This is a genomic window from Paracoccus sediminis, from assembly GCF_900188295.1.
Taxonomy (GTDB): domain Bacteria; phylum Pseudomonadota; class Alphaproteobacteria; order Rhodobacterales; family Rhodobacteraceae; genus Paracoccus; species Paracoccus sediminis.
In genome coordinates, this window is sequence record NZ_FZNM01000019.1 from 1 (window position 1) to 54,780 (window position 54,780).

At 61.9% G+C, this 54,780-nt stretch carries 51 protein-coding genes; 24 read left to right on the top strand and 27 right to left on the bottom strand.

Annotated elements, in window-relative coordinates:
- Positions 1 to 449 precede the first annotated feature (449 nt).
- Positions 450 to 1,031, top strand: coding sequence for a recombinase family protein (locus CHB77_RS16705; RefSeq protein ID WP_089389321.1), 582 nt, complete (start codon positions 450 to 452; stop codon positions 1,029 to 1,031).
- Between the two features lie 237 nt (positions 1,032 to 1,268).
- Here the strand turns inward: CHB77_RS16705 and CHB77_RS18170 are convergent, their stop codons facing one another.
- A complete protein-coding gene (locus CHB77_RS18170; protein ID WP_176430365.1) occupies positions 1,269 to 1,640 on the bottom strand; it encodes an FUSC family protein in 372 nt (123 codons plus the stop codon).
- 153 nt (positions 1,641 to 1,793) lie between these two features.
- Here CHB77_RS18170 and CHB77_RS18425 point away from each other — a divergent pair, with 153 nt between their 5' ends.
- The gene (locus CHB77_RS18425; protein WP_089389322.1) at positions 1,794 to 2,138 is read left to right on the top strand and encodes an MliC family protein; all 345 of its coding nucleotides are present in this window, start codon (positions 1,794 to 1,796) and stop codon (positions 2,136 to 2,138) included.
- A gap of 298 nt (positions 2,139 to 2,436) precedes the next feature.
- On the opposite strand, the gene CHB77_RS16725 is transcribed toward CHB77_RS18425, so the two are convergent.
- Positions 2,437 to 3,009, bottom strand: a complete 573-nt coding sequence (locus CHB77_RS16725; protein ID WP_089389324.1) for a recombinase family protein — start codon at positions 3,007 to 3,009, stop codon at positions 2,437 to 2,439.
- A gap of 254 nt (positions 3,010 to 3,263) precedes the next feature.
- Here CHB77_RS16725 and CHB77_RS16730 point away from each other — a divergent pair, with 254 nt between their 5' ends.
- The gene (locus CHB77_RS16730) at positions 3,264 to 3,512 is read left to right on the top strand and encodes an AbrB/MazE/SpoVT family DNA-binding domain-containing protein (RefSeq protein ID WP_089389325.1); all 249 of its coding nucleotides are present in this window, start codon (positions 3,264 to 3,266) and stop codon (positions 3,510 to 3,512) included.
- Positions 3,505 to 3,894, top strand: coding sequence for a type II toxin-antitoxin system VapC family toxin (locus CHB77_RS16735; protein ID WP_089389326.1), 390 nt, complete (start codon positions 3,505 to 3,507; stop codon positions 3,892 to 3,894). Before CHB77_RS16730 ends, CHB77_RS16735 begins: the two co-directional genes overlap by 8 nt.
- Positions 3,895 to 4,656: 762 nt before the next feature.
- Here CHB77_RS16735 and CHB77_RS18180 read toward each other — a convergent pair.
- Both CHB77_RS18180 and CHB77_RS16740 read right to left on the bottom strand, forming a co-directional pair.
- Positions 4,657 to 5,730, bottom strand: coding sequence for a hypothetical protein (locus tag CHB77_RS18180; RefSeq protein ID WP_141133742.1), 1,074 nt, complete (start codon positions 5,728 to 5,730; stop codon positions 4,657 to 4,659).
- Positions 5,731 to 6,398: 668 nt separating this feature from the next.
- A complete protein-coding gene (locus CHB77_RS16740; protein WP_244898844.1) occupies positions 6,399 to 9,044 on the bottom strand; it encodes a TrlF family AAA-like ATPase in 2,646 nt (881 codons plus the stop codon).
- 748 nt (positions 9,045 to 9,792) lie between these two features.
- On the opposite strand from CHB77_RS16740, the gene CHB77_RS16745 reads away from it, so the two are divergent.
- A complete protein-coding gene (locus CHB77_RS16745) occupies positions 9,793 to 10,317 on the top strand; it encodes a thermonuclease family protein (RefSeq protein ID WP_089389327.1) in 525 nt (174 codons plus the stop codon).
- 85 nt (positions 10,318 to 10,402) lie between these two features.
- Here the strand turns inward: CHB77_RS16745 and CHB77_RS16750 are convergent, their stop codons facing one another.
- Together CHB77_RS16750 and CHB77_RS16755 are read right to left on the bottom strand one after the other, a co-directional pair.
- Complete coding sequence (locus tag CHB77_RS16750) at positions 10,403 to 11,098, bottom strand: SOS response-associated peptidase (RefSeq protein WP_342351779.1); 696 nt, start codon at positions 11,096 to 11,098, stop codon at positions 10,403 to 10,405.
- 217 nt (positions 11,099 to 11,315) lie between these two features.
- Positions 11,316 to 12,347, bottom strand: a complete 1,032-nt coding sequence (locus CHB77_RS16755) for an IS110 family RNA-guided transposase (RefSeq protein WP_089389329.1) — start codon at positions 12,345 to 12,347, stop codon at positions 11,316 to 11,318.
- 230 nt (positions 12,348 to 12,577) lie between these two features.
- Here CHB77_RS16755 and CHB77_RS16760 point away from each other — a divergent pair, with 230 nt between their 5' ends.
- From CHB77_RS16760 to CHB77_RS16775, 4 genes are all read left to right on the top strand, one after another.
- The gene (locus tag CHB77_RS16760; protein WP_089389330.1) at positions 12,578 to 13,339 is read left to right on the top strand and encodes an ImuA family protein; all 762 of its coding nucleotides are present in this window, start codon (positions 12,578 to 12,580) and stop codon (positions 13,337 to 13,339) included.
- The gene (locus tag CHB77_RS16765) at positions 13,254 to 14,777 is read left to right on the top strand and encodes a Y-family DNA polymerase (RefSeq protein WP_089389331.1); all 1,524 of its coding nucleotides are present in this window, start codon (positions 13,254 to 13,256) and stop codon (positions 14,775 to 14,777) included. Before CHB77_RS16760 ends, CHB77_RS16765 begins: the two co-directional genes overlap by 86 nt.
- The gene (locus CHB77_RS16770) at positions 14,774 to 18,070 is read left to right on the top strand and encodes an error-prone DNA polymerase (RefSeq protein WP_089389332.1); all 3,297 of its coding nucleotides are present in this window, start codon (positions 14,774 to 14,776) and stop codon (positions 18,068 to 18,070) included. The genes CHB77_RS16765 and CHB77_RS16770 overlap by 4 nt, the downstream gene beginning before the upstream one ends.
- 235 nt (positions 18,071 to 18,305) lie before the next feature.
- The gene (locus CHB77_RS16775; RefSeq protein WP_217896911.1) at positions 18,306 to 21,647 is read left to right on the top strand and encodes a type ISP restriction/modification enzyme; all 3,342 of its coding nucleotides are present in this window, start codon (positions 18,306 to 18,308) and stop codon (positions 21,645 to 21,647) included.
- Positions 21,648 to 21,826: 179 nt separating this feature from the next.
- On the opposite strand, the gene CHB77_RS18185 is transcribed toward CHB77_RS16775, so the two are convergent.
- Entirely contained in the window at positions 21,827 to 22,333 is a 507-nt protein-coding gene (locus CHB77_RS18185; protein WP_141133743.1) for a hypothetical protein, read from the bottom strand.
- 216 nt (positions 22,334 to 22,549) lie between these two features.
- Between CHB77_RS18185 and CHB77_RS16780 the strand changes: the two genes are divergently transcribed.
- On the top strand, positions 22,550 to 23,677 hold the full coding sequence (locus tag CHB77_RS16780) for a response regulator transcription factor (protein ID WP_089389333.1): 1,128 nt from the start codon (positions 22,550 to 22,552) through the stop codon (positions 23,675 to 23,677).
- A gap of 37 nt (positions 23,678 to 23,714) precedes the next feature.
- Here CHB77_RS16780 and CHB77_RS16785 read toward each other — a convergent pair whose 3' ends face one another.
- Complete coding sequence (locus CHB77_RS16785; RefSeq protein ID WP_089389334.1) at positions 23,715 to 24,647, bottom strand: IS110 family RNA-guided transposase; 933 nt, start codon at positions 24,645 to 24,647, stop codon at positions 23,715 to 23,717.
- 1,127 nt (positions 24,648 to 25,774) lie between these two features.
- On the opposite strand from CHB77_RS16785, the gene CHB77_RS16790 reads away from it, so the two are divergent.
- The 8 genes from CHB77_RS16790 (at position 25,775) to CHB77_RS18435 (ending at position 32,672) form a co-directional block, all read left to right on the top strand.
- Entirely contained in the window at positions 25,775 to 26,320 is a 546-nt protein-coding gene (locus tag CHB77_RS16790) for a DUF3768 domain-containing protein (RefSeq protein ID WP_089389335.1), read from the top strand.
- 262 nt (positions 26,321 to 26,582) lie between these two features.
- Positions 26,583 to 28,403 carry a ParB/RepB/Spo0J family partition protein gene (locus tag CHB77_RS16795; protein ID WP_089389336.1) on the top strand — a complete coding sequence of 607 codons (1,821 nt, stop codon included), beginning with the start codon at positions 26,583 to 26,585 and terminating at the stop codon, positions 28,401 to 28,403.
- Between the two features lie 61 nt (positions 28,404 to 28,464).
- Positions 28,465 to 28,812 (top strand): hypothetical protein, encoded by a 348-nt coding sequence (locus CHB77_RS16800; RefSeq protein WP_141133744.1) that lies wholly within the window; start codon positions 28,465 to 28,467, stop codon positions 28,810 to 28,812.
- A 75-nt stretch (positions 28,813 to 28,887) separates the two neighbouring features.
- A complete protein-coding gene (locus CHB77_RS16805) occupies positions 28,888 to 29,340 on the top strand; it encodes a hypothetical protein (RefSeq protein ID WP_089389361.1) in 453 nt (150 codons plus the stop codon).
- The gene (locus CHB77_RS16810) at positions 29,333 to 29,596 is read left to right on the top strand and encodes a zinc finger domain-containing protein (RefSeq protein ID WP_089389362.1); all 264 of its coding nucleotides are present in this window, start codon (positions 29,333 to 29,335) and stop codon (positions 29,594 to 29,596) included. Before CHB77_RS16805 ends, CHB77_RS16810 begins: the two co-directional genes overlap by 8 nt.
- Before the next feature lie 567 nt (positions 29,597 to 30,163).
- Entirely contained in the window at positions 30,164 to 30,598 is a 435-nt protein-coding gene (locus CHB77_RS16815; RefSeq protein ID WP_089389338.1) for a hypothetical protein, read from the top strand.
- Positions 30,599 to 31,442: 844 nt separating this feature from the next.
- Positions 31,443 to 32,333, top strand: a complete 891-nt coding sequence (locus CHB77_RS16820) for an ArdC family protein (protein ID WP_089389339.1) — start codon at positions 31,443 to 31,445, stop codon at positions 32,331 to 32,333.
- 183 nt (positions 32,334 to 32,516) lie between these two features.
- Positions 32,517 to 32,672, top strand: a complete 156-nt coding sequence (locus tag CHB77_RS18435; protein WP_176430366.1) for a hypothetical protein — start codon at positions 32,517 to 32,519, stop codon at positions 32,670 to 32,672.
- 149 nt (positions 32,673 to 32,821) lie between these two features.
- On the opposite strand, the gene CHB77_RS18440 is transcribed toward CHB77_RS18435, so the two are convergent.
- Both CHB77_RS18440 and CHB77_RS16825 read right to left on the bottom strand, forming a co-directional pair.
- Positions 32,822 to 32,971 (bottom strand): hypothetical protein, encoded by a 150-nt coding sequence (locus CHB77_RS18440; RefSeq protein ID WP_176430367.1) that lies wholly within the window; start codon positions 32,969 to 32,971, stop codon positions 32,822 to 32,824.
- The gene (locus CHB77_RS16825) at positions 32,971 to 33,231 is read right to left on the bottom strand and encodes a helix-turn-helix domain-containing protein (RefSeq protein ID WP_089389340.1); all 261 of its coding nucleotides are present in this window, start codon (positions 33,229 to 33,231) and stop codon (positions 32,971 to 32,973) included. The genes CHB77_RS18440 and CHB77_RS16825 overlap by 1 nt, the downstream gene beginning before the upstream one ends.
- Before the next feature lie 60 nt (positions 33,232 to 33,291).
- Between CHB77_RS16825 and CHB77_RS16830 the strand changes: the two genes are divergently transcribed.
- On the top strand, positions 33,292 to 33,492 hold the full coding sequence (locus CHB77_RS16830) for a hypothetical protein (RefSeq protein ID WP_089389341.1): 201 nt from the start codon (positions 33,292 to 33,294) through the stop codon (positions 33,490 to 33,492).
- On the opposite strand, the gene CHB77_RS16835 is transcribed toward CHB77_RS16830, so the two are convergent.
- The 3 genes from CHB77_RS16835 to CHB77_RS16845 all read right to left on the bottom strand — a co-directional run bounded on the left by CHB77_RS16835 (position 33,479) and on the right by CHB77_RS16845 (position 35,568).
- Positions 33,479 to 33,691: a hypothetical protein gene (locus CHB77_RS16835; RefSeq protein ID WP_089389342.1), complete on the bottom strand. Its 213-nt coding sequence runs from the start codon at positions 33,689 to 33,691 to the stop codon at positions 33,479 to 33,481. The genes CHB77_RS16830 and CHB77_RS16835 overlap by 14 nt on opposite strands.
- A gap of 354 nt (positions 33,692 to 34,045) precedes the next feature.
- On the bottom strand, positions 34,046 to 34,843 hold the full coding sequence (locus CHB77_RS16840; protein ID WP_141133745.1) for a hypothetical protein: 798 nt from the start codon (positions 34,841 to 34,843) through the stop codon (positions 34,046 to 34,048).
- Positions 34,843 to 35,568, bottom strand: a complete 726-nt coding sequence (locus CHB77_RS16845; RefSeq protein WP_089389344.1) for a nucleotide-binding protein — start codon at positions 35,566 to 35,568, stop codon at positions 34,843 to 34,845. The genes CHB77_RS16840 and CHB77_RS16845 overlap by 1 nt, the downstream gene beginning before the upstream one ends.
- Positions 35,569 to 36,303: 735 nt before the next feature.
- Here CHB77_RS16845 and CHB77_RS16850 point away from each other — a divergent pair.
- The 3 genes from CHB77_RS16850 to CHB77_RS16860 are packed head-to-tail and all read left to right on the top strand — an operon-like array spanning position 36,304 to position 40,818.
- On the top strand, positions 36,304 to 36,852 hold the full coding sequence (locus CHB77_RS16850) for a DNA mobilization endonuclease VirD1/MobC family subunit (protein WP_176430368.1): 549 nt from the start codon (positions 36,304 to 36,306) through the stop codon (positions 36,850 to 36,852).
- Complete coding sequence (locus tag CHB77_RS16855) at positions 36,845 to 38,695, top strand: relaxase/mobilization nuclease domain-containing protein (protein ID WP_089389346.1); 1,851 nt, start codon at positions 36,845 to 36,847, stop codon at positions 38,693 to 38,695. Before CHB77_RS16850 ends, CHB77_RS16855 begins: the two co-directional genes overlap by 8 nt.
- An 11-nt stretch (positions 38,696 to 38,706) precedes the next feature.
- A complete protein-coding gene (locus tag CHB77_RS16860) occupies positions 38,707 to 40,818 on the top strand; it encodes a type IV secretory system conjugative DNA transfer family protein (protein WP_089389347.1) in 2,112 nt (703 codons plus the stop codon).
- Here the strand turns inward: CHB77_RS16860 and CHB77_RS16865 are convergent.
- Genes CHB77_RS16865 through CHB77_RS18445 form a run of 14 tightly spaced genes read right to left on the bottom strand, consistent with a single transcriptional unit; the run spans position 40,815 to position 52,247 of the window.
- The gene (locus CHB77_RS16865) at positions 40,815 to 41,813 is read right to left on the bottom strand and encodes an ATPase, T2SS/T4P/T4SS family (protein WP_089389348.1); all 999 of its coding nucleotides are present in this window, start codon (positions 41,811 to 41,813) and stop codon (positions 40,815 to 40,817) included. The two genes, CHB77_RS16860 and CHB77_RS16865, sit on opposite strands and share 4 nt — an antisense overlap.
- Positions 41,813 to 43,186 (bottom strand): TraB/TrbI/VirB10 family type IV secretion system protein, encoded by a 1,374-nt coding sequence (locus tag CHB77_RS16870; protein ID WP_089389349.1) that lies wholly within the window; start codon positions 43,184 to 43,186, stop codon positions 41,813 to 41,815. Before CHB77_RS16870 ends, CHB77_RS16865 begins: the two co-directional genes overlap by 1 nt.
- Positions 43,186 to 43,911 carry a TrbG/VirB9 family P-type conjugative transfer protein gene (locus tag CHB77_RS16875; protein ID WP_089389350.1) on the bottom strand — a complete coding sequence of 242 codons (726 nt, stop codon included), beginning with the start codon at positions 43,909 to 43,911 and terminating at the stop codon, positions 43,186 to 43,188. The genes CHB77_RS16870 and CHB77_RS16875 overlap by 1 nt, the downstream gene beginning before the upstream one ends.
- Positions 43,908 to 44,594, bottom strand: coding sequence for a VirB8 family type IV secretion system protein (locus CHB77_RS16880; RefSeq protein WP_089389351.1), 687 nt, complete (start codon positions 44,592 to 44,594; stop codon positions 43,908 to 43,910). The genes CHB77_RS16875 and CHB77_RS16880 overlap by 4 nt, the downstream gene beginning before the upstream one ends.
- A gap of 33 nt (positions 44,595 to 44,627) precedes the next feature.
- On the bottom strand, positions 44,628 to 45,626 hold the full coding sequence (locus tag CHB77_RS16885) for a TrbL/VirB6 family protein (protein WP_089389352.1): 999 nt from the start codon (positions 45,624 to 45,626) through the stop codon (positions 44,628 to 44,630).
- Complete coding sequence (locus CHB77_RS16890; protein WP_089389353.1) at positions 45,626 to 46,207, bottom strand: hypothetical protein; 582 nt, start codon at positions 46,205 to 46,207, stop codon at positions 45,626 to 45,628. The genes CHB77_RS16885 and CHB77_RS16890 overlap by 1 nt, the downstream gene beginning before the upstream one ends.
- A 2-nt stretch (positions 46,208 to 46,209) precedes the next feature.
- Positions 46,210 to 47,001 carry a type IV secretion system protein gene (locus CHB77_RS16895; RefSeq protein ID WP_089389354.1) on the bottom strand — a complete coding sequence of 264 codons (792 nt, stop codon included), beginning with the start codon at positions 46,999 to 47,001 and terminating at the stop codon, positions 46,210 to 46,212.
- Entirely contained in the window at positions 46,998 to 48,155 is a 1,158-nt protein-coding gene (locus CHB77_RS16900) for a lytic transglycosylase domain-containing protein (RefSeq protein WP_089389355.1), read from the bottom strand. Before CHB77_RS16900 ends, CHB77_RS16895 begins: the two co-directional genes overlap by 4 nt.
- 7 nt (positions 48,156 to 48,162) lie before the next feature.
- On the bottom strand, positions 48,163 to 48,288 hold the full coding sequence (locus CHB77_RS18810; RefSeq protein WP_280522758.1) for a hypothetical protein: 126 nt from the start codon (positions 48,286 to 48,288) through the stop codon (positions 48,163 to 48,165).
- Entirely contained in the window at positions 48,278 to 50,629 is a 2,352-nt protein-coding gene (locus CHB77_RS16905; RefSeq protein WP_089389356.1) for a VirB4 family type IV secretion/conjugal transfer ATPase, read from the bottom strand. Before CHB77_RS16905 ends, CHB77_RS18810 begins: the two co-directional genes overlap by 11 nt.
- Positions 50,622 to 50,897 carry a VirB3 family type IV secretion system protein gene (locus CHB77_RS16910; RefSeq protein WP_089389357.1) on the bottom strand — a complete coding sequence of 92 codons (276 nt, stop codon included), beginning with the start codon at positions 50,895 to 50,897 and terminating at the stop codon, positions 50,622 to 50,624. Before CHB77_RS16910 ends, CHB77_RS16905 begins: the two co-directional genes overlap by 8 nt.
- On the bottom strand, positions 50,897 to 51,202 hold the full coding sequence (locus CHB77_RS16915; RefSeq protein WP_141133747.1) for a TrbC/VirB2 family protein: 306 nt from the start codon (positions 51,200 to 51,202) through the stop codon (positions 50,897 to 50,899). Before CHB77_RS16915 ends, CHB77_RS16910 begins: the two co-directional genes overlap by 1 nt.
- Positions 51,203 to 51,217: 15 nt before the next feature.
- A complete protein-coding gene (locus CHB77_RS16920; RefSeq protein ID WP_244898846.1) occupies positions 51,218 to 51,850 on the bottom strand; it encodes a lytic transglycosylase domain-containing protein in 633 nt (210 codons plus the stop codon).
- A 58-nt stretch (positions 51,851 to 51,908) separates the two neighbouring features.
- On the bottom strand, positions 51,909 to 52,247 hold the full coding sequence (locus tag CHB77_RS18445; RefSeq protein WP_176430369.1) for a hypothetical protein: 339 nt from the start codon (positions 52,245 to 52,247) through the stop codon (positions 51,909 to 51,911).
- A gap of 586 nt (positions 52,248 to 52,833) precedes the next feature.
- On the opposite strand from CHB77_RS18445, the gene CHB77_RS16925 reads away from it, so the two are divergent.
- Positions 52,834 to 53,403 (top strand): hypothetical protein, encoded by a 570-nt coding sequence (locus CHB77_RS16925; RefSeq protein ID WP_089389359.1) that lies wholly within the window; start codon positions 52,834 to 52,836, stop codon positions 53,401 to 53,403.
- Positions 53,404 to 53,717: 314 nt separating this feature from the next.
- On the top strand, positions 53,718 to 54,467 hold the full coding sequence (locus tag CHB77_RS16930; protein WP_217896912.1) for a helix-turn-helix domain-containing protein: 750 nt from the start codon (positions 53,718 to 53,720) through the stop codon (positions 54,465 to 54,467).
- Positions 54,468 to 54,780 lie beyond the last annotated feature (313 nt).

Genomic DNA, 54,780 nt, shown 5'->3' on the forward strand with positions numbered 1-54,780 from the left:
CGGCGGTGACCGCCAGCGTAACCCACGGCCGCGCGGCTTGCGCTACGCCGAAGGCTCCGCGCGCGGCCTCCTACACCACGTGCTGGGACACTATCTGTTCTGTGGTCCTGTCAATGGCAAACGTCGGCTCTCCATCTTCGATCCCGATCAATATGCCGCATTGGCGTAGGGACATTCTGCTTGGCGCGTTGATAGTAGTTTAGGACATGGTGAGAATTCTGCAGCAAACTGAATGTCGGCTACGTCCCATAGCGGCATGCAGCGTCAGTGTGGAGAATCGACGCTCCGAACCTTCCGTGGAAGCGTCCGCAAGGGGATCGTTGAGAGAACAGCCAGCTTGCCGCTGAACAGGCCGGTTGAAGACCAGCATTTGCTGGCAGCGCGAAATCTCAGATGAATGGTCCGATATTTTTTGCAATGAAGGGACGGCTACTGTTACAGATTAGGGCATGACACAGATTTTGATCGGCTACGCCCGCTGCTCCACCGACAAACAAGATCTTGCTGCGCAGAAGGGCAGCCTTGTCAGCTTCGGAGTTGCATCCGATCGCATCTACACCGACCACGGCTTTACCGGCACGAACCGCGCCCGTCCTGGTCTCGATCAAGCGCTTGCAGCCTTGCGGGAGGGTGACACACTGGTCGTCCCGAAACTGGACCGCCTGGCGCGTTCCGTTCCCGACGCCCGCGACATAGCCGATAACCTGGCCGCGCGCGGTATTAAGCTTCAGCTTGGCAGCGCCATCCATGATCCGACAGACCCGATGGGCAAGCTGTTTTTCAACATCCTTGCGACCTTTGCCGAGTTCGAGGCTGACTTGATCCGAATGCGGACCCGCGAGGGCATGGCCGTGGCCCGCGCCAAGGGCAAGCTGCGCGGCAAGAAGCCGAAGCTGTCGGATCGCCAGCAGCAGGAGCTGCGGCGCATGTATGACACCGGGGAGTATTCCATCAGTGATCTGGCTGAGGTGTTTTCGATCTCGCGGCCGACTGTGTATCGCACCTTGGGCCGGCAGGCGGCGGCAGCGTGATGGCGGATGATCCAAAGCCCCCGCGCCCACCGTCGCTCAAAAGCGAGACCCGCCAGACGAACTGGCGCCGCACCAACCTGCCGAAGTACCAGGCCCACCTTGCCGTTCAGCGGGCGCTCATGTCTGGCGCTTTGGAAAAGCAGGGCTGCGAGGTCTGCGGCGCGGCCAAGGTCGATGCCCATCACGACCGATACGATGAGCCGTTAAACGTGCGGTGGCTCTGCCGCAGCCACCACGTCAAGCTGCACCATTACGGTGAGGATATGTTTCCTGTCGGTCGCCTCGGAGACGGCCGATCACGAATCCCACGGAAAAAGCCGCCAGCACAGACAAAGGCGCGAAAGCAATCGAGGCTGGATCGTCCGGCCGCAGAATAAGGGCCACGACGACACCGACGGCAGCGCCGAAGAACGATCCCGCGCCCTGCTCGAATGCCTTGCCCAATGTGCCGCCGATATTGCTCTGCGTCACGGCGATGGCGCTGATGACCGCCGAAAGCTCCACCGTCAGCCCTAATGCGTAAACCACCGAGAGCGTGGCGACGCCCGCGACAGTCATGCGAAGGGCATGGATCGCCCACCAGCCGTGACGCTTGAACAGATGCTTCATCCTTGGTGCCATTCTCTCCGATATCCCGCAACCGGCAGGATGTCACGGCTATGGGAGGAAGGGGCTTGGTCTCGCTTCAGTAGATGGATAGTAACTAGATCCGGCTGTTATAAGTTCGGGAAGAAGCGTCATTCTCTATGGAAAGGCATCCCCATGCCACGGCCCACTCTGTTCGCCACCCTCTTTGCATTTATGCCCGCCATCGCCTTTGCAAATGCGTCCCTCACCATCGCCTTCGACATGGATGACGTGATCACGGCCCGCTATGATTGCGGCGGAAACATGCCGCTGGCGGTGGTCTACGTTGCCTCCGACACCGATGCCTTGGCGTTGGTCCCTGTTGACGGAGGTCCCCGGGTTTTTGCGCAGGTAGTAAGTGGATCGGGTGCCCGCTATGTCTCGGGTCCGTACGAATGGATCATCAAGGGGGAGGCCGGTCAGCTGATCGACACGCTGGAGGACAGGACCGTCTTCGACTGCGGACCTGCCGAACAGTAGGCGCAGAACCCGGCAGCGGGCGGATATGCATCGCTCTTTTAGACCTGCTGTCAGCTGAGGGCGAGGGCAATACCTGCAAGGGAAACGCCCGCCCCGAGGCTGCGCGTTGCAAGATGGCTGACCGCGCCGACGCGACCAGCAATCCCGCCCGCGACCAATCCGACGATCATACCAACGCGATGCAAGAAGAGGAGCAAGGCCGTCACCCGCTCAGCGAAGAAGCTCCGCCAGCACGGCCTTGTCGCAAGAACGCTGACCGTGTTTTCCCACACCAACTCTCGCATCGCTGCCATTGGCTTCACCTAAATTTGGTATTTCCTTTGGTGCCTCCGGCGTCGATCGCCCGATACACCGTCATCCGGGATACGCCGAGCTCGCGGGCGATCTGGGCCTTAGACATGCCGTCTAATGCGAGGTTACGGATTTTCGCATCGTCCACCCGCTTCTCTCGCCCCTTGTAGACGCCCTTGCCCTTCGCGGCGTCGATACCGGCACGCTGACGATCACGAATGAACTTCAACTCCATATCGGCCACCATGCCGAGAACGGTGATGACCATCCGCCCCATATCGCCGGCCGTGGTGACTTCGGGTTCGAGGATGCGGAGCGACGCTCCCTTGGCATCCAGTTCATGTACGAGGTTCAGAACGTCGCGTGTTGACCGGCCAAGACGGTCGAGACGATGCACGACCAGCTCGTCGCCTGCACGCAGGAACTCTAGAACCGTGGCCAGTTCGCTGCGGCCGTCGCGCGTCGCCCCCGATCCGGTTTCGGCACGGACGATTTCGCAGCCCGCCGCCTTCAGCTTGGCTTTCTGAATGTCGAGATCCTGACTGGACGTACTGACGCGGGCGTATCCGATCCGAGGCATGGGCAAACTGTCACGTTAGGGTGGTTGAGGTCCTGATACTGTCACAAGCGCTATTATGCCACTCATTTGTGACATCCTGAGCTGTCACTTCCAGCTGTCACCTGAAGGTGTGCCCAAACGTGACACAGCACAGTGACATGGTCGCCCAACTACTGCCTGCCGATCAGAAACCTTCTGACTTTTCTGCTTCGGCAATACTATATACACTGGAAGGTATCAGACAAAGCAAGATGACCCAAAAAGGGGTATAAGCCATGACAGCGCAGCGGGTCCGGATCATCGAAGGTGGCAAGTTGGTCATCCCCGCGCTCATGCGGCGTGAACTGGGGATTGCAACAGGCGACACCGTTCTTGTCGAGGTCGAGGGTGGCGAGTTGCGTGTCCGCTCGCTTCCGCAGGCCGTTGCCAGGGCTCAAGCCATATTGCGGCGCCATGTGCCCGAGGGGGTGTCACTGGCAGACGAATTGATCGTCGACCGTCGGCGCCAGGCAGAGCGTGAGTAAGGCCGCAGTCCTGGACGCCTCGGCCCTGCTCTGCCTCCTGAATGGGGAGCCGGGCAGCGAGCGTGTTGTGCAGGCCCTGCCTTCCGCAGTAATCGGCGCCGCCAATCTTGCCGAGGTCGTGTCCAAGCTGCGTGAGCGTGGCCTGAGCGTCGAAGAGGTGGAGGACGTGCTTGGAGGCCTCCCTCTCGATGTCCGGCCTCTCACCGCTGCCCAGGCGTATGCCATTGGCCATCTTCGCCCGGCAACCCGGACCCTTGGACTGTCTCTTGGAGATCGGGCCTGTCTTGCCCTGGCGGCCGAGCTCGGCATGCCCGCCCTGACCGCGGACCAGGCTTGGGGCGGTCTGGATATCGGTGTAGCCGTCGAGGTGATCCGAGGCTGACAGGCGGTGGAATGGGACCATCGTCCTGCACCCTGCCCTTCTCGGGCCGACAGGCAGATGGAACTTCCAGATCGGGACCAAAAAAAAGGGTTTCCTGGACGACTGATTTCCAGACACGGTTTCCAGACAGGAAAGAAAGCCATGGCGAGGCTCAGGCGCCCGCCGGCAGCCAAGTCCGGCAGAGGAACGTTTAGTAGACATCGTGTGCGCGAAGCCTACATGGCGGGAACGAGATTTCGGCCCATTGCGGCCAGACAGCCCTGGTCTGACGCCGCCTTGCAGGATCCCCAAACCGGACGTTCGCCCTTGCCGCAGCGCAAGAGACCGCGCACTGTCTGCTATGCGGAACCTCCCGGTCGTTGGCTGCATCTGCAGCTCTTTCGATCGTCTTAACGCAAAGACGAACCTGAGGGCGAAAAGCTGGCATTTGCGGCAATGTTCACGACCTGCGGCTATAGCGCAGGCCAGCACGCGGACATTGCTTGTGGGTCACCCAACTATGCATTGCCCAAGCCTACCGACCACCTCTCCCATTCGGTCATTGCAAATGCTCTGGGTAGCCTATTAAAAGTAGCCATCTAGCGAGTAGCGCAAGCGCTATAGGAGCTAATCGACCGACTTGGAGCCGGAACGGACAGAAACCGATAAGCCGTCACAGAAGACCACAGTGATGCTATAATTCTTAGTGAACCTGCTCTAACCTTAGCAAGAAGCATAATTTGTCGACACGTCGGTCGGGACATGTCGCCTTAATGTTAAGATTTAATCTGCGGGTTCAAGGCGTCTAGAATCACGCAATGCTTGCACCGCATCATCTTTTGATCGCTTTGCTAATTCAAGTATAACATTAGACGATAGGCTGTTTATCATTTGATTAGGGTCACGTTCACCAAGTAACGTCATCCCATAAGGCTCGAGTATGGACGAAAGTTTTCGATAACGTCGATCACAGTCCTTCCCCCAAAGGTCCTTCACTTCCCTCTCGATACCGCCTCTTAAGTGGAGACTGTGCGCAATCGCTGATAACGCAAATTTAGAAATCTCGCACTTCTTGATCACTCCCACATCTATCGACGCGACTGACCGATGTGTAATGGATATTAGTGATGACATTTCTTTGAGGCTAGGCGACTGTCTAGACTCATAAGCAGACAGTGCGCGTTCTATATCTAAATGAGAGTGGCTATCGTAAAAGAACTTTGCATCCCGTTTGAGGATTTTTTTGGTTTCAGCGGAAATCTCTTCTGTGGCGTCACCGTGGATGTGCCTATTCCGCCACGAAATCAATAGTTCAACAGCAGAAACATAACTTTCGCGAACCGTTGCAGCATGATTGGCAACGCTCACGAACCTTTTTCTGAGTGACGGACGTTTTCGCTGTCCAAAATGAGCGCGCTGAAAATTACGAATACATTCCTCCAGTTCAGCAGGTGACTGGCGGACGCTTTCTATTCTTGAAATTAAATCTTGGATATCCTTTGAGGCGGCTGGCCTAGAACCTTTTTTGTCGATTTCGAATTTTCCAACGAGCAAGCTCTCCACTTTGTTGTTCTGCACTAGGGAGGGATACGCAGCAAGATTTCGTAGATACGTATCCAGAGCATCAACAAGAAACGCTAATGAGGCGTCCATAGCAAAGCCTTTCGCAGACTTCGCAGCAAAATCCAAATTTTTTGGACCCCAAGAGACTGCCAGCTCCTCAGGTTTGTTAATATGGCCAGATCTGACCCCCTCCAATCCAACCATAATCGTGTTTAACCGGAAATTCGCATGGCCTGCCCGGTCTTTAAAAATTTTGGCAGCCCGCGAGCGAGCGATATAAAGATTCTGATCCATTTTTTGCCTGGTTGCGCGGACTGGAGTCGAGCCAGCTTCCCTGCTAATCACGAATGGCAAGCAAAATTTGGCTTGCGATAAAGAGCAGGTGCCCACCCTTGGACCACCGCGCCAAAGCTAAATAGCGCAAACCACCCTACCTGACAATAGAATATTGGTGCCTCGGACGTCTCGAGTCTTATATGGAACCTCAGCTGAAGCTTTTGGATGCAGAGGGAAGCTCTCGTCCCGCTGTGTCCTCGTCATACGGAGTAATTCGCCGGGAGTAACTGGCAGCAATGGTTGCAGATCGGTCATTTGCTGCCCCTTGGAACGAACGGCCGCAAGAGCCGGACTCTCACGCTGCGACTGCATTCGCGCGGCTGGCATGAGTGTCGGCGACGGGGTATTCTTGTCGATCTGCCGGCCCTGGTGGCGGGGAGTGTGCGGGGCAGCTCCTGACCCGCACACTCGGCCCAGTCCGGCCGTTCGTTGGATTCGCTTTCGCTGCGCTACGGCTTCCCCGGACCGGACACCTATGACGGCATGCAGCATGGTTGGGAAAGCTGAGTGTGCCAGCGCTGCATACGGGCCTACGAAGTGACCCCCCACAGCTGCGTGCAGTAAAAGCCGAGGCGAATATAGCCTAGGGTAGAGTGGTGGAGCGTTTCGTGCTCTTTTACAGATGGTCAGACGGCACGGGCTTTCCAGATTTGATAGATCGTCTTGCGGCGTTCAAATGCCTCCGGACCGCCCTCCATAATGGAAATGACGTTGGACTGACAGGACTTATCGTCGATATTGCCAACCGATATGCTGATTTCATCATCGCTGGCGCTGCATGTGGTGATGGTCTCGGCATCGCCGAGAACCGGAAAATTCGCGTTATGTGTCGCGAAGATGAATTGCTGGTCTGGCTTGATCCGCCGAAGCAGCTTGACCACCTCCTCGTAGACGGTTTGGCTATCAAGATCATCTTCCGGCTGATCGATGAGCAGAAGATCATTCCCCTTCTGGCTAAGCAGGAAGAGCATCATCGCAGAGGCGCGCTGACCAAGGGAATGCGACAGAAGTGCTTTGCCATGATACGTCACAGCATAGCTGTTGGGCACCTGATAGGAGATGAGTGAGTAGAGGTTTGCTATGAAGAGCTTTTTAAATTCCTCTCTTTTCCCCTTGGCGTGAGCACAAGCCTTTTCGAGGTCTTTAAAAACCTCGCCAAAATCGAAGTAAGCCTCGGCAAGTGCATTATAGTATTCCCTGCGAAGATTATTGCCTCTAAGCAACCCATCGATATGGGTCGTGAAGGCGTTGCGGTCTCCCTTGAACTCGGCATCTACTCTCAGTGATCCCTGCGAATCATTAATGATTTTCAGCGCCGCCGCGATTAGCGTGAATTCATCGTGCCAGGCATCATTCAGCGATGTCATGGCGATCAAGACGGCGTCGAGCCTTGTTTTTTCCTTTCCCGTCCGTTTGGCAAGTTCGGCGATTTCAGCTTCAAGCTCCTGCTTGCGCTGCGTAAGCTTGATATAGGCATCCGGCTGGATCGAGGTAACGCCCTTTTCGTCCAGCGCTTTGACCAGTTCCCGCTCGGTCTCGGCAAATTCTTCCTTTAGACTGTCGCGCACGCGTTCAAGCTCCTGGCGCAATTCATTTAGGTCGCTTGACTTGGTCTCGATGGTGGCAGCAAGAGCCTTGGCTGTTGCAACCGTGCCTATCAGTTCTTCCACTTTAGCTGCGTAGCGCTTGAAGAAATCAGCATTTTGATCGGAAGCATGAACTTCTATCAGCTTGAAATCTTCTTCGGCCTGGGTTGCAGCATCATCAATCGTTTTGCGCCAAGCCGCTGCCGTCTCGTCAATACCATGACAGTAGGTCAAGTCCTCGCTATAGGCCAATTGCTTTTCGAGCTTGTCTTTTATGCCATGCTTGTCGAATTGCTCTAGGTTGAATTCAACATCCTTGAGCTCATCTTCCAGCGCTTGCTTGTCCTCCGCATCGCTGCGGACAGAATTGAAATTCTCTATAGCCGTCTTTAGGTCGCTCGCGCATTCCTCAATCTTTTGCCGCACACCTTTCAGGCTATCGCCCATGAGCTTTTCGACAAGATCGTGCCCAAAGCCCTTTCCAGCAGCGGAGAGGTCTTTCTGCCCGAAGTAAAGCGGCTTGGCTATGATCGTCTCCTTAATGGAGACACCGGGGCGCAGCGCACCATCGACATAAACATCCGGCAAATGCCCCCAGATCCGCCTTATCTCAAAGCGGCCGCCATGCCGATCAGTCGCTTCGACAATTATTTTACCGCCGCTTTTAAGGACATGGGGCAGAAGTTTATCCTTATACTCCTTGTCCTGCGCCTTTTCGCCAAATGGGATATCAAGCGCGTAGCGCACGCTTTCCAGGATAGAGGATTTTCCGCTGCCCTGAATTCCGATCAGACAATTCAGATGCGGAGAGAAAGTAACACGCCTACCATCCAGCAACCCGCCTTCAAAACGAATGGCGGTGATGTGGGAATGGCCTATGGACGGTATATCCGGCGCAACGCGGAAAGTATGATCGGTTAGCGCAAACTTTACTGCATCAAAACCAACATCGCCAAGCTTTAGATAAACCTTCTTACCCTTGCCGATTTCGGAAATCTCTTTTGCATCGGAGCCTTCCACTTCGGCTGGATATTGATGGCCCCACCAGCTTTTGACCTTCGTGCGGCATACGCCATCCTGCTTGTCATGGGTGCGGACTTTTTGGAAGCCAAGGACATATTTTCGAATGAGCGGCTCGGCGGCAAGCTCGCCCATTCGCCCACCGCTTAATTCCTTCCACAGGCCACTATTGGCTTCAACGTGCGCAAATATAATGAAGAAGTCGCGGTTGTAGGTTTCCAGTTTTCTGAGTGTCTCGATCAGGTCATCATTGCTACGTCCATTTTCCTGCTCGTATTGCGCGGGAACCTTCCCAGCAAACGCTACGCCAAGAAATTGGTTGATGTAGTCCTGACTATCCGCCAACCAAGCTTCGGAAAATACCACAAGCGTGTGAACGCCGTTTGCGCCGTCCTTAACGGACAGCTCCACGCCCGGGAGCACACCGATACCGGCTTTGCGCGCCTTCCTGCGCAGCGCCTTAAATTCTTCCAGGTCAAATTTGTTGTGGTTGGTGATGACGGCAAGGCTTGTTCCGTTAGCTTCAAGCGCCTCGACATAGCTCGCGACGAAACGGTCGGCATCGCCGTCATAACGAAACTCCTTATCCGCTCGTGTGTGCAGGTGGAAATCTGCCCTCACCCACCTCGCGCCATGTTCAAAGAGTTTCTGAAGTGCCTCACTCATTCGCTACATCCCTGTGATCAATTAGTTTTTGTTTCCCAGAAGACCACGCAATGCGGGTCTGTGTAAAGTCGGGCGATGACTGGCCCGCGGTTGGCCGGAACGACGCGCGGGCGGCGGCAGTGTGACATGCCGTAGGGTGCAAGCGCGACCACGTCCGAGCGGTCGCTGCAATTGCGTTCGAAGCACTTAGTGGCAGTTGACCCTATGTTCGTTAAGTAGTCCCGGATTCAGTGCTAGCGACCATCAATCTGAATGGCTGGTCTCACGCTTTGGCGGCGGCTGCCATGCCGCAATGCCGTCACGCGGCTCTCCGCCCGTCGTGACTAATCTGGCGCTGGACGCGCTGCGACGGCGTCAAACGTCCGCTCCTGCCTCCTGAGAGCCTTAGTATGCTGCACTGCGGTCAGGCGGCTCTCCGCCCTTTCTACCCGTTTCGCTTCACCCGGAAGAAGTTTGCCAAGTCATCCTTGCATGTTCAGGGCGAGTGTCCGGCAAACGGTGGTTCCCTGATCGGCCGGAAGCACGCCGAGCGGAAAACGCGTGCGCCTCTGCGCCCTTAACCCTTCTTTTACCCCCGTCAGGCATCCTTTTGCACGATATGAACCTCCAGGCGCAGCCTGGAGCCGACGACAGGACAGGCGGATGGCACACCAGGGACGCAAGGCGGAAGCAAGGATCCCGACCCTGCTGCACATTTCGCTGGGCCAGCCTTCGCGCCCCGCGAGGTCCTTTCTTCAATGGTGACGACATGATCGGCTTTCTCTTGCGGCTTTTCCGGCCATCCTCACGGCGCCCGCGCCGCCCGTTCCCCGCACCGGCGCTGCCTCGAACCGAACCCGGCAAGCCCCGGCCGGCCGCGCCGCAGCTCCGGGCCGGCCAGGTTCTGGAAGGCCGCTGCCATGTCATCGACGGCGACACGATCGTCATCGCCGGCACTCACATCCGGCTGGCCGGCATCGACGCGCCGGAGCTCGATCAGCCCTATGGCCAGAAGGCGAAGTTCGCGATGATCGCCTTGTGCAAGGGCCAAACCGTCCGGGCGATCCTGACCGAAGGCATGACCTACGAGCGCGTCGTCGCGAAATGTCTTCTGCCGGATGGGACGGACCTGTCGGCCGCCCTGGTCGCGCAGGGACTGGCCCTCGATTGGGCCAGGTTTTCAGGAGGAAGCTATCGGCATCTCGAGCCGGATGGAGTCCGCAAAAAATTGTGGCGCGTCGATGCCAAGCACAAGGGTCGGCTCAAGATGGAGGCGTCCCAAACCCGCGGTTGAAAGCGTTCGACAGCCGCAGGTCCGGCGGGCCGGGGTGTTTCACCCACCGCCATCGCGACGCAAAGACAGTTGGCCTGCAACGGCGCTACGCCACGACCACAAGGTTCTCCTCCGCCAGCGGCCTTTGCAGGACCTGCGCCTTTTCCCAATCCGCCGTCATCCACATCTCGATCTCGTCCTCGGTGGTCAGGATCACTGGCATGGCCTTGGGGTGGATCGGCTTGACCACCGCGTTCGGCTCGCAGGTCAGGAAGGCGAAAAGGTGATGCTCGCCGGGACGCGGCGTCTTCATCGAGCCGCGGACCCCTCGCCACGGCGTCCAGAGGCCCGCGAAAAAGAACAGGGGCCGTGTCTCGTCCAGGGCGAACCAGTGCAGCGGCTTGCGCCTGGTGGCCGGATCGGGCTTTTGGCCATATTCCGAGAAGGCGGTTGCCGGCACCAGGCAGCGGTGTTCCGCGGTCAGCCAGCGGCGCCAATGCGGACTGGCGGTGTTGCGGATGTTGGTGACCCCGGTATCGGGCGCATCTTTCGTCTTCAGGAACTGCGGCGGCGTGGGCATGCCCCAGGTCAGCCGGGCCAGCTCGCGCCCTTGGGCCGTGTTGCGCACCACCGGCGCGGGCCGGTCGGGATAGACGTCGAGGTCCGGCTCCAAGTTGCCCAGGCTGTCCTGCATCACCCGCGCCATATCACGGATCGCCTGCTGGTTGGTGGTCAGGTTGTAGAGATTGCAGATGTGGACGGCCCCTCTCTTGTCAGGATTGCAGCAGACTTCTAACCAAATCGCTTGCTATCAGATGTCCGGCCTGTTTGCGCGAAGAGAGTTCGCTGGCCCAGATGGTGTGCGCTACGCCCGCTCCAAGCACATTGGCGACCTCGCTCGGGCCAGTGTAATCTTCGGAATTACGCGCGTATCGACCGATTGGTTTTTCCATCTCGTGCGTCCTGCAAGACTGGTGAGGCTATCCGGGGACCATCGGTCCTCCGAAGCCTGATTTCTATTATGCTGCCATGCTGTCAGATGGTCGACTGTAAATTCCGCCCGACATCATCAGGCGCCAGGCGATCCGGGCGAACTTGTTGGCCAGTGCCACCGCGACCAACTTCGGGGGCTTGCGCTCAAGCAGTGCCGCTAGCCAGGCTGTCGGCTTGTGTCGACCAGCCCTAATATGCCTGAGCAGCGCCGTGGCTCCCACGACAAGTACAGATCGGAGCGCTGCGTCACCGGCCTTGGTGATGCCGCCGTGTCGCATTCGCCCACCAGTGGAATGATCCCGCGGTGTCAGACCTATCCAGGCGGCAAAATCTCGGCCAGATCGGAAGCTTTCGGCAGGTGGCGCTTTCATGCTAAGCATCGTCGCCCCGATTGGTCCTATCCCGGGAATTGTCGCGATGCGCCGGCTAGCCTCATTCTCGCGATGCCATTTCATGAGCCTGGTTTCGATCTCCTCCAGACGCGCTTCGACCGCCGCGTACTCCTTGGCCTGAAAACGGAAGAGCTCTCGCGCCAACTCGGGCAGCGACTCGTCGTCCAGAACACGCCGGATCAGGGCATGGACGTTCTGCCGACCGGCGGCTCCAACTATGCCAAATTCGGCGGCATAGCTGCGAAACGCGTTCGAAAGCTGCGACTTGACACTGACCAGACGCTCTCGAACGGTCATCAGCATACAGGCTGCCTGTTGCTCCTCGGACTTGATCGGCACGAAACGCATACTCGGCCGGGTGACAGCTTCACAAAGAGCCGCTGCATCGGCGGCATCATTCTTGCCCCGCTTCACATAGGGTTTCACGTATTGGGGCGGTATCAGCTTCACATCATGACCGAGTGAGGTAAGTAACCTCGCCCAGTGATGTGAGCTGCCGCAGGACTCGATGGCGACGAGTGCAGGCGGCAGTTTCTCGAAATAATGGATCATCTCGGATCGCCGAAAGGATCTACGAACAACAACGATTTCGTCAGCGTCAACGCCGTGTAACTGGAAGACGGACTTTGACGTATCCATGCCAATGCGAACTGGTGGGTTCTTCATCGATCTCTCCTCGCTTTTGCGGTTTCGGTCTCACGACCATAGCGCAGGTGGGGCGAGGAGCCGTCCACACCAGCACATCGCGGACTCCGCAGTTTTCAGCAGCATAACGCAGCCCGGCAGATGAGATATCCCCAGTTCAATACCTTGCTGGGATTGACGGCCTCTGCTTCTTTGGAACAAAACAGGAACATACCGGTTCGTTTTCAACCTCGCGGGAGCTCCTTTCTGTCATGTCTGCCCGGACCTCCACTCCTGCCATCGCCGCCCTGCGTCAGCAGATCGCGGCCATGGAAGGTGACGGTGGACGGTCGCGTGGTGCCCTGCCCTTTGGCCTGCCCGATCTGGACCGCCGCCTGCCGGGGGGCGGCTTGGCGCTCGGCTGCCTGCACGAGGTGGCGGGCGGCGGCAATGGCGCGGTGGACGGAGCGGCAGCCTCTTGCTTTGCGGCCGGGATTGCCGCGCGTCTGCCGGGCCAGGTGCTCTGGTGCGTCACGCAGGCGGATCTGTTTGCGCCGGGTCTTGAGCAGGCGGGCCTGGGCCCGGACCGGGTGATCTATGTCGAGGCCGGGGATGATGTGTCGGTGCTGGCCTGCATGGAGGAAGGCCTGCGCCATGGCGGGTTGGGCGCGGTGGTCGCCGATGTGGCGCGGCTGTCGATGACCGCCTCGCGCCGGCTGCATCTCGCGGCCAAGGGGTCCGGCACCACCGGCATTGCCTTGCGCCGCTGGCGCAGGCAGCAGGATGCGTCCGACTTCGGCCAGCCGACTGCGGCCATGACCCGTTGGCGGGTGTCCGTTTTGCCCTCGGCCGCCCTGCCCGTCCCCGGCGTGGGCCGCCCCCGCTGGCTCATCGAGCTGATCCGGGCGCGGGCGGGCGAATCCTTCGATCTGGAACTGGAGGCGTGCGATGGCACGGGTCATCTCGGTCTTCCTGCCGCTGTGGCCGACCGATCGGCTGCGGCGGCAGGCGGACGATACGGCGCCTTCGCCTGACGCGCCACTGATCCTGGCGGGCCGGGTCGGCAGCCGCCGCGTGGTCACCGCCGCCGACAGGATTGCGCAGCAGCAAGGCCTGCACATCGGCATGCCGGTCAGCAAGGCCCAGGCCCTGGTCCCGGGCTTGCAGGTCCTGCCCGCTTCTCCTGACGACGATGCGGCCAGTCTTGAACGGCTGGCACTGTGGGTGCTGCAACGGTTTTCGCCGATTGTTGCCGTCGATCCGCCGGACGGCATCGTCATCGACTCGACCGGCGCCGATCATCTGCATGGCGGCGAGGCAGCCATGCTGGAGGCGCTGATCGGTCGGCTGATGATGTCGGGCGTCACGGCTCGCGCGGCCATCGCCGAGACCTGGGGCGCCGCTCATGCCCTGGCCCGGCATGGGCCTGATCCGCTGCATGTGGCCGAGCCGGGCACGGCCGAGACCTTGCTCGCTCGTCTTCCTCTCGAGGCCCTGCGGCTGCCACTTGCGACGCTGGCCAGCCTGCGCACCCTGGGCTTTGCCTGTATCGCCGATCTGCTCCATCAACCCCGTGCGCCGCTGACCCGGCGGTTCGGCCCGGACCTCTGCCGCAGATTGGATCAGGCGCTTGGCCATGTTGCTGAACCCATCGAGCCGCTGCGCCCGACCGAACTCGTCGAGGTGCGCCGCAGCTTCGCCGAACCGATCGCCGCCGCCGAGACCATTGCCCGGTATATCGGCAAGCTGGTCATCCAGCTCTGCGCAGCGCTCGAAGAGCGCGGCCTCGGGGCACGCCGGCTCGATCTCCTCTGTTGGCGGGTCGATGCCCATGTGCAGACCGTGCGCGTGGGTTTGGCCAAGCCGCAGCGTGACCCGCAACGGCTGACGCGGCTCCTCTGCGAGAAGATCGAGACCATCTCGCCGGGCTTTGGTATCGAGATCCTGTCGCTGACCGCTGTGATGGTGGAGTCGCTGGAGGCCCGGCAAGTGGCTAGCTCGCTTCTGGAAACCACCGCACCTGATCTGTCCGGTCTCGTCGACGTGCTGGCGAACCGCGTGGGCGCACGGGGCGTCTACCGCATGGCCCCTGTTGCCAGCGACGTTCCGGAACGCTCCGTCACCCGCGTCGCGCCCTTGTCCGATCCTGTGGGCGTCGGCTGGCCCGATCACTGGCCGCGGCCCGCGCGCCTGCTGCCCTGGCCCGAGCCGATCGAGACGGTGGCGCTGCTGCCCGATCATCCGCCGGTCTGGATCGCCTGGCGGGGCGTCCGCCGCAAGGTGGCCCGCGCCGATGGGCCCGAGCGGGTCTTCGGCGAATGGTGGAAGCGCGACGCCGAATTGATTGCCGTGCGGGACTACTTCTGCATCGAGGATGAGGCCGGCGAGCGCTACTGGGTGTTCCGGGCCGGCGACGGTGAGAACGCAGGGACCGGCTCGCACCACTGGTTCCTGCACGGGGTGTTCGGATGACCGGACCGCGCTATGCCGAATTGCAGGTGACGTCGCAGTTCAGCTTTCTCAGGGGAGCATCTTCGGCCGAGGAACTGTTCGCCACCGCGGCGGCTCAGGGCTTCGAGGTGCTTGCCATCACCGATCGCAATTCCCTGGCCGGCATCGTCCGCGCCTGGGAGGCGGCAAAGACCACGAATGTCCGGCTGATCGTCGGCTGCCGCCTGGATCTGGCTTGCGGCACGTCGCTGCTGGTTTATCCGACCGACAGGGCCGCTTATGCCCGGCTCTGCCGCTTGCTCACCCTCGGCAAGTCCCGCGCCGGCAAGGGCCGGTGCCATCTCGATTGGGCAGATGTGGTGGAGCATGCCGAAGGGCTGATTGCGGTGCTGGTGCCGGACATGGCGGACGACACCTGCGCGCTCCGCCTGCGCCGGCTGCACGATGTCTTCGGCGACCGCGCCCATCTGGCCTTGACCCTGCGCCGCCGTCCCAATGACCAGCTGCGGCTGCATGAGCTTTCCACCATGGCCGCGCGCCTGCGGGTGCCCACGGTCGTCACCAACGACGTGCTCTATCACGAGCCCGGACGGCGCATCCTGCAGGATGTGGTCACCGCCATCCGCCACAATGTGACTGTCGAAATCCTCGGCTTTCGCCGCGAACGCCATGCCGACCGGTATCTGAAGCCGCCCGCAGAGATGCAGCGGCTCTTCTCGCGCTACCCGGAGGCTCTGGCGCGGACGGCGGAGATCGTGTCCCGCTGCCGCTTCTCGCTCGATGAACTGCGTTACCAGTATCCCGAGGAGCGCGACGATCCCACGCTGACCCCGCAGGAGACCCTGGAGCGGCTGACCTGGGAGGGGGCGGCGGAGCGCTATCCTGAGGGGGTGCCCGACGAAGTAAAGGCGACCCTGGCGCACGAGTTGCGCCTGATCGCCAAGCTGGACTATGCGCCCTACTTCCTCACCGTCCACGCCATCGTCCGATTTGCCCGCTCCCGCGGCATCCTCTGCCAGGGACGCGGCTCGGCCGCGAACTCCGCCGTCTGCTATGTGCTGGGCATCACCGCCATCGACCCCGGCCGCAACGACCTCCTCTTCGAGCGGTTTGTGTCCGAGGAACGCCACGAGCCGCCCGACATCGACGTGGACTTCGAGCACGAGCGCCGCGAGGAGGTGATCCAGTGGGTTTATGAGACCTATGGGCGGGAACGCGCCGCGCTGTGTGCCACGGTGATCCGCTACCGGGCCAAGGGTGCGCTGCGCGATGTCGGCAAGGTCATGGGCCTGCCTGAGGACCTGATCCAGACCCTCTCCGGCCAGATCTGGGCCTGGTCCGAGGAGGGCGTGAGCGACGAACAGATCCGTGAGTTGAACCTGGACCCCACTGACAGGCGTCTGCGGCTGACGCTGGAGCTGGCCCGGCAGCTCATGGGCTTTCCCCGGCATCTTTCGCAGCACCCGGGCGGGTTTGTGCTGACCCAGGATCGTCTGGATGATCTGGTGCCGATCGAGCCTGCCGCCATGGAAGACCGGCAGATCATCGAATGGGACAAGGACGACATCGACGCGCTCCGCTTCATGAAGGTCGATGTGCTGGCGCTCGGCATGCTCACCTGCATGGCCAAGGGCCTGGAGCTGATCGCCGCGCACAAGGGCATCGCCCACGACCTAGCCTCCATCCCGGCCGAGGACCCGCGCACCTATGCGATGATCAGGAAGGCCGATACGCTGGGCACCTTCCAGATCGAGAGCCGGGCGCAGATGGCCATGCTGCCGCGGCTGAAGCCCCGCACCTACTATGACCTCGTGGTGCAGGTGGCCATCGTCCGTCCTGGCCCCATCCAGGGCGACATGGTCCACCCCTACCTGCGCAGGCGCGAGGGCAAGGAGCCGGTCGACTATCCCACCTCTGAGCTGGAAAAGGTTCTGGGCAAGACCCTGGGCGTGCCCCTCTTCCAGGAGCAGGCCATGCGGGTCGCGATCGAATGCGCGGGCTTCACCCCGGGCGAGGCCGACATGCTGCGCAAGTCCATGGCCACCTTCAAGTTCACCGGTGGGGTGTCTGCCTTCAAGGACAAGCTCGTCTCCGGCATGGTGGCCCGCGGCTACGATCCCGACTTCGCCGAGCGCACGTTCCGCCAGCTCGAGGGCTTCGGCTCCTACGGCTTTCCGGAAAGCCATGCCGCCTCCTTCGCGCTCGTGGCCTATGCGTCGGCCTGGCTCAAGTGCTGGCACCCCGATGCCTTCTGCGCGGCGCTGCTGAACTCCCAACCCATGGGCTTTTATGCGCCCGCGCAGATCGTGCGCGATGCCCGAGACCACGGCGTCGAGATCCGGCCGGTCTGCATCAACGCTTCCCGCTGGGACTGCACGCTGGAGCCCACGGGACGGCCAGGCGACGAGGGCAGCCGCTTTGCGGTTCGGCTCGGGCTGCGGATGATCAAGGGGTTGGCGAACAGCCATGCCGCCGCCATCGTGGCGGGGCGGGCCGATCAGCCCTTTGCCTCAGTGGAGGATCTGTGGCGCCGGGTGCGCGTGCCGGTCGCCAGCCTCACCCGCATTGCTGAAGCCGACGGCTTCAGGCCTTCGCTCGGGCTCAGCCGCCGGGAGGCGCTCTGGGCCATCAAGGGGCTCGGACCCGAGGAACTGCCGCTCTTTGCCGCAGCGCGGCAAGCGTCAGAGCGGCAGGCTGATGAAGCCGCACCGGAAGCAGAGGAACCCACTGTCGCGCTCCGTCCGATGACCTTGGGCCGCGAGGTGGCGGAAGACTACGGCCACACCGGTCTCAGCCTGCGCCGGCACCCCGTTTCGTTCCTGCGGGAGACGCTGAAGGAGCGGAAGGTCATCACCTGCGCCGAGGCCATGGCCAGCCGCGACCGCGGCTGGTGTGCCACCGCCGGCCTGGTGCTAGTCCGGCAGCGGCCCGGGTCGGCCAAGGGGGTGATGTTCATCACGCTGGAGGACGAAACCGGCGTCGCCAACCTTGTGGTGTGGGCAAAAGTGTTCGAGGCACACCGACGTATCGTGCTCAGCGCCGGCATGATCGGCGTGCAAGGGCGCATCCAGCGGGAGGGCGAGGTGGTGCATTTCGTGGTCCATCGGATCGAGGATTTGTCGAAGGAGCTTTCGAGTGTCGGAGCACGGGGGACCGTGTTTCCCTTGCCCCATGGCCGGGGCGACGAGTTCCACCGTGGTAGTCCGGCTCCGGATCCGCGCGGTCCGGCACCCGACGGACCCCGGCCGCGCGACATGTTCGTCCGTGACCTGCATCTCGACACGATCCGGGTGAAGGGGCGGGATTTTCGGTAAAGTCTATGGCTGTGCTGTACCCTTAACCTTCTCGGCCGCAAGGGTAACGAGCGATCCTGGATCGTGTGCCCTGACAGGCGATCACCACACAGATCAACGATCTGCCGGTGGCCATTGTATAAAAAGCATATCTGCCTCGCTTGATGGTTTAAGTATTAGAACCTTCATCTTGCTTGATCTTCCGAGTTGAGGTTTGAATTCTTCGAAGCTTATTTTTTGACGCGCCGGAGTTGATTTGCACCACGCCCTTAAGACATTCGAGATTGAAGCACTCAAGAAACTGACCGCTGCTGTTCGTGGCCAGCCTGAGGATGCAATCCGCTCGCCGGCCGAGGCGTTGCTGCGAGATCTCGCCACCACTCTTGGTGCTGGCACAATCACGGTCGTGCCTGAAACGCCCGATCCCAACCTAGCTGTCCGCCCTGACATGGCCATTCTGCGTGGCGCGCTGATTGGGCATGTCGAACTGAAGGCGCCTGGCAAGGGCGCTGACCCCCGCCGGTTTGCCAAGGGGCATGACCGCGACCAGTGGGAAAAGTTGAAAGCTCTGCCAAATCTGATCTACTTCGATGGCGAGGAAATCTCGCTTTGGCGCTCAGGCGAACTGGCGCACGGCATTCTTCGGCTTGGCAGGCTGGACAAGAGCGGCCTAACGGTGCCCCCGGGACTGGATGCACTGCTGACAGATTTTCTGTCCTGGTCCCCGATTACACCGCGGACGGTGGGCGATCTGGCGCAGCAAACCGCACGCCTTTGCCGCCTTTTGCGCGATGAGGCTGCCGAACAGCTCAACGCCGGCAGCAAGCCCATCATCGGTCTGCGCAATGACTGGCGGGCAGCCCTTGCCCCTGGGGCCACGGACGCTGAGTTTGCGGATGGCTATGCCCAAGCCGTCACCTTCGGTCTGTTGATGGCACGGGCACGAGGAATTGCGCTGCACCGGACAGGCGATCTGCGCAAGGATTTCCAGAACGTCGGCCATGACCTGCGCGTCAGCGACACGCTGATCGGCACGGCGCTTGAGTTTCTGGGGGCAGACCCCGCGCCCTTGCGCACCTCGCTTGGCACGTTGGTGCGAGTCCTCGATGCAGTGGACTGGCCTTCGATCTCGAAAGGCGATCCCGAGGCCTGGCTTTATTTTTACGAGCCGTTCCTGAAGGCCTATGACCCTGCGCTGCACAGGCTGACCGGCACCTACTACACGCCCGCCGAAGTCGTCAGCGAGATGGTCCGGCTGGCTGACGACGCCCTGCGAGACCCTGCGCTGTTCGACCTTGTCGGCGGGCTCGCGCACCCGGACGTAACGCTCGCAGATCCCGCAACGGGAACCGGCACCTTCTTGCTGGCAGTGCTACGGCGCATCCGGGACAGCGTGACTGCGGACCAGGGCACGGGAGCGGTGCCAGGGGCGATTCGCGCCGCCGCCGGGCGGTTGATCGGATTCGAGCTTCAGTTCGGCCCCTTCGTCGTGGCCCAGCTTCGCTTGCTGGCAGAATTGCTGGAACTGACCTCGCCCGCTGGCGCCCCGGCTGCCGCGCTGCCTGCACCACGCGTTTATTTGACCGACACGCTGAGCGACCCCGAAGCCGCGCGTACGGCGTTGCCATCGCTGTTCGCGCCGATCACTGACTCCTACGCTGCCGCGAACGCCGTGAAGGCGGCCGAACCGATCACGGTGGTCATCGGCAATCCGCCCTATAAGGAAAAGGCCGAAGGACGCGGCGGCTGGATCGAGCAAGGACGTTACCGCAAAGACATCAACGCGCAGCAGGCCGGGCCGCTGGCCGATTGGGCACCCGCCACTGCTGACAGCGCCCATGCCAAGCACCTCAAGAACCTTTATGTCTATTTCTGGCGATGGGCTGCGTGGAAGGCGTGGGGCGAGGGAGCGGGCCAGGGTTCTAGGCGAGACCGGCGTGGCGTCGTCTGTTTCATCACTGTGGCGGGATTCCTGAACGGACCTGGCTTCAAGCGGATGCGGGCCGAGCTGCGGCGCGAGGCTGATGCGATCTGGATTATCGACTGCACGCCCGAAGGGCACCAGCCACCCGTGTCCAGCCGCATCTTTCAGAGCGTCCAGCAGCCTGTCTGCATCGTCATGGTCGCGCGCAAGGGGCAAGATGCCTCGGGACACGATGCGCGCGTTCTGTTCCGCCGTCTGCCCGAAGGGCCACGCACCGACAAGTTCGCAGCTTTGGCGAAGGTTGAGCTGAGCGATAGCGGTTGGGCCGAGGTCGCGGGCGGCGGGGGCGATCCGTTCCTGCCTGCTGCGCAAGGTGAGTGGGCGGGCTTCGCGCCGCTTGGAGAAATGTTTGGCTGGGACGGGTCCGGCGTCATGCCCGGTCGTACTTGGGTTATCGCTCCCGACCGGCAAAGCCTTGTTGACCGCTGGGACGCGCTGAAGGCGATGACTGATCCTGTGCAGCAGGCAGAAGCATTCTTTCCACATCTGCGGAACGGCAAACCGGGCGACAAGCACATCGACAAGACGGTCAAGAAACCGCTTGCAGGTCAACCATCGCGTCCACAGCCTGTCCGCGTGGATACTGGCGGATCGCCGAAGCCGTTGCGCTATGGAATGCGCAGCTTCGACCGCCAATGGATCCTTCCCGACGCGCGCCTCATCAACCAGCCCAACCCGACGCTATGGGAGTGGCACTCAGATAAGCAGGTATATCTTACGGCGCTCGCGCGCACCTCACCGCGCTCCGGTCCCGCTGTAACCTTCAGCGCGCTTGTCCCTGACCTCGACCACTACAAAGGTTCTTTCGGCGGTCGCGTGTTCCCGCTCTGGTCCGATGCCGCCGCCACGATCCCCAACGCTTTCACGGCCCTGCTCGACCACCTCGCGGCCATCCTCGGCCGACCTGTACCGCCCGAAGATCACTTCGCCTGGATCGCCGGCGTTGCCGCCCATCCCGCCTTCACCGCCCGCTTCGCCGCCGACCTGATCCGCCCTGGCCTGCGCATACCGTTGACCGCAGATCCTGCGCTTTGGGAAGAAGGCGTCCGGCTAGGCCGCCGCGTGGTTTGGCTGCACACCTATGGCGACCGCTTCGCCGACCCCGCCGAGGGCCGCCTCAGGGGAGCGCCCCGCATCCCCGGCGGACCCATCATCCCCGCCACCGGCGCGATTCCCGGCGATCCGGCAGATTTCCCTGACGAGCTGCGCTATGACGTGGTCCAGCAGCGCCTCCATGTCGGCAAGGGCCATGTAGACAACGTGGTGCCCAAGGTGCGCGCCTATGAGGTCTCGGGCAAGAACATCCTGACCCAGTGGTTCAGCTATCGCAAAGCCGATCGCACGCGTCCCCTGATGGGCGACAAGCGCCCGCCTTCGCCGCTCGACCGGATCCGTCCCGATGGATGGCTTGCTGACTACACCAGCGATTTGGTCAACCTCCTTCACGTCCTTACGGGCTTGGTCGATCTGGAACCTGCGCAGGCAGACCTCTTGGACCGGGTGATGGCTAGCCCGCTGATAGAGGTGGAAGATGTGCTGAAGGTGTCACCAAAGGCGGGAAAGTTGAGTCCAGGCAAGGGCGGGGATCAGCGGCAGAAAGAAATGGAAATCTAAGCAGGTTGCTTCGGATCGGTTAAAACGGCAGCCTTGGCCACCCCTCGATGACGCAGCCCGGTTGACCAGCCCGGCGCCGTCGCACCACCAGGCGGGGCAGCGGCGGGCTGGTCAACCGGATGGGGGTCGGCAAAGGCCTGATCCTAGAACCATTCTGCTCTCGTTTCGCAGGTCGCGCCTTAAGGCTTGTAACAAACATTGATTGTTGCTGTGCAGCCTTCACCGTTGCCGCCGGGTCCGCAATAGGCGCCAATCTCAAGGTATTCGCGATCTACTTCGCCCGTTTCCGGATCGACTTCAGCGATAACACGAGGGAAACCACTTTTCCCATTTACGTCAATACCAAGGGCAAAATAGTAGTTGCCAGTGGCTTCGAGCGATATTCCACGAATGTTGTGCTGCCCGTTCCAGGGTGTGGTAGCTTGCTTGTTGCTTGAATCCTTGCCGACAAGCCTCCCTGTAGCATTGCCCTGCATGTAGGATCTGTCCCGCTTATTTGGAATTTCCACACGAACCAGTTCGACTCCGCTACCCTGCCCTGTGTCGCGCTCGACGCTTGCAGAACCAGCGTACGTGAGTCCACTTGGGCAAGAGGCGGCCGCAAGAAGCTCATGTGGTAGAAAGATCGTGCCAAGAGTTATGGCCAACCCTATGGGTGCCGCTTTGCAGAGATCGCCACGCTTCATAATATCCTCCACCCTGTAAACAAAGATGCACGTTTGCTTCGAGCCGCGATGCCTCTCGAACTGGACGGAAGGCAGGTCCGCTATCCTGAACGAAGCCTGATGACTCTGCGGCTGTTCACGAGAAGCGTCATGACGCAGGTGCGCTATAGGCACATATTTATTTGGGCGCCTGACGGTCTCGGCATATCATGATGGCATTCAGCAGTCGGGTTCTCCATGCCCACCTCCCAGCCCTCGGAAGACCAGTTGATCGGTTGTCTGCATCAGGCCGCCCTTGAGCGGGCAGGATGGCAGGCGTTCGTGTCGGCACTGGAGCAGGTGTTCGGGGGGGCCAAAGCCTCAATCCACGGCGCGACAGGACCGAAGAATGCACCATTCCTTTCGGTTTCTGGCAGCTTCGACCCAACGTTTGCACGGTCCTATGTCGCGCATTACCAACGCATCAATCCCTTCATGCCGCTGTCAGCGGCACTTCCGCCGGGGCGGGCCAGGGTGTCGCCCATGGATCTGCCCGACGAGAAACTGCGCCGGACGGAATTCTACAATGACTGGTTGCGTCCCCAAGACGACTTGTCTCTTGCCGTAGCCCTGAAATCGCGTCCCTACCATGACCGGACCGTGGTCCTGTCGCTAAACATCCGGCGGCAGGACGGTGACCAGGTCGCCTTGCGCGCGCAGCAGATGTTGGACCGGCTGGAGCCGCATGTGTCCCACGCATTCCAGGTGGCCGAGATTATCTCGTCGATGTCTGCCCGTCATGGGCAGGCCAAAGGACATCACGGCGAGGCTGGCGGCCTTCTGATGCTGGACAACAGGCTGTCGCTGATCTGGGCGGAGCCTGACGCCATCCTGCAGGATGGTGAAGTTTTCCGACTGAATCCCTTCCACAAGGTGACGTTCCGTGACAGTGCTGTGCAGGAGTGGGCGAAGGCTGTTTGCCAGGCATCCGGCAAGACAGGGCGCCTTTCCTGTGTTGCTCAGACAGCCGATGGTTGGCAGATCAGGTTTGTGTCGGCAGAAGAAAATCCTCGCCTCCCTTCGCCCTTTTTTGGCGGAACTAGCTTTGCCGGACCTCGAAACCTGTTTCTTCTATCCAAACCAAAACAAGCCGCGCCGCCGCAGATGGTGCTGCAGGCACGCTTCGGATTGACGTCGACTGAAGCGGAGATTGCCACAGCGATTGCCAAAGGCAGATCTACCGACGAGATCGCCGCGGAACGGCAGGTCAGCCGCCACACAGTGCGCAATCAAGTGCGCGCGGTGCTGGATAAGATGGATGCGCGCCACCGGATAGACGTGACACGGATGCTGATGCAAATGAACAATTTGTACCAGCAGCTTTGAGGTCACAGCTGCTGGTCATCAGTAGTATCCGTTTTGATCAAGGGGCAATTTCGGCCCATTTCCGGTCGTCCCGGATCAGGGCGTTGGCGAGGACGATGAGCTTGCGCATCACCGCCGTGATGGCGACCTTCCAAGGCTTTCCGCCCTCGTAGAGCGTGAGGTAGATTTTCCGGAGCGGCGCGTTGTATCGGGTCGCGATGACGGCCGGCATGAACAGTAAGGTGCGCAGCCCGCTGCGGCCGCCGAAGATGCGGGCCTTGCCCTTCCAGCTTCCCGACTGCCGGGTGATCGGCGCGAGACCTGCCAGGCTCGCAGCCTCTTTCGGGGTCATCGTGCCGAGCTCGGGCATGTCCACGATCATGGCGGTGGCCGCCACCGGTCCGATGCCGCGGATGGACATCAGGATCTCGTAGCGCCGGGCCAGTTCGGGGTCGGCCTTGATGAGGCGAACCAACTCGGCATCGATCTGGGCAATCTGCCTGTCGATCTGACGTTCCCGTGCCTTGAGCTGGCTGACGACCATCTTGTTACGCGCCGTGTCCAGTCGGTTCCTGCAGGCGGTGCGATCCTTGATCAGAGCCACGCGCGCGACATGCAGCTCCTTGATTTCATGCATGCTCTTGCTGCGGACGGGCGTCGGTTCGAGCGCCAGCGTCGATCCCATACGCGCGAGCATCTTGGCATCGACGCGGTCGGTCTTGGCGATGTTCCCGGTCGCCTGCGCGTAGCGACGCGCGCGCGAGGGATTGACCTTGACCGGCCCGTGTCCCGCCTTCGACAGCGCTGCCTCGAGGTCGCGATGGAACCGTCCCGTCGCCTCGTAGATGACGCGGACCGGATCGGCCCCGAGCCATTTGCAGAGCGCCTTGAGCCCGTCCGTGTCGTTCGAAAACCGCATGTGCCTGCGGTCGGAAAGGCGCCAGACTTCGAGTGTGGCTTTGGAAATGTCCACGCCGATGGTATCGTTCATTGCTTTTCGTCTCCTGGCCTTGTCATGCGGGGCAACGGGCAGACCGTTCCCCAGGTATCCGTTCAGGACATGCGAAAAGCGGGGGGTGACCAAACTACTGACCGGCCCTGATGAGACCACCTCCATAACGGCCCGGCCCCCCGCTGCTTCCCGGCATGTTTGGGGTGCCGGGAAGCAGCTCCCGTATCGCACAGGAACCGGGGTCCGGATTAAGACAAGGTCCATCGGCGGCCATGCGCGCAGCGGCCTCCGGTCCAAGGTGTCTGGCTCATAGCAACACCTGCCGCATCCCGTCCTTTGGCCGGGACCGCGCTCCAGGCTTCGGCCGGCTGCACCGGCCTGCGCCCCGAGCCTAGACCCCTGCCCCTCCTTTGCGGCTTTTCCCGCGCTGTCTGTCTCGTCCCGAGCCAGCCTGCGCGGGGCCGCAATAGTCGGTCCAGCGGTCCAGTCTCGGCCCTGTCGGGTCACGATCGCTTGCGGGGGTAGCCCGGTTGTCCAGCCTCGCACTGGCCCGACCTTGGGAGGGACAGGGGGAGGCCGAAGCAGGCCCGCGCGAGACCCCAGGGATCGAGCAAGGGCCTGTGGTCAACCGGGCGGGCGGCTGCAGGCCACGGACAGACCTTTCCACAAGGCGGCTCGCTTCCCTTCGCTCCCGTGATGGCGCGTCCAGCTCGCCGTCCTGCAAGGCCCGCCGCACGAGAAAGGCGGCAGGCTGGATAGCTCTGGCCGAAGAAGATGCGGAGATCCCCGCGCCCGCGCGGTGATCGGGGGCAAAGGCGCGTGAGCGCGCCTGGCAGGGGGTTTCGGACGAGCCGAACGCCCCTGCCTGTCCCTGGGCCCCGCGCGAAGGGCGCGTGTCCGGTCATGGGAACCGCCGGTTCCCCCGCGCAAGGCCGTCCGCTTCACGGGGCGAAGGGGTTTCCCCAACCACGGTCCCGGCCGGGGCCGGGCTGCGTGGCTGGGTGATCCCCCTCCCCTTCGCCCCTACGGACAACCTTGCCCGGGTCCCCCTCCTGCCCTCGCCGGGAGGCAGGGTTTCAGGAGAGGCGCCGCTTCGCGGTCCTCCCCTGCAACCCCGCCCGATTATCGGCACCAGACCGAACGGGCATCACCACAAGGAAAGAGCCATGAACGGCATGTCCCATTCCACCTATGTCTGCGGCTATTGCGGATCCGAGCAGTCGCGCGAATTTCCCCCATGCACCTGTCCAGATTGCGGCCATTTCGGCCCCGAGCGTGATTTCCCGAGCCGCGAATCCCTGGCCGTCGCGCAGCAAAGCGACCGCCTTCGCGCCGCCCTTGCCCTGATCGCCCCCCGGCTTTGCCAAGAGCGGATCGACCTGGCTCTTGATGAGGGGGCCGATCTAATCCGCGCCGCCACCGTGACCGTCGCACCCGACTTGCGCGGCAGCATCATCCTGACACCCGGCATTGCCGCCGAGGGCATCGCCTTCGTGCAGGAGGCAGTTGTCGCCTGTGCCGTGGATCGCAACTTCACCGAAAGCAACGATCCTTGGGCCGATCATAGCTTCGGCACCCTCGACGTGCAGGGCAAGCGCATCTGGTGGAAAATCGACCTTTATGATGCCGATTGCAGTGGAGGCGCAGAGAACCCCGCCGATCCGGCAGAAACGCATCGCGTCGTGACGATCCTGTTCCCGTCCGAATACTGACGCGCCCGAAATCGGCCCGTTCCGCTCCGTGCGGGCCGATGTTTCCCGAAACCGCAACCCGGAAAGGGGGTGAACTTATGAGCAGTGAAACCTTGCAGCGCCGCCTCGCAGAAGCGTGGGCGCTTGTCAGGAAGGGCGACACCTTTGGCATCGGACGCCGCTTCCTGATCCAGCACGGGGCTATCTGATAGCCCGTCCTGCCCCCGAAAGGGGGCAGGACACCCATAACACAAAATCTCACCACAGAACAAGGATTGACCCCATGAAGCACGAACCCATCATCAGCACGGTTGAGCAGGTGCCCTTTGCTGATCTTTACGTCTCGCCCTTGAACCCGCGCACCGTGTTCAGCCCCGAAGGTATCGAGGCCCTGGCCGAGAACATCCGCCAGCTTGGTCTGATCCAGAACCTTGGCGGCTTGCGCGATGCGGACGGCAGGACCGGCATCGTGTTCGGTGGCCGCAGGTTGCGCGCCCTGGCCTTGCTGCAAGACGATCCGCGCTTTGCCACCGTGCCGGTCAGGATCGCGCCCGATCAGGACACCGCCGAAACCTGGGCTGCCAGCGAAAACCATCAGCGCGAACAGCCCAATGCCGCCGACGAGATCCGCGAATATGGCAAGATGGCCGCGCGAGGCGTGGCGGTCCCGTCCATTGCCGTCGCTTTCGGCGTCACCGAGGCGCATGTTTACCGCCGCTTGAAGCTGGCGTCCCTTCCTGCGCCTGTCCTCGACGCCCTGAAATCCGGGCAGATCACCCTGTCCAACGCCGCTGCCTTCACCATCAGCGAGGACGAGGCCCACAGCCTTGAGGTTCTGGACCGGATCAAGGGCGAAGGCTACAGCGATCACAGCATTAGGCAGATGCTGAAACCGGACGCCGTGCGCCATACCGACCGCCGCGCGGTTTTCGTGGGGCTTGATGCCTACAAGGTCGCTGGCGGGCGCATCACCGCCGACCTGTTCGCGGACCAGTCCTTTGTCGAGGACGTGGCCCTGCTGGACGACCTGTTCGCCGCCAAGCTGGCCGAAGCTGTCGAAGGCTTCACCGCCGAGGGCTGGAAATGGGCCGAGACGATCCCCGGCAGCTACATCGGTTATCACGAAATCGAGGACCGCAAGCTGGATCGCATCTATCCGCAGGAGGGCGCGCTGTCCGAAGAACAGGCCGCGCGTTATGACGAACTGGCCGAACTGTCGGAAGCCGGGGCACTTGACGACGCGGGCGAGGCCGAACTTGCGGCCCTGCAATCGGTTCTGGACGGCGGTTTCAGCGAGGACCAGAAGGCCCTTGCCGGGATCATCGTTTATGTGGACTCGCGTGGCGACCTGAAAACCGCTGACGGTCTGGTGACGCGCGAGGACCGCGCCGCTGCCATCGAAGCCGGTTTCCTGCGCGCGTCCGCCCATCTGGCGGATGCTGCCGAAGCACCGAAGTCGCCCATCAGCGCCGCCTTGAAGGACGATCTGGGCCGGGTTGCGACCGGCGCGCGGCAACATGCGATCCTGCGCGACCCCGATCTGCTGCTGGACCTGCTGGCCTATCAGTTGAGCCACGGCCTGCAATGGCGCAAGCCCTTCGGCCTTGGCGTCGAGGACGTGCCGAACTGGCCCACCACCGAAGCCGAAGGCTATGATCTGGATGCCCGTCTGGTCGGATCGCGGCCCCGCGACATGATGGGCAAGGATCTCGCCAAGTCCTTCCGTGCCTTCCGCCAGAAGGGGCAGGATCACGGGCGGGGCGAACTGATCCGCTGCCTTGCCGCGCTGTTCCGGGGCGGCGACGAACACCTTGCCGCACTGATCGACAAGGAAACGCAGCCGAGCATCCGCGAAGTCTGGACGCCAACAGCCAGCAATTTCTTTGGCCGCGTCGGCGGGGCCTATCTCAATGACCTGTGGCGCGACCTGCTGGACCTGTCGGAAGAACACCCCACCGCCACCAGCTTCGCCAAGCTGAAAAAGGGAGAGAAGGCCGCGAAGCTGGACGCCCTGTTCAGCGATGCCGACCTGCGCAGCGCCCTTGGCGTGACCGAGACGCAGGCCGCGCGGATCGACGCTTGGTTGCCCGAAGGCATGAAGTGACACGATGCGGCAGGGCGCGAACGCCCTGCCGCGTTATCCCACCCGACAGGAGATCATCGGAATGACCATCGGAGACCTCGAACGCCGTGCCGGGATCGAGCAGACCCCGGAAGCCCGCGCCAGGTTCTGGAAACCCTTTGCCCATCTTGAAGCCCGCGCCATGCTCGATGCCGGACGGGAGGAATTGCAGCGGATCATCGGGGAAAAGACCCATGACAGCGCCGATCCCGTGGACGGCCTGACAGTCGAGGAACGGGACGCCTTGCGGGCCTTCGCAGCCAAGGAGGGCCGGTGTTGGAAGGCCGAACTCCGCAAGCAATGGATGAACGCCAGCGCCAGCCCCGTCCTTCACGGCCTGCGCAACCGGCTTGGACCTTCGTGGCTTGTCCGGTTCCGCCTCCATCGCTGACCGGACGCCCGAGGGCAAGACGTGAGACAATCGGCAAGGCGTTCCGCGCCCTGCCTTCCCCGGATGGAGGCACCCATGCGTTTCAAACGATGCGAACGTCACCCGTTCACCGACACCAGCCGCAAGCGTGCCGCGCTGCGGCGCAAGCAGCGCCTTGAGCGCGAAGCCCTGCCCCTGCTGGCCGACTTGGTTGCCGAGGCGCAACCGTCCGAGGACGAGGTGATGGACGCCCGTGCGGTCCAATGGCTTGACCACGAGCGCCGCAGCCGCGCCTTGCGCGCAGACCGCTGGCGCGAAGCCCGGCGCCGCCTGTCGGCCTTTTCCGCCAACGAGCGGGCTGTCCTGCGCGCGGCCTGGGACCGCGCCCCTTATCCTGCCGATCCGGTCTATCTGCTGGATTTCCTGCACGGCTACAGCATGGGCCGGTTTACACTCGATCAGATGCCGTTCGACCTGGTGCTGCGCGATCAGCACGGACGCCGGATCAGCCCCCGCCCTTTCGCTGCCGATGGAGGTTGCCATGCCTGACTTCACCGCACACCGTCACCCTATCCTTGCCGTGCGCTGCCCGAGCTGCGGAAGCGCCCCCGGTATCTGGTGCCGCCGCCCGAGCGGGCACCGCGCCAGCGGTCTGCACGACGAACGCGCGGCAGAGGCCGACCGCGTGTTCATAGAGCAGCATGGATGGGAGGCCAGCATTTTCCGCGATGGCGATGGCTGGATCATCGACCCGAGAGGCCGCGCAAGTATCCGCCCACAGCCCGACAAGATGGCCCTGTTCTGATGGAAACATGACCCTGCCGCTGGCGTTGTGCTGCCGGGAGTGATACCTGAAACGAGTATTTCTCAGCCGCCGTTCCGTCCTTGGGGCGAGGCTGCACCCCGAATATCCTTGTGGTGAGGATAGCACTGGCCCTGCTTCGGTAGGGCCTTTTCTTTTGTCCAGGCGCAGCCCTCTTGGTTTGCCCGCCACGGCGGGACAATGCCCCGCCGCGCCGGCCCCGCGCTGTTCGCGCGGAACCGCTGCGCGGGAAAGGAAAGCGCGTCTGGCGCCGCGCTTACGCCCATGAAGCGCGCCGGGGCGGGGTCGTGGTTGTCTGCGTTCCGGCAGTTACCCTTGACGGCCAACTTGAGCATTAGCCGTGGAGGATGGGGCAGAAGAACAAGGACGCCTGGCGGCGTCCTGCCCGCCTGACGGGGAGCTTCAGCTATCGCTGGCATGGTCCTGAAACAGACGCATCACGATCATCTTCTGGTAAGGTCCGCATCCTGGGTGTTGTGGGTGCAGGCTTCAAAGCTATGCTTGGATCAAGGTTCAAGCCTTGTGCGGCGTCCAGGTCAGGAATGGCAGATGATCTATCAAGTGATTTATGCAAACTGGATCGACGGCATTCGCGATACTGGCGGAGTATCGGATTGCCCTCGCGATGTGTCCAACGCCTTCAAGGCGGCAAAGAACTTCTGCATGGCGGAGGCACGGAAAAGAGGGGTTGAGCCAAATCCTGTTGTAAACTGGGCCGCCGATGTCATGGCGGCCTTTATGGTGTCCTGCGTCAAGAATGATGAATCCAATATCTGGGAAATCATGATGCCCGGTGATGATATTTGCGAGGTGTTCAGGGTCGAGGCGGAACGCAATACCGGCATGATCCACGAGGTTCTGATGAAGGGCGCAAAAGCCCATCCGAGATTGTTGAGAACCGGCCTGATCGCTCTTTGCTCACAGTTGCGGGTTGCCCCAACAGGATCAGGCAAGGGCGTCGGCAACATCAGAAGATTGTTCTAGCCGCCTCCCGGCTTGTGCCGGGACCGCGCTCCAGGCTCCGGCCGGCTTCACCGGCCTGCGCCCCGAGCCTGGCCCCCTGCCCCTCCTTTGCGGCTTTTCCCGCGCCGCCCGTCTCGTCCCGAGCCAGCCTGTGCGGGGCCGCAATAGTCGGTCCAGCGGCCCAGTCTCGGCCCTTCGGGTGACAATCGCTTGCGGGGTAGCCCGGTTGTCCAGCCTCGCGCCGGAACGACCTTGGGAGTGGAGGCGGGAGGCCGAAGCAGGCTGTAAGCGAGACCACAGGGATCGAGCGTCAGCCTGTGGTCAACCGGGCGGGCGGTTGGGTGATCCGGTCAAACCTTCCCACAGGGCGGCTCGCTTCCCTTCGCTCCATGATGGGCGCGTCCAGCTCGCCGCCCTGCAAGGCCCGCCGCCAGGAGAGAGGCGGCAGGCTGGATAGCTTCGACCGGGAAAGATGATGGAGAGATCCCCGCGAAGGCACGGGGATCGAGGCAAAGGCGCGGGACCGCGCCTGGCCGGGGGATTCGGACAAGCCGAACGCCCCTGCCCTTTGTGGGGCCACGCGCGAAGGGCGCGTGTCCGTTCAGGGGAACCGCCGGTTCCCCCACGCAAGGCCGTCCGCTTCACGGGGCGAAGGGGTTTCCCCGGCCTTCCTGCGCCTTCGGCTTCGTGCAGGCCGGGTGATCCCCCTCCCCTTCGCCCCTACGGACAACCTTGCGCGGGTCCCCCTCCTGCCCTCGCCGGGAGGCAGGGTTTCAGGAGAGGCGCCGCTTCGCGGTCCTCACCTGCAACCCCGCCCGATTATCGGCACCAGACCGAACGGGCATCACCACAAGGAAGGCCACAAATGGCTGACAAGTTCGACCTCTACGCCCACATCACCGACAGCATCATTGCCAGCATCGAGGCGGGCACCCCCGCTTGGCGCAAGCCGTGGACCGGCGACAAGGGCGGCGCACCCTTCCCGCTGCGGAGCAACGGCGAACCCTATTCCGGCATCAACGTCCTGATGTTGTGGCTGGCCGCTGACGCCAAGGGCTACCGCGCCGCCCGTTGGTTCACCTACAAGCAAGCCCAAGAGGCAGGCGGTCAGGTCCGCAAGGGCGAGAAATCGTCAACCGTCGTGAAATACGGCACCTTCGAGCGGGAGGACGCGGACACCGGCGAGGAGCGCCGCCTGCCCTACCTGAAAGCCTACCGCGTCTTTAACGCCGAGCAGATCGACGGCCTGCCCGCCGAATATTACGGCACCCCCGCCGAGCCTGCCCGCGACCTTGGCACCGAGGCCGACCCCGCCCTTGACGCATTTTTCGCAGCCACCGGCGCGGACATTCGCACCAGCGACGAGCCGCAAGCCTTCTACAACCCCGCCGAGGACTTCATTCACATGCCGCCGATTGCGACGTTCCACAGCGCCGCAGGCTACTATGCCACGCTTGCCCACGAGGCGACCCACTGGACTGGCCACAAGTGCCGCCTTGACCGCTTTTCCCGCTTCAATGACCGCAAGGCTTATGCCTTCGAGGAACTGATTGCCGAGATTGGCAACTGCATGACCTGCGCCCGGCTTGGCCTGACCCCCGATTTTGACCAGTCCGGCGCTTATGTTCAAAGCTGGTTGCGCGCATTGACCGACGACAAGCGGCTGATCTTCAAAGCGGCCAGCGAGGCGCAGAAGGCTGCCGAATGGCTGATGAAGGGTCAGCAGATCGAGGACGACGAAAGGGCCGTCGCTTGAGCGGCCCCCACGCCTTGCCGGAATTGTCCTGCCGCAAATGCGGCAGCGTCAATCCATGGGTCTACTTCGCGCCGGTCGTTGTGGATGGAACGGGAACCTGCATCTGCATGGAATGTGCGGGGGCGCGCGGCTGGCTGGACCGCAGCGGTAATCTCAAACCGGGGGTCGCACTATGATCTAGAGGTGCGCGACGATCCCGATGACCTGTCGATCATCTGCGCTAACGAAGCCGAGGCCCGCCGCCGAGAACGGCGACGGGCCGCGCGCATCGGTCAGCCGGTCCTGATCTATGAAATAGACGACCGCCACGGCGAGCGTTTCATCTGCACGGTTGATTAAGGCCCCTGCCCTTGCGTCCCGCCTCGCGCAGGGCGCAACCTATCGCCCAAGTAGGCCACGCGCGCCCCGGCCGCGGCCGGACCACGCGCCGCCATGCGCCTCTGCGGCGCCCGCAGCCGCTTGCGCGCCACGCTGGCCCTTGTCCTGCATCAGCCGTCCTTCGGGACGCAGACCGTCAGAAAGCGGTTCGGCTCGCTTACTGCCTCAACCACCTGCACGCGCGCCGCTTCACACGCCGCCTTGCTCGAAAACTCGGCCGAAAAGCCACCGCCCATGACGATCACCAGAAGAACATACATCAGTTTTCCCTTGTCTTGAGCCGCACTCCCGGCCCGCCATTATCCACCGCTAGGAACTCCACCCCCGCCGCTTCAAGGGCGTGGCGCAGCGCATTGAGAACCACCGCCGAGGTTTTCGGGCCGGTATCGCTTTCCGCGCGGCGAATGGTTGCGATGCCCACCTTTGCCCGCTCGGCCAGATCATCCGCCGACAGCTTCACCAAAGCCCGCGCGGCCCTGATCTGTGCGGGTATGATTTCATTTGGATCATTTGATTTCATATTGATCGAACATAGCTCGCTTGATAGGTTTCATACCACATGACACGAGAGCACGCAGCCATGAAGCCGAAACGATCCCGCAAGCTCTTTTGCACCGTGATCGCGCGGATCATCGACACTCGGACCGGCGAGGAAGCGGGCTTGCTCTACCGCTGGAATACAGGTGCCACGCAAAAGGAATGGCACCATGCACCAATCAAGCAGTTCCGCCTCGAACATCTGCCCGACATGAGCAACTTTCCTTCCATCAGTGACGACTGATCGGAGGACCGGCCTTCACCTCCAAGGGACGCAGCCGGTAATCGGCCACCTTGTCCCCGAACCACTCCAGGCGCCGCTCGCCCGTGTTCCACTGATACTGCGCGCCAACCAGTTGGCCGGTCCTGGTGTCGATGATCTCGGCAATTGCCCGCACGAACAGTCGCTTACCTTTTCCCTTCGCTCCGCTTTGCTTTTCCATCCGAAACCCCCTTTTGGCCCGGCTGGAAAGAAATGGAGAGCGCCGGGAAGCTCGCTTCCCGGCTTGCCCACCGGCGAGGGCAGGAGGGGGACCCGCGCAAGGTTGCGCGTAGGGGGCGAGGGGAGGGGGATCACCCGGCCTGCACGGAGCGCGCAGCGCGCAGGAAGGCCGGGGAAACCCCTCGCCCCCGTCAAGCGCGCGGCCTTGCGTGGGGGAACCAAGCGGTTCCCAAGACGGCCACGCGCCCTTCGCGCATGGCCCACCAGACCGGGGGCGTTCGGCTTGTCCGAATCCCCCCGGAGGCGCGAGTTTCGCGCCTTTGCCGCGATCCTCGCTCTTGCGGGGATCACTCCATCAGTAACCGGCATCGGTCAGAAGTTTGTCGAGGAAGTTGGTGAAGCTGTCCCGTGAATAATGGTTCAGCATCGAGGACAGGATGCCGAAACCCGCCGGATCGAGCCGGGCCTGCATGTCGGCAAACTCGGTTGGCGTGAACCGGAGCCGCGATTGCAAGCGATAGCCGGCTTCTTCGATGCGGTCCTGATGCACGTCCCCAACCCTGATGGTTTTCAGTTCATCACGGAGCTGCGGCTTCATTTTCTTAAGCGCGTGCCGCAGCACGGTCGGAGCCGGTTGGCGCGCGATTGCCGCCCACCGCCCCGCCCGTTCGACCAAATCCTTCGGAACCATGATCGAGACGATCACTTCCACCGTCTCCACGGCCCCTGCCCCGGCAGCTTTCGGCTGCGGCTCGGCTTTTCTGCCTTTCGGGTGCGCCTCCGTCTGCTGGTCAGGTGCTTCCCCGTTCCCGGCGTCAGTTGCAGCCTGGACCTTTGTGCTGTGGGCATCCGGCAGTTCGGGCATAAAGGGCGGGCCTGCGTCCGTTCCGACCGCAGCCTTGCCCTGCCGGTCCGCATCGTCTGGTGCCTCGGGGTGCGCGATAGCGTCCACCGGATCGGGTTCCCCTGCCCTGTCGATCCGAGCCTCTAGGGCCTCACCCGTCTCTGTGGTTCGGGCCGTTTCCAGCTTTTCCTGGAACTCCTCCGATGCCATCGAAAATGCATTGGGTTTGCGGTTCGCCGGTTTTCCGATAACTTCGGTGAAGGCGTGATCGCGCTTGAGGATCATGGCGGGTTTCTTGCGCGGTGCCATCAGACCGCCTCCATTCTTCCGGCAATCGCGCCGTCAAGCAGATCGAGAACGGCGTTCATTTCCTCCAAGGCGTTCGTTAGATGGTTCTGGATGATGCCCTTTCGGGTTTTGTCGCGAATTGCCCCGAGCAGTCCTTCCCCGTCCGTCTGCTTGTAAGCTTTCCGTTCTAGGATCGGTTCTTCAATCGTCGGCATCGTCTCCAAGATATGAACAATGGCCTCCCGTTCGGTTGCGCTCGGATCGGGAGTGATGCCGTTCACGACAATACGGTATTCAGGAACATCGCCGGGATCAGATACGCGCCCTTTCAGACGTTCGTGCCAGACCAGGGTTTCCATTGTTTCCGTGTAGTCGTTCCGGCCAGGCCGGATCGGCGCCACGATCAGATGCGATTGCGTCACCACATCGTCCAAGGCTTCGCTCGCGCCGCCGAACGTGTCGATCAGGACGAGGTGATCGTGCGGCGGTTCTGCGTAGATAGCATCGAGCCGTGCAGTGATTTCGGCGGGGTCATAGGTGTGGATCACCTCGGCCTGATCGCTCCAGTTGCCGAGCCTCACGGCAACCTTCATCCAACCGTAGATACCTTGGCTGCTGTCCGTGTCGAACACCGTCACTCGCTCCCCTCGCGCGACGGCGGCGCTTGCCAGTCCGCGTACCAGGGTCGATTTTCCGCACCCCCCTTTCCGGTTGATCACTGAGATTACTCGCACACCCTTGCCCATAGTCCTGTCCCTTTGCAGTTTCGTGGCCGCGTCACACTTAACGGCAGTCGCCTTGCCTCACTGTATAGCAGTTAAGGAGCATCGGTGAAGGACCGTTGCCTTGAACCGATGCATTGCCGACGATCTGTGTCGATGCTGCATCGATGGTATGCCACGTTGATGGATATAATGTGTGTATTACCGAATATATATTGCTATGAAAAATCGACATATTGTCACGTCAAAACACTATCACACTGACATAGTGTCACGTCGAAGATGTGTTGTGTCTCATCAGCGTCACTATGAATTATTGTATTTTTGAAGAACGTTGCGGTGTCGTTCCGACTACTTGTTGATCTGAAATTCTGCTTCGCAGCGATTCTGTCGATCTGATGAGCTGATCATCTGATCCTATGAAGTTTTGTCACTACGAGTCATCGTTGCAGTTCCAGACTCTGAGCTGCTCTTAGAGCGGCAAAGATGTGCTTCCCTTAGGTCTGGGCCGCCAGCGAGAGGTCCAAGCCTTCTCCTGTGCAACAGAGGCATTCACGCGGGCATACAGAAGCGGACAGCCCTTGGGTCCGCGTCAACTTTTGCCATTTCTCACCTGACGGTTCCGCAGCGCGGCCTTATCGTAGGATCGGTCCTGTCTTGGCGGCGAGGTCGGGATAGCGGTTGACGGAGGGAGCGAAAAAGCGAAGGGTGGAAGTGGCAGGAACTGCCAAATGTTTACAAAGCTGAATCAGGTGGCCCTTGACCCGTCAGAGACTCACTCCTTCCAAGCGCGATGAGGCGATCCGCCGCTTGCGGGCAGGCGGGACCGCCCAAACCGTCGCGGATGCCGTAGGGGCGTCAAAGGACACGATTGCCAAGGTGCGGCAGCACGAGGTTCGCAGCCGCGACAGTGCCACCACAGACGGCAAGCCGGTGTCGGCGCGGCTGACCCCGGCCGAGATCGAGCAGTTGGAGTGGCTGAAAGCCCGCTTCGGATTCGGCTCCAACTCCGATGCAATCCGCGCCCTGGTGCGCGCAGCGTCGGGGATGCTGGAGTTCGATCCGGTGACGGCCGAAAAACTGGACGAGGTTCGGGGCGATCTGCGCAAGATTGGAGTCAACGTGAACCAGATCGCGATGGCATCGAACCGGGGCCGGATCGACTTGGCGCGGCAGGAGTGGCAGGCGGTTGACGAGCTGCGGCGCGCGTTTCCACGAGTGGAGGGCTACCTGCGGGCGGTGGTGAACGAGCAGCGGCGGCGCGGGACGCGGCTGTTCCAGAAGTTCATCGAGGCCGGACGTGGCTGATCTGGCCGATGACCTGATCGGTGAAATCCGCCTCGGCCGGGGCGGAGGTGGGCGATTCAGGAACACCACCTTCGGCAAGGCGCGGCGGGATAGGGCAGGGGGGTCGCTGTTTTCCGCACGGGCGCGCAACCTGTGGCGGGTCGGGCAGGGGTCGAACGCCGCAGTCCTGAAAAAGATCAGTCAGGGCGGCACCCATACTGGCGCGCAACTGGCCGCGCAGTTCGACTATCTGTTCGGCAAGTCGGAAGCGGTGTTCGGCAACGCGGTTGAACTTGAGTGGGGCGCGCGGTCGCTTACCGACGTGCAGCGCAACGATATGGCACTTGATTGGGAGGATGCGTGGTCGGGAGAACCGAAGAACGGCCATACCACGCATCTGCTGCTGTCGTTTCCGGCCGATCTGTCTGCCAAGAGGGCGCTGCGGATCGCAGAGGATTGGGCCTTCGAGATGTTCCAGTCGGGCACTCATGTTGACGACCAGTGGTCCTATGTCGCGGCGCTTCACACTGACAGGGCGCATCCGCATGTCCACATCGTTCTGAACAATCGCGGGCTGCACAACGACGAGTGGTTCTACATCGCCCGCGACAACGTGTTCTGCCTCGACATGATGAAGGAGCGCCTGGTCGAGTTGGCCGCTGACATGGGGGTGGAACTGGATGCGTCCTCGCGGCTAGAGCGGGGCATCCTGACCTATGGCCCTACCCGTGCCGAGATCGAGGGCGCGGCGCGCGAGAAGCGGGCGGTCCACGAGCGCAAGCTGCATGACAAGGCGCTTGAGGACGGCCTTGCGGTGGTGGAACAGAGTGCCGCCACATTGCGGATGCTGGCCTCGATTGCCTCGCTTTCCCGTCTAAAGGACGTGGCGCTTCGCATGGAGCGGGCGGCCGAGATTCTTGAGGCGGGCGGTATTTTGACCCCGAAAGCCCTGGAGATTGAAAACATGGACCTTGAAAAAGCCGAAAGCCGGAAGGAACTGGACCGCGTGTTCACATCCTGGCTGGACAATGCCGAGCGCGAGATTTCCACGCTCGACCCCGCCGACCGGCGCGAAATGCGGCACGAATTGGCCGAGGTTACGACCGAAATCATGCGCGACCTGGGCGATGCGCGCGGGGCCGAGTTGGTGCAGCGTGCGCCCCGTTCCGAGCTATACAAGACGCAAGTTCTGGACGACGAAATCCGGCGTGGCAAGGTGACGATGGATTTGAGCGAGGACGCCGCCCGCGAGGTCAAATCCGCCGTGTTCGAGGCCGGCGAAGCCATCGGCATCGACCGGGAGACGATGGAGCGCCGACTGGAGCATCCGGCCGCGAACGCCTGGCAGGAGCGCGAATGGGTAAAGCAGGATCTTAACGCTGTCTCAAAGGCGCGGGGTTTCGATCTGGACCGCGAGGACGAGCGCCACGCCGCCGCCGATCTGGTGGACCGTTTCTATGCCACCGCCGCCAAGACGCTCAACAACGCCCTTGAGATTGACCACAGCCACGAGAAAGACCGCCTGACGCGGACGCTGGAATCGTTGACCGAGGTTCATCGCCAGCACGGCCGCGTCGAGTTCGAGCATGAGGATCACGCCGAACGCTTCGCCAACGATCTGAAGGAGCGTTACGGGGAAAAGGTGGTCGAGCAGATCGCCGCCGGCGACGACCGGGCGCTTGCGCTCGACTTCCCCGAGCCGGGGCAGCGGCGCGAAATCTCGAAGGCGCTTGTCGTGGCCGCGGAGAGCCACGAGAGCATCGGCCTGACCATGCGGCAGGTGGAGCTTGCCAAGGAACGGCTGCACGAGCGCGACACGCCTGAGCATGAACTGCGCCGCAAAGATCACGACCTGGAGCTGTAGGAGGAGGGCCAATGAACCGCATGAGCGTCGCCATCCCGGCGGGCCTGATCGCCGGGGCCTTCGTCGGCTTGATGATCGGGGGCCTCTGGCTGCAATGGCAGCTCGGGACCAACATGAACGCGGGCAACCCGTTCATCCTGGTAACGGACTTTCCCGGCTTATCCGGGCTGCGCCAAGATCCGTGGCGCACCGCCTATTTGATTGTCGTGGGCGGGTCAGTCTTTCTGGCGCTTGTGGCGCTCGTGTTCAGTTTCACCCACCGGCTGACCACCTACGGCAAGGCTCATTTTCAGACCAAGGGCGAGGTCAGGAAAAGCGGGCTTCTGATGCCCATGGGGGCGGGTCTGGTGTTCGGCAAGTTCGGCAAGCCGGCGAGAAAGAACAGGACCGGGCGCTTCGTCTGCGGCGGCTATGACCAGTTCCCGCACGCTCTGATCGCAGCCCCGACCCGCTCGGGCAAGGGCGTAGGCTATGTCATTCCCAATGTGCTGCTGTTCCCCGGTTCCTGTGTCGTGATGGACGTAAAAGGGGACATCTTCGAGGCCACGTCCCGACACCGGCTGGCGCAGGGCGACGCGGTGTTTCGCTTTGCGCCCTTCGACTTCGAGAACCCGACGCATCGCTACAACCCGCTCGAACGGATTGCCGGGATCACGGATACCGACCAGCGGTTCACCGAACTGTCCAAGCTCGCCAGCTACTTCCTGACGCCCAAGAATGAGAAGGGCGGGGCTTCCGATTTCATTGTGGGCGCGCGGCAGCTTTTCGTTGCGGCTGGGATGCTCGCCATCGAGCGCAAGACGCCGACCATCGGCGCGATCAGTCGCATCCTGTTCGGCAGCGGAAACAAAGAGAAGGCTTACCAGAAGTTTTCGGTCGAGATGCAGCACGAACAGTCCGCTACGATCTTTCTCAACTTCTCAGGCTATTCGGATCGCACCCTGTCGTCCTATTCCTCGGTGCTGGATGGGGCTGGGCTTGGTCTGTGGCTCAACCCGCGCATTGACAAGGTGACGAGCGCCAACGACTTTTCCTGGGACGACATTCGCCGCGCGCCGCACTCGATCTATATTGTCGCCAACTCTGACGACATTCCGACGCTGGCGCCGCTCTTGCGGCTGATGTTTGGGGAGCTGATCGCCACCATGCGCGCCCGGATCCCCGATCCGCGGCTTGAGCCGTGGCCGGTGCAGATCATCCTCGACGAATTTGACCAGCTCGGCCATATGCCGATCATCGTGCAGTCCTTGAAGCAACTCGCTGGACATGGTGCGCGGGTGTCGATCATCACGCAATCCGTTCCGGGGCTTGAAAGCATCTACACGGAGAACGAACGGCTTTCCATCGAGTCCGCAGCGGGCATGAAGCTATACATCGCCCCCAACGAGAAAAAGACCGCCGGGGAAGTGTCCGAGGCGCTTGGCAAGACCACCCGCCTGTCCCTCAGCGACAGCTATTCGCAGGACGCGCAGGGCATCCTGAAACGCTCGATTTCGCGACGCAACGAGGAACGGCCGCTGCTGACACCTGACGAGGTTCGCAAGCTCGACCCGAACAAGATCATCCTGATCCCCGAACGGCAGAACCCGATCCTGGTGGACCGGATCGTTTATTACCAGGATCCCTATTTCAAAACCATCTTTGACGCGCAGAAGGGACCGCTGCCCTATCCCGACTCCATGCGGGCCGAACTGGACGAGTTGAAGGCCAAGGTCACGTCGCTGCAACAAGCGAAAGTAGCCTATCCTCCGGCAGAGAACGCGCGCAAGGACGAGCAAGGAAAGAAGGACAAAGCTGCGGAACAACCAGAGCCGCCGCTAGCCCGCGAGGTCGCGGAAGAAGAACACAAGGCAAAGGTCGAGAAGGTCGCCGCTGAGGAAGGCGCGGCCCAGGAGGCCGAGGCACCCGGCAGCAAACCGGCGGCACTTCCTGCTGACAGTACCGGGCAGTCCGTGGCCGGATCATCGAAAAAGCCGACGCTCGCGCGTGACGTGGCAGAAGAACGACGTGGCGAACATGACAACCGGAGCGACGAGGCCGTGAAGGAAGCCATCAAGAAGAAGGCCCAGTCCAAGATGGACGAGTTTGACGCGCGGCTATTTAGCAAGAAGAAAGCGGCCTAGCCGCTTTCCCCATCAAGCGCGGGAAAGTAGGTTTCTAAAATCCCGCGATCCTCTCCCATGCGGCCGGTCTGCACAATCACGTCGATGGATTCGCGCACATAGTCCCGGATTTCCGCGAGCGTCAGCGGCATCCCCGCCCGCATCACCAGAAAGGCCAGCCGGTTGACCGCCTTGCGAGCGGTCGTGGCATGGATGGTGGTGAAGCTCCCCTCGTGGCCGGTGTTGATGGCTTCCAGGAAAGTGACAGCTTCGACACCTCGCAACTCGCCCAGGATGATCCGGTCGGGACGCAGGCGCAGGGTCATTTCCAGAAGCTTGTCGGCCGCGCGGGCGGAGGCTTCAACCCGTTCGGCAATCAGGCTCACCACGTTCGCTTGCGCGGGCAGCAGCTCGGCCGAGTCCTCGATCAGCACCAGGCGATGCCATTCCTCCACCATCCAGAGCAGGCGTCGGGCCAACTCGGTCTTGCCCGAGGACGTGCCCCCCGAGATCACGATATTCATGCGCGCCTCGATGCAGGCGCGCATGAACTCGTCGGGATCTTGTCCTTTAATTGCCATCTGACGGATCATGCGCAGCCGTTCCAGCCGCTCAGCTTCCAGCGAAACCGTCTGATCGCGCAGGAAGCGGAAGTGCTTGGGCGCTTCTCCTGCGGGCCTGCGACGGAACACTCGGAAGGTGATCGTGGTACCACCAGCAGAAGCCGGCGGGATGATGGCCTGGCAGCGCAGGGTGGCTCCGGCATAATCCACCGTGGTCGAGATCGCGGGCAGGGTATCGGTCAGCGTCAGGCGTTGCTTGTTGGCAATGAGGCCCGCCAGATCCTTGACCTCGACGGGCGAGAGCGCCACATCCGAGAGCGACATGGCGCTGTCGCCCGCGCGCTCCACCCACACCCGCCCATCGCTGTTGATCGCCAGTTCAATCGTGCTGTCCGCCTCGATCAGCGGGCGCAGGACGCGGAGCTTGCTTTCCAGATGCCCAAGCGCCGCCATCAGAGCATTTCCAGATCGGCGTTCACCATGACCATGACGACCGCGCCCTGGTCCACGCTGATCGTTGTCGGAATGTCGATGTAGTCCTTGATAATTGAGCCGACCGTATCGCTGGCGTTGGTGCCGATGTTCTCGGCCGTGTTCACGGCAATGTCGTCGTCGCTGTCACTCTCGACGGCTGCGGCCAGGACGGCGGGCGCGGCACCGATGATCGACACCGCCGCCGCCGCCGCAAAGCGGGACAGGGTGCGGTTGTTGACCCGGCCCGTCACGCCCGAGCGGCCGACGCGATCCGTGCCATAGGCGTCGAGTTCGACCGACTGGCCGTCCGGCGTGACCACCCGATCCCAAGCGACCATGATCCGTCGTTGGCCTTTTTCTATGGACGAGCTGTAGCGCCCGAACAGGCGCGAGCCGCGCGGGATCAGGACATTCGCCATGTCCATCGACCACACGTCATAGCTGACCGTGGCAGCCACATTGCCTTCGAGCTGGCTTGAGATCGCGTTCGCCAGCGTGGCCTCGATCAGCGTGCCCTGGACCACCGTGCGCGAGGGTTCCCCGATCACCTGGGCCTGCACCGCCTCTGTCCGGCCTGCCCGGCGGAAGCGGTCAGCGGCATCAAGGCGTTCATCCGTTCCGCTGGCGTTTCCTTCGCTATTCGATCCGCCGCCCCCTGCGCGATAGGCCACCATCGCGGACTGTGTTCGAGCCTGGAGCATGGCTTCTTCTTCGGCGCGGCGGGCTTCCAGTTCGGCCCGGCGCTGTTCGAGTGCAGCAAGGCGCTGCGCTTCCAGATCAGCCTGCATCTGTGTCTGGCCTGCAATCTGGTCGGCCATGTCGAGTTCCGTCTGGAGGCGCATATTGTCGCGGGTCAGTTCATCAAGCGTCTGGTCCTTGGCTGTCATGTCGTCGCGCAACTGCTGCATTTCCTGCCGCAGCGCATTGAGTTCAGCCGGTTCCGTCCCTGGTGCGGCCCTGGCCGCATCAAGTTCCGCCCGCGCCGCGTCAAGTTCGGCCTTGGCCCGCGCCAACTCTGCCCGTGCCCTTTCCGCATCCGCCTGGGCTTGCGGGTCCGCGACCGTGCGGATTTCTGTTCGGGCCGCAACTGGTTCCGGCGCAGGCGCAGGATCGTTTTCCGTCAGCGTAAAGCCATCAAGGCCGGTGTCGTCCTGGAACTCGCGGACCTCCGAAGTCTGCATGGGGGGCGGCGCTTCTGTCTGGGTTGGCTGCACCGTCGCCACATAGGCCCCACCGGCGAGGCCCGTGGCGAGCATCCCGGCCGGCAAGGCGAACCGCCGCCACCACGGCGCCGCCGCCACCGGCTTCTGCATCCGTTGCAGCCGCGCCTGAAGTTGATCGTCGTCGGCCATCAGCGTGCCCTCCGCCCTTTGCCGGGCTTTGTGCCTTCGATGCAGACATACTCATCGCCGTAGCGCAGCACCCACCGTTCCGAGCGTGCGCCCACGGTGATGATCGTCCCGTTCACGCTGCTGTTGACGCTGGTTTCCCGTCCCTTGGCATCGGCCCGGAAGATCGAGGGGATCGGGGCGCCGGGTGGGATCTGGAACAGCGTTCGCTTACCATCGTCGGAAATCCCGACCGGCGTGAACTCCGCCGCGCCCGTGCGGTTGAGGACGCGATAGGTCATGGGAACTTCCGCCGGGATCGACGCCGAGGCCGCGCGCGAGCGCGAGCCGCCGCTGCCCGGCACGGTGAACTTCACCGACCAGTTGGGTGTGACAGACGAGGACTCGACCACGTTGATGAAGTAGAACCGACGGTTGGTTTCGACCGTCAGGTTGGTGCTGACACCATCGAGAACCGGCTTAACGGTAAAGACGTTCGAGCCTTCGAGCTTGTCCACCTGGAAGGCTTCGCTGTCGCCAATGGCGATCGAGCGGATCGTCTCGCCGTCGCCCAACTCGACAAGGGTGACGTTGCGTACCCGCGTATGGATCGTATAAACCTGCCCCTCCTGGAAGGTGGCATAGGTCAGCCGGCTGTCATTGCCGCCCGCGCGCGGGCGCGCTTCCGCCAGGGCCGCGGCCGGGACGGTGAGCGCGATCAGCGCCGCAATCGTGGTCAGACGGATCATTGCTGGCCCTCCATGTTCTGCGCTTCAAGGCTTTCAGCGGTCACGCGGTAGTCGGTGACGGTAAAGCCAAAGGGATTTTCCCACACGAGTTGCACCGCGCTCGCGGTCGTGGGCTGAAACTCATAGGTGATCGTGGCGTAGAACTTGCCGATCCGGTCCGGCTCGCCCGCCTTCTTGAGCCGCTTGGTGAAGCGGACCTGCGCCGTCTTGGATGCAACCGGGGTGATCGAGAGAATATCCACGATCACCTTGCCGCTCGCGCCATAGATGAGCGGCGGATAGTTGGGGTTTGCCTTGTCCCATTGTGCCTTGAGCGTCGCCTGCATCCGGGGTGCCGACATGCGATACACTTGGAGGATTCGTGCCTCGTTGTCCGCTTCGTCATAGGTTTCGCGGTTCTTGACGTAGTTGTAGAGCAGCGATTGCTCGACCGCCGCACCTTGCTCCACCCCCGCCGCCTCGACACGCACGGCGCGTTCGGCAATCCCGGTGTCCTTGTCCACGATGGTCACAAACGCCTGCGTTTCCTTGAGAGGCAGCGTCAGTCCAGCCACGGCGACGCCTCCCAGGCCTGCCAGAACACCGCCGATGGCGACCATCCAGGCCAGCCGCTCGCGACGGCGGACCCCGAAGATCAGTTCGTTTTCCAGAATCGTCCTGCTGTCAGACTCGCGGTCCGCCATCGCATCCTCCACGTTTCGATAGGGTCAGGCGCGCTACTTGCGCTTGCCCTGCATAATTTCGATGCCCTGCATTTTCCTGCGCCATTCGGCGCCTTTTTCCGCCCACTCGCGGTCGCGGGCGCGAGCCGCCATCGCTGGGGTCTTGCCGGTGCGAGCGCCCGAAGCAGCGGCTTCGGCACGCGGAGCGACATACCGGCCGAGCATCTTTCCGGGTGTTGCCACCGCGCGGAGCGCCTCGGGGGCAAAGTTGGCGAGCTGAAAGCTGCCGGTGATGTGCGAAGCCGCAGTCGGGATCGCCAGAAGGGCGAAGATGCCGACGAAAGCAACAACCAGGAAACCGACGATCATGGCGGCTGTTTCCACATCGGCTTGCGGTCTGAATTGTGCGTCAGCCATCGACACCACCGCACCGATCACCGCTGCCGCTGCCACGGGATAGAGCAGGTAACCCACGAAGGCGGTCAGCCACGCCTCGAACAATGTCTTGGTCCGCTCGAAGATCGTGGCAATCATCGCGAGCGGCGCCACGCCGAGCAGGAACGCAATCATGATCTTGGAGAAGCCGACGATCAGGACATAGGCCGCCATCAGGATCGACAGGACGATGAACAGGAGCGCCGAAATGACCCCCCGCGCAATCGAACTGACTGCGCTGGCGACCCCATCCGACACATCGGACATCTGTACCGCAAACTTGTCCATCGCAGCTTCCGGCGTCGGCACGTCACCCTGGAAGAAGCTCAAGGCGAGGCTGCCCATACCCGATGACAAGGCATCATAAATCGTGCCGAAGTTGGCCCAAGATCGGGCAAAGATGAACACCAGCACGATCCGCGAGACGAGCTGCCAGGCATCGCGCATGGACATGCGGCTCACGCCAAGCGCCATCTGCACCCCGATCAGCACGATGAGCAGCGTGGTCACGATAGTCAGCATCGGATCAAGCGCATTGGCCGTGGAGGTGAAATACTTCTCGCCCACGTTCAAAACGGCTTTATCAAGAGTTCCAATGATGTTCTCGACTAAAGCCATTAGTATTCACCACACATGGCAGTGACGATTTTCAATTGTCGGTCATATTCGTTGTAGAGGTCGCTTGTGTGCTTAGGTTCAAGAACCTCGACTGCGAACCTGTCGCGCAGCCGATCCTCGAACATGGTAACCGCCTCATGAGGAATGACCTTGCCAGCACAGGTGCAGTCCTTGGTCGCAATGACGTTCGTGACCGACAAATAGCCAGATATATCCCGGTAGGCTCGATCTCCAGGATCACCATGACGTCGGAGGTTCGCCTGCATTTCCGGGGTCTTTTCGCAGGTCCGATAAGGCTGGTTGTCGTTCGCGCTCGGCACCCGCTCGATGCCGGACACGTCCACATCGGGGCCAAGGTCGAGGTTCAGATAATCTTCCTCCGCCTGCCGCTCGGCCTTGCTCATCCCCGCCTGCATTTCCAGCAGCTCCTTGAGTTCAGGCTCGGGCGCATCGATGCTGCCAAAGAAGCTGTCTTGCTCCTGGGCGGGCACCGCGCCGCCGTCTGGAGGCATCATCTGCGCCATCGCCAGCGTGCCCACCGCCAGGATCACCAGTCCGCCTGCGAGAACCGTCCGCTTCATGCTCATTCCTCCAGCCTCATCCGCAGGTATTTTTCCTCGTCTGCGGCGGTCGCGGCGTCCATGACGCCCATGTTGCCCTGACCGACCGTCTGGATCGCTTCCATAGACCACACATTGGCGAGCGCGATGCCAAGCTCGGCTGTGACCCGCGTGTTGAGGTCGATCGCTTCCTTCAACCCGCCCGTGTCGGGGATCTTCTGCACGAGGCCGTCGAGCCGGGTCAGGCTGTCCTTGGCCGCTTCCGACGAGCTTTCCGCCGCCACGCTCATAAAGGCGTTGACGTTGGCCGACTGGCCGATGCGCGAAGCGGTCTGATCCTCGCTTTGCGCCAGCGTGTCCACGCGATCCCGCGACAGGCCCGATTTCCCGAACGTGCTGTCCACATGGCCGGTGACGGTTCCGCCGCCCCGGAAGGCATCGCCCGAGGCCAGAACCCGGCCCCAATCGCCGGACCGCGCCGCCTCGACCGAGGTGGTCAGGTCCGCAAAATCGGGCAGAATGTCTTGTAGAAAGCTGTCGGGATCGACGCCCAGGTCCGCCAGCGTCAGCCCGTTGCGCAACGCGTCGATCTGGTTTTGCAGCAGCAGGATCTGTTCCAGTAGTTGCCGGGTTTGCTCATCGAGCTTCACGTTCTGCGCGATCTGCTCCTTGAGTTGCAGCTTCGCCTCGACAAGCTGATCTGTCAGCTTTGCCAAGCTAGTCACGTCGATGGTCGGCACGCCTTGGCCGCCCGCAGGCACCGCGAGGGCGCAGGCAACGGCGCCGATGGCCAGGACTTTCGTTGTCAGCTTCATCCGTCCAACCTCACTCGCAGGTATTTTTCATCTCGCGCATAGGCTTCCAGAAGTAGCGCATACCGCACCGCCTCAACCTTGCGCTGCACCGCTTGCAGCCGCGCCAGGATCACCGCCATGCGCGCCACTTCCGCCCGCGTGTAGGTGTTCAGGTCCATTGCGGTTTTCACCGACCCGGTGTTCTCGACTTGCAGCAGGATTTGCCGCAGCCGGGTCATGGAACCGTGCATCGTGTTCATGCTGACGGCCGCGTAGCCCATGGCCGCGTCCGACAGGTTCGAGGCTTCCGCAATCACCATGTCGCGCGGATCAAGCGTGCCGACCGCCTCCGCGTTGCCGTCCATCCGGGCCGCGTAGCGGTTGTAGTAGCCCGTGATCTTCACGATATAATTCTGCGTTTCCTTGTAGGGCGGAATGCCGTTGTATTTCTGGACCGCGCCTGGCCCGGCGTTGTAGGCGGCGAGCGCCAGCGGCATCGAACCGAACATCCCCAGGCCCTTCAGGAGATAGCGAGCGCCGCCGTCGAGCTGCATCCGAGGGTTCTGGCGGCTGCCATTGTCAGGGATGCCAAGCTCCGTGAAGGTGCCGGGCATGATCTGCGTCAGGCCGAACGCGCCGACATGGCTTGTCGCCCCGATGGAGAAGTTCGACTCCTGCTTGACAAGCGCCTGTAGCCAGCAGCGGAACTCGACCGCGTTGATGCTCGCCTTTTCCAGGGCAGGGTGCCCTGCATATTTCTTTGCGGTGTCAGAGATCATCTGTTCGATCGTGACCGGCGCATCCCCCATGATCCGTTCGGCATAGGGGTTGCTGTCCTCGATAGCATAGATTTCCGCAGCACCTATAAACGCACCGCCCCCGCCCGAAACGCCCGCACCTTCGAGATCGGGCACGAATTGCGAGGTTTCGGTGAGCAGGTCCAGCGTTTCCTGCGCCGCCGCCAGTTGTTCGGTGCGGGCCTCGACCTGGCGGAGCCGTTCCTCGTTCCTGGCCTGCGCTTCCTTGGTTTTGGCAGCTTCTTCACGCAACCCGAGGACTTCAAGCGCGATCCGCTTGAAGTCGCCAATCGGCACGCCCTGCCCGGCGACCCCGGCCGGGATCGCCGCCGCGCCGATCAGCGCCAGAGCCAGAACGGATTTGCGGCCCCGCACCATCACCTCCTTACCGGCAGTTGGCCGAGGCGACGAAAGCCATGCTTGACCAGCAGTTGGTCTTGCGGATCGGCTGTTCGGCGCAGCCCGTGAGCGATGCGGCCAGAGCCGCGAGGATCAGAACCCTACGCATCATCAGTCCTCCAGAAATGTTTGCGGCTGGCATAGTCCGGCCCGAAGGCCCGGATGCCAGCTTCGCCGCCCCCGAGCGCCGTCAGCAGGGGGCCGAGCGGCGAAAGATCGACGTTCAGGATCGTGGAGCCGTCATGGCTGCGCAGAAGCGCCTGGCGCTGCGCAGTCCGCCCGGTCAGGACGAAGTGCAGCTCGTTATCCGTGAGGCCGAAGCCCTCGTAGTCGGGCACATCGGCGGCGCGGTTCGGAAAGATCACCTGGTTCGGCATCCCCTGGATGATCGAGCCGGATCGGCTTTCCCTGATCTGCGACGGGAACTGCGTTAGCAGCGCCACCACCACATTCAGCTTGCGCACCGTCACCAGCCACTTCGGCAACCAGCGGGCAAAGAACTCGTCGTCAAAGACCGTCGAAGCCTCATCAATAACCAGAATAGTCGGACGCTTTTCCTCGAACAGCAGCTCCAGGCGGCGGAAAATGTAGGATAGCACCGCCGTTCGCTCCGTCGCCATCGACAGGATTTCCGTGAGATCAATGCCGGTCACGTTCGCGGACAGGTCGATCACCGGCTGATCGGCTTCCCCGAACACCCAATTATAGCGACCCTCCGGTCCCCATTCCGCGAGCTTCATGGCAAGGGCGCGGTTGTCGCCCACGTCCCCAATCAGATCCCCGAAATGTGCGAATGTCCGCAGCTCATCGGGGGCCTGCCCATTCTGGCGCACCGCGCTTTTCAGGGCCTCGGCTTGGTGCGGCGACAGCTTGTCCTCGCCGCGTTCTACCAGCCGCGCGAGCCAGTCCATCTGCCACGCCTCGCCGCGCGGACCACGCTCGGTCAGGAGCGGATTGAGGCCGGTCGGTTGGCCCGCGCGGATCGCCGTGTAGCGGCCCCCCATTGCAGTGATCGCCATGCGCAGCGCCTGATCCTTGTCGAACAGGATCACGCGCGCACCCGCGCGCTGCGATTGCGCCGCGAGGAAAGCCACTGTCGAGGATTTGCCGCCGCCGGACGGCCCCAGAAACAGCGTGTGCCCAATTGTGGGTTCGGCGTTCGGATCGCCCGGCGCGTGGAAGCTGAACCGGTGCGCTGCCCCCGTCACCGTCTGGAACACTGTGATCGGCGTCCGCCAGGGCAGTTCATCTGCCACGGCCCCGGCCTTCGTCATGTGGAACGAGGCCATGTCGGCAAAATTGATCGACTTGGTAAGGGGGTTCCAGATCTGGTAGTCCTGGTTGCCCGGATGCGTGGCAAAATAGGTTGCAGCCAGCGTGTCGTCGCAGCGCACGAGCTTGACCTTGGCCTGCTCCGCCACGCTGCGGACCTGCGACACCCGTTCTTCAAGCGCGGCCTCGTTGTCCGCAAACACCGTGATTGTCAGTTGATGCTCGCCAAAACCGCAACGGCCGGACTCCACATCATCATAGGTCTGGCGCAAGTCGTCCGCGATGGAGCCGACCAGATCGCCCGCCGCCTCCATCTGCTGGATGCGGCGCTTCGCCAACTCGCTCACCTTCGTCATGGAAACAGGCGTGTAGGCGTGCGAGATCACCGTGTCGGTGCCGGTATCGAGCGCATCGAGCATCCCCGGCCAGGTCTGGTTGGCGTTGCGCCAGACCGACAGGACGGCCGCAAAGCGGGGCACGTCAAAGCCGTCGCGGAACTCCGCCACCGACCCCTTGATATGCACCGAAAAAAGCGACACGTCCTCGGCAATCAGCGTGTGCAGCCCGCGATACTCGGGCCTGTAAAGGCCGGTGCTGATGGCGCTGTAGAATCCGAGCAGTGTTCCGTCGCTGATCCTGAGCCGCTTCGCCTTGACCCCAAGACTCGTTTCCAGGATTGAGACGACCTCGCGCAATTCGCTCAAGCGTTCGGCGGTATTGCGGTCCAGAAGCCGCTTCGCGGCCCTGGCGAACAGCGGCACCTTGAGTGGCACCCGCTTGTTGCGCACCACTGTCAGCACCAGCATGAACTCCCGCAGGTTGCGGCCCGACAGGTGGCTGCGCCAGGCGGTTTCCACATCATGCGCGAAGCCATCGCCATAGATCGGCTTCAATCCGAAAGCGGCCGGACGCATCAGCCGGTGGACATAAAAGGTGAACCGATCATCGAGGCCGTCCATGATGGACGCGACGTTCTTTGCGAGATCGAGAATGTCTCGATCCGATGCCGTGATCCCGTCAAGGCCCTGGATCTCGAAGCTCATCATTAGCGCGTTGTCACGAGTGCGGACAGTGTGGTCGTCCACTTCGAGCGCATAGGGCATTTCCGCATAGAACTGCGTGGATTTCGGCACATGGGCCTGCGCCCGTTCGCTGATCGGGCCGATCTTTGCGTTAAACATAATGGCGGCCCGCCTTCCGCTTCTTGCGTGACAGCGCCGGCGGGGTCTTGTTCAGAACCACCGCAACTGCCTTGTGGCCGTTCGGATTGACCGCGACGATGGCGCGGGCAACCCCATACCAGAGCGGCCCTGTGACCAGCCACGCAATCGCCTTGATCCAGATGAACGGCAGCATAGTGAGCGCGCCCACTGCCATCATGTAGGGCATCGGCAGGCCAAGGAGCTTGGCCTGCCGAGAAAGCCCGAGAATGACGGCGTGCCGCTCCATCAGCTGAACACCGACCGCAAATCGGCAACGAAGCCAGGCGCACCGAACACCAGCAAAGCGCCCAACGCGATCATCAGCACCCACATCCAACTGATCTTGTTGAACGCAGCCGCGAACCCGGCCAGCACAATCGCCACCGTGAAGAACACGGTAGCGATATTGCCGCGAATCCAAGTTGTAAAACCGGTGCCGACCGTATCGGCCTTGGAGAAATCAACGGCAGATTGCGCCAGGGCATCGCCCGCAATTCCCGTCACGACGAGGGCTGCTGCAAGAGCCAGCATCAGGGAGTAGTTTTTCGTCACAGGAAAAATCCTTTTCTATTGGCGCAGGATGCGGTCGCGCTCCGCGAGGACGCGGATCACGTAATCACGGGTTTCGCGATAGGGTGGGACGCTGTTGCGGTATTTCTGCACCGCGCCCGGCCCGGCGTTGTAGGCGGCGAGGGCCAGCATTGGGGAGCGAAATGTCTGGAGCTGATTGAGCAGGTAGCGCGCGCCGCCATCGAGATTTTGAACCGGATCGTGTGGATTAACCCCAAGCTTCGCCGCCGTGCCCGGCATCAGTTGCGCGTAGCCGATAGCCCCCTTGTGGCTTCGCGCGCGTGGATTGAAGCGCGACTCCTGCCAAACGAGCGCCTGGAACAGCGCCGCCCATTCCTGCGGTGCGATGTTGTTGAGTTTGAGGGCAGGATGGTGCTGGTAGCGCAATGCAACGCTGCGAACGGCAGCAATGCCTGCCGCGTGCCCCGGATTGGACGGGATTGCCGCCCGAGATGCCGCGCGAGGTTCGAGCAGCATCATTGCATCGGCTTCAAAGTCTGCAACTTCCAGATCAGTTGTCGCCACCTTGGGCTGTAGCGGGACAATCAAGCGACCTGCGGCATCGTATCGTTGCACGGAACTGGTTCGCGATCCGCCGATCTGCTTTCCGCCAGCATCGAAGCGGATCACATCTGCCTCAGCAGGAGCTATCGTCACTGCGGCGGCAAGCAGGGCGGCACAGGCAGCGTCAATCCACCGGCGGGTTCGCACCGCGCTTTCGATTCGAGCGTCGGCCACCTGCCCGCATGGGAAGATTGACGCCATCATACCCCAAGCCGACGAGCAGGCTGATAACACCGATGATTGTCTTGATTTCGCGAGGCTGCTTGGTTTTGCGCTGCGTGACCAAGACCATTTCCGACTCGCCATCTGGTGAGACAGCCCGGATGTTCCACTTCCCCATGAAATACTGTCCTGTGTATTGAGGGTCGTCCACGCACACGACCTCTGTCGTGTAGCCCTGATCGACCAACTCTCGCAGACCTTCTTCTGACACACCGTTCGTCAACTCTATCTTGGTTGGCATTTACGTTGTGGTCCTTCCTCACCGGCTGGTTTGGGGGCCATGCCCCTTGCTACGACACGAGTCCCGCACTATCAATACTTTGTTTTTGATCTACAGAAGTCGCCTTCCGCACATTCATCGGAAACAAACATAGGATCAAAGACATAGAATGGTCAGCTATCCATAAAGGCAGCTTGAAGATCATGTGGAAAATACAGAGCTGTTGCTGTTCAGCAACAATCATTGCTGCTCTCGCAGCGGCCGCACCAGTCTGCGTCCCGCCTGTAGCTCCGTTCATGCCCGAAAGTGACGCTACGTTCAAGGAATATGCTGACTTAGTTAATAGCGATTTTGAACGCTACTTCTCTGAATTATCGACATATTCTTCTTGCCTTCATCATGCTCATACCGAGCTTCTTGCAGAAGCACAGGCTGTGTCGCAGCTTCATAGGGAGTTCCTGGCACGTGCGGAAGCACTTGGCGTCACACGAAAGGCTGCAACACCCTCGGAGTAGTCCGCCCGAGACATGGATTAAAATCATAGTATTGCAGGAACGTTTTTAGGTTGTTATCAAAAATACAGCCGTGTGTCGCACGAGGATTCTCGATGAAGCGATCTTTAAATCTTGCAGCCGCCTGTGCGATTGCTGGCGCGAGCGCCTCAATTGCCCCGGCACAAGCGTACCCGATTGATTGCGCAATCCTTCTCTGCATGGCAGGCGGCTTTCCCGCGTCAGTCGAGTGCAGCCGGGCCAAGGCAGAAGTGATCCGCAGAATCACGCCCTGGCCGGTTGAGCCGCCGCTGCAACTCTGGCGGTGCCCAATGGGTGGCGGTGGCATGAGCCTCCCAAGTGGAGGTGGATCTGACAGCATCCCGCCCGAGGTCGCCCAATATCGTGACGCCATCGAACTCTGGCAGCTTTCCAAGCATGTGACGAACGGCAGCGGAGGACGAGACGTTTACACCAGCACGGCTCGCTACGGGTATGCGCCTTCGTCTGGTGATTGGGTCCGGTTTCCAGCCCATGACGACGAGTTGCCCGAATGGCTCGATGACACGATCAGGCAGAAGACCGGCAGAGGATTTCAGGACGAGTATGGTCGAGCCTTCAGGAGCATCGTGGTTCGAATGCAGGACTACACAGGCGCCTACATGACCGAGTGGGTGAGCTACTGATGAATTGCCGCCGAGGTCTACACAAAGAATTGCCGCTAAGCCCCTGCTGGCGTAGGCTGTTCGGCAAAATGCCCGAAACGGGAGGGACGAGCGGAATCGGATAAACACCAGCCCATAAAGGAAACCCCCCGCGCGGGGGTCCGCACGAGGGGGCTTGGGAAGCATAACACAGGTTTGGCGACCTGAATTAGCAAGACATCTCACCTGCTATAGTTAGCTGCCTACTCCCGGAAATCAAGAGCAAAAAGCGCATCTGTGCGACCGGATGAGGCTTGCCTGCGGACACCGCGCTTCTTGTGACACAGGAGCAGCACTTGACGACTGTAGCAGCCGCAGCAGGCGGCGATTTTTTCAGATGCCTTGGCGTTCTGGCCCAGGCTTGCACCGACGCGCGCCCTCAAGGCCGGACGCGCTTGCACCGCAACTCTCACCGGGCGGGTGCCTGTGAAGCCACATTCTGGCGCAGCACCACGCGGCAGGAGGTGCAGAAGATCATCAAGGCGGCGCAGCGATACGAGCTGCACGGCCGCAAGCCCGGCAGACGCAACGGACCCTTGGGAAGCATCGCCTTGGAGATCCTGGCGCTGTTCGGCAATCTGATCAGCTTCAAGACAGGACGGCTGGACCCTTCCCTTGATTGGATCATGGGCAGGTTGAAGCGGTCGAGGGACGCCGTTGTTCGCGCCTTGAAGGCGCTGCGTGACAACGGCTTTCTGGATTGGCTGCGTCGGTTCGAGCCAACTCCGAATAAAGGCCGTGGCCCTCAGGTCCGGCAGGTCAGCAACGCTTATCGTCTTTTCGCACCCAAGCGTGCCCTGGCACTTCTCGGTCGCTGGTCCGGACGTCCTTACCTGCCAGATGACGATGCCGCTGCACGGGCTGACAGGAAGGCCATCGAGGCCGAGTATGTGGCATCGCTCGATCTGGGGGCGTTCGCCAGTTTCCAGTGTGGTGACTCACCTCTCGGGAGGGCACTGGCGCAGATGGGTCAAGCCCTGGACTTACGCGAGTCTGCCAAGCGGACTGAATCCCAGTCTACCTCTTATTCTTATGTCCCGATGTAGAACGAAGGCGTGACACAGATGCACTCAGACTGATCCGTCAGCTTTGACGGCACCCGAGCATGGCTATGAACATAGCCTGTGGAAGCCGCACGGCACATCAGAACTGTCGCACAAGCTGAACCATCCCAATGAAGATGGTGTTATGATAATTGGGCAAATCATTGAAAGTAAACCATTATTTCTCCATAATCATGGTTATCTGCCAAGGGCTGGCAGCGCGGGTGGATTCACAAACGAAGTGCAAATGCCAAAGTAATACAGGTATTTGCATTGAGGTTGACGAATGGCTTCCCACTACCAGCACCTGAGCTTT

Excerpts from the sequence above, each read along its gene's own strand:
- CHB77_RS16910 (WP_089389357.1), bottom strand. The coding sequence starts at position 50,897 with ATGGAGCGGCACGCCGTCATTCTCGGGCTTTCTCGGCAGGCCAAGCTC.
- CHB77_RS16795 (WP_089389336.1), top strand. The coding sequence starts at position 26,583 with ATGAAGCACGAACCCATCATCAGCACGGTTGAGCAGGTGCCCTTTGCT.
- CHB77_RS16835 (WP_089389342.1), bottom strand. The coding sequence starts at position 33,691 with ATGGAAAAGCAAAGCGGAGCGAAGGGAAAAGGTAAGCGACTGTTCGTG.
- CHB77_RS16925 (WP_089389359.1), top strand. The coding sequence starts at position 52,834 with ATGAAGCGATCTTTAAATCTTGCAGCCGCCTGTGCGATTGCTGGCGCG.
- CHB77_RS16905 (WP_089389356.1), bottom strand. The coding sequence starts at position 50,629 with ATGTTTAACGCAAAGATCGGCCCGATCAGCGAACGGGCGCAGGCCCAT.
- CHB77_RS18810 (WP_280522758.1), bottom strand. The coding sequence starts at position 48,288 with ATGATGCGTAGGGTTCTGATCCTCGCGGCTCTGGCCGCATCGCTCACG.
- CHB77_RS16815 (WP_089389338.1), top strand. The coding sequence starts at position 30,164 with ATGATCTATCAAGTGATTTATGCAAACTGGATCGACGGCATTCGCGAT.
- CHB77_RS16880 (WP_089389351.1), bottom strand. The coding sequence starts at position 44,594 with ATGGCGGACCGCGAGTCTGACAGCAGGACGATTCTGGAAAACGAACTG.
- CHB77_RS16800 (WP_141133744.1), top strand. The coding sequence starts at position 28,465 with ATGACCATCGGAGACCTCGAACGCCGTGCCGGGATCGAGCAGACCCCG.
- CHB77_RS16865 (WP_089389348.1), bottom strand. The coding sequence starts at position 41,813 with ATGGCGGCGCTTGGGCATCTGGAAAGCAAGCTCCGCGTCCTGCGCCCG.
- CHB77_RS16825 (WP_089389340.1), bottom strand. The coding sequence starts at position 33,231 with ATGAAATCAAATGATCCAAATGAAATCATACCCGCACAGATCAGGGCC.
- CHB77_RS16745 (WP_089389327.1), top strand. The coding sequence starts at position 9,793 with ATGATCGGCTTTCTCTTGCGGCTTTTCCGGCCATCCTCACGGCGCCCG.
- CHB77_RS16755 (WP_089389329.1), bottom strand. The coding sequence starts at position 12,347 with ATGAAGAACCCACCAGTTCGCATTGGCATGGATACGTCAAAGTCCGTC.
- CHB77_RS16760 (WP_089389330.1), top strand. The coding sequence starts at position 12,578 with ATGTCTGCCCGGACCTCCACTCCTGCCATCGCCGCCCTGCGTCAGCAG.
- CHB77_RS18170 (WP_176430365.1), bottom strand. The coding sequence starts at position 1,640 with ATGAAGCATCTGTTCAAGCGTCACGGCTGGTGGGCGATCCATGCCCTT.
- CHB77_RS16900 (WP_089389355.1), bottom strand. The coding sequence starts at position 48,155 with ATGGTGCGGGGCCGCAAATCCGTTCTGGCTCTGGCGCTGATCGGCGCG.
- CHB77_RS16805 (WP_089389361.1), top strand. The coding sequence starts at position 28,888 with ATGCGTTTCAAACGATGCGAACGTCACCCGTTCACCGACACCAGCCGC.
- CHB77_RS18425 (WP_089389322.1), top strand. The coding sequence starts at position 1,794 with ATGCCACGGCCCACTCTGTTCGCCACCCTCTTTGCATTTATGCCCGCC.
- CHB77_RS16770 (WP_089389332.1), top strand. The coding sequence starts at position 14,774 with ATGACCGGACCGCGCTATGCCGAATTGCAGGTGACGTCGCAGTTCAGC.
- CHB77_RS16830 (WP_089389341.1), top strand. The coding sequence starts at position 33,292 with ATGAAGCCGAAACGATCCCGCAAGCTCTTTTGCACCGTGATCGCGCGG.
- CHB77_RS18445 (WP_176430369.1), bottom strand. The coding sequence starts at position 52,247 with ATGCCAACCAAGATAGAGTTGACGAACGGTGTGTCAGAAGAAGGTCTG.
- CHB77_RS16765 (WP_089389331.1), top strand. The coding sequence starts at position 13,254 with ATGGCACGGGTCATCTCGGTCTTCCTGCCGCTGTGGCCGACCGATCGG.
- CHB77_RS16890 (WP_089389353.1), bottom strand. The coding sequence starts at position 46,207 with ATGAAGCGGACGGTTCTCGCAGGCGGACTGGTGATCCTGGCGGTGGGC.
- CHB77_RS18180 (WP_141133742.1), bottom strand. The coding sequence starts at position 5,730 with ATGGATCAGAATCTTTATATCGCTCGCTCGCGGGCTGCCAAAATTTTT.
- CHB77_RS16725 (WP_089389324.1), bottom strand. The coding sequence starts at position 3,009 with ATGCCTCGGATCGGATACGCCCGCGTCAGTACGTCCAGTCAGGATCTC.
- CHB77_RS18440 (WP_176430367.1), bottom strand. The coding sequence starts at position 32,971 with ATGTATGTTCTTCTGGTGATCGTCATGGGCGGTGGCTTTTCGGCCGAG.
- CHB77_RS16810 (WP_089389362.1), top strand. The coding sequence starts at position 29,333 with ATGCCTGACTTCACCGCACACCGTCACCCTATCCTTGCCGTGCGCTGC.
- CHB77_RS16895 (WP_089389354.1), bottom strand. The coding sequence starts at position 47,001 with ATGAAGCTGACAACGAAAGTCCTGGCCATCGGCGCCGTTGCCTGCGCC.
- CHB77_RS16780 (WP_089389333.1), top strand. The coding sequence starts at position 22,550 with ATGCCCACCTCCCAGCCCTCGGAAGACCAGTTGATCGGTTGTCTGCAT.
- CHB77_RS16785 (WP_089389334.1), bottom strand. The coding sequence starts at position 24,647 with ATGAACGATACCATCGGCGTGGACATTTCCAAAGCCACACTCGAAGTC.
- CHB77_RS16840 (WP_141133745.1), bottom strand. The coding sequence starts at position 34,843 with ATGGCACCGCGCAAGAAACCCGCCATGATCCTCAAGCGCGATCACGCC.
- CHB77_RS16885 (WP_089389352.1), bottom strand. The coding sequence starts at position 45,626 with ATGGCTTTAGTCGAGAACATCATTGGAACTCTTGATAAAGCCGTTTTG.
- CHB77_RS16870 (WP_089389349.1), bottom strand. The coding sequence starts at position 43,186 with ATGGCCGACGACGATCAACTTCAGGCGCGGCTGCAACGGATGCAGAAG.
- CHB77_RS16820 (WP_089389339.1), top strand. The coding sequence starts at position 31,443 with ATGGCTGACAAGTTCGACCTCTACGCCCACATCACCGACAGCATCATT.
- CHB77_RS16705 (WP_089389321.1), top strand. The coding sequence starts at position 450 with ATGACACAGATTTTGATCGGCTACGCCCGCTGCTCCACCGACAAACAA.
- CHB77_RS16790 (WP_089389335.1), top strand. The coding sequence starts at position 25,775 with ATGAACGGCATGTCCCATTCCACCTATGTCTGCGGCTATTGCGGATCC.
- CHB77_RS18185 (WP_141133743.1), bottom strand. The coding sequence starts at position 22,333 with ATGAAGCGTGGCGATCTCTGCAAAGCGGCACCCATAGGGTTGGCCATA.
- CHB77_RS16860 (WP_089389347.1), top strand. The coding sequence starts at position 38,707 with ATGAACCGCATGAGCGTCGCCATCCCGGCGGGCCTGATCGCCGGGGCC.
- CHB77_RS16730 (WP_089389325.1), top strand. The coding sequence starts at position 3,264 with ATGACAGCGCAGCGGGTCCGGATCATCGAAGGTGGCAAGTTGGTCATC.
- CHB77_RS16845 (WP_089389344.1), bottom strand. The coding sequence starts at position 35,568 with ATGGGCAAGGGTGTGCGAGTAATCTCAGTGATCAACCGGAAAGGGGGG.
- CHB77_RS16740 (WP_244898844.1), bottom strand. The coding sequence starts at position 9,044 with ATGAGTGAGGCACTTCAGAAACTCTTTGAACATGGCGCGAGGTGGGTG.
- CHB77_RS16875 (WP_089389350.1), bottom strand. The coding sequence starts at position 43,911 with ATGATCCGTCTGACCACGATTGCGGCGCTGATCGCGCTCACCGTCCCG.